47 protein-coding genes (2 of these 47 running past the window's edge) are annotated in these 57,671 nt (G+C 70.9%); 29 read left to right on the top strand and 18 right to left on the bottom strand.

Annotated elements, in window-relative coordinates; genetic code table 11:
* From IEY87_RS17300 to IEY87_RS17315, 4 genes are all read left to right on the top strand, one after another.
* Positions 1–1,105 carry the 3' portion of an ABC transporter substrate-binding protein gene (locus tag IEY87_RS17300; protein ID WP_189139687.1) on the top strand. The gene continues 251 nt to the left of window position 1, outside the view, so the window shows 1,105 of its 1,356 coding nt (coding positions 252–1,356); the start codon falls outside the window, past its left edge; it ends in the stop codon at positions 1,103–1,105.
* Between the two features lie 59 nt (positions 1,106–1,164).
* Complete coding sequence (locus tag IEY87_RS17305; protein WP_189139688.1) at positions 1,165–3,216, top strand: beta-galactosidase; 2,052 nt, start codon at positions 1,165–1,167, stop codon at positions 3,214–3,216.
* A 280-nt stretch (positions 3,217–3,496) separates the two neighbouring features.
* Positions 3,497–5,188: a DEAD/DEAH box helicase gene (locus tag IEY87_RS17310; RefSeq protein WP_229699346.1), complete on the top strand. Its 1,692-nt coding sequence runs from the start codon at positions 3,497–3,499 to the stop codon at positions 5,186–5,188.
* Positions 5,189–5,674: 486 nt separating this feature from the next.
* Positions 5,675–6,295: a hypothetical protein gene (locus IEY87_RS17315; protein ID WP_189139690.1), complete on the top strand. Its 621-nt coding sequence runs from the start codon at positions 5,675–5,677 to the stop codon at positions 6,293–6,295.
* Positions 6,296–6,348: 53 nt separating this feature from the next.
* Here the strand turns inward: IEY87_RS17315 and IEY87_RS17320 are convergent, their stop codons facing one another.
* Positions 6,349–11,838 carry an ATP-binding protein gene (locus tag IEY87_RS17320; RefSeq protein WP_189139691.1) on the bottom strand — a complete coding sequence of 1,830 codons (5,490 nt, stop codon included), beginning with the start codon at positions 11,836–11,838 and terminating at the stop codon, positions 6,349–6,351.
* Between the two features lie 235 nt (positions 11,839–12,073).
* Between IEY87_RS17320 and IEY87_RS17325 the strand changes: the two genes are divergently transcribed.
* Complete coding sequence (locus tag IEY87_RS17325; protein WP_189139692.1) at positions 12,074–12,604, top strand: hypothetical protein; 531 nt, start codon at positions 12,074–12,076, stop codon at positions 12,602–12,604.
* Positions 12,605–12,692: 88 nt separating this feature from the next.
* Here IEY87_RS17325 and IEY87_RS17330 read toward each other — a convergent pair whose 3' ends face one another.
* The 5 genes from IEY87_RS17330 to IEY87_RS17350 are packed head-to-tail and all read right to left on the bottom strand — an operon-like array spanning position 12,693 to position 18,997.
* Positions 12,693–13,295 carry an isochorismatase family protein gene (locus tag IEY87_RS17330; RefSeq protein ID WP_189139693.1) on the bottom strand — a complete coding sequence of 201 codons (603 nt, stop codon included), beginning with the start codon at positions 13,293–13,295 and terminating at the stop codon, positions 12,693–12,695.
* The gene (locus IEY87_RS17335) at positions 13,292–15,139 is read right to left on the bottom strand and encodes a hydantoinase B/oxoprolinase family protein (protein WP_225277043.1); all 1,848 of its coding nucleotides are present in this window, start codon (positions 15,137–15,139) and stop codon (positions 13,292–13,294) included. The genes IEY87_RS17330 and IEY87_RS17335 overlap by 4 nt, the downstream gene beginning before the upstream one ends.
* On the bottom strand, positions 15,136–17,154 hold the full coding sequence (locus IEY87_RS17340) for a hydantoinase/oxoprolinase family protein (protein WP_189139694.1): 2,019 nt from the start codon (positions 17,152–17,154) through the stop codon (positions 15,136–15,138). Before IEY87_RS17340 ends, IEY87_RS17335 begins: the two co-directional genes overlap by 4 nt.
* A 17-nt stretch (positions 17,155–17,171) precedes the next feature.
* Positions 17,172–18,368, bottom strand: coding sequence for a CaiB/BaiF CoA transferase family protein (locus tag IEY87_RS17345; RefSeq protein ID WP_189139885.1), 1,197 nt, complete (start codon positions 18,366–18,368; stop codon positions 17,172–17,174).
* On the bottom strand, positions 18,368–18,997 hold the full coding sequence (locus tag IEY87_RS17350) for a GntR family transcriptional regulator (protein ID WP_189139695.1): 630 nt from the start codon (positions 18,995–18,997) through the stop codon (positions 18,368–18,370). Before IEY87_RS17350 ends, IEY87_RS17345 begins: the two co-directional genes overlap by 1 nt.
* 72 nt (positions 18,998–19,069) lie before the next feature.
* Here IEY87_RS17350 and IEY87_RS17355 point away from each other — a divergent pair, with 72 nt between their 5' ends.
* Positions 19,070–19,969 carry a hydroxymethylglutaryl-CoA lyase gene (locus tag IEY87_RS17355; RefSeq protein ID WP_189139696.1) on the top strand — a complete coding sequence of 300 codons (900 nt, stop codon included), beginning with the start codon at positions 19,070–19,072 and terminating at the stop codon, positions 19,967–19,969.
* A 75-nt stretch (positions 19,970–20,044) separates the two neighbouring features.
* Here IEY87_RS17355 and IEY87_RS17360 read toward each other — a convergent pair whose 3' ends face one another.
* On the bottom strand, positions 20,045–21,877 hold the full coding sequence (locus IEY87_RS17360; protein WP_189139697.1) for a glycoside hydrolase family 9 protein: 1,833 nt from the start codon (positions 21,875–21,877) through the stop codon (positions 20,045–20,047).
* 365 nt (positions 21,878–22,242) lie between these two features.
* Here IEY87_RS17360 and kdpF point away from each other — a divergent pair, with 365 nt between their 5' ends.
* Genes kdpF through IEY87_RS17390 form a run of 6 tightly spaced genes read left to right on the top strand, consistent with a single transcriptional unit; the run spans position 22,243 to position 30,205 of the window.
* Entirely contained in the window at positions 22,243–22,332 is a 90-nt protein-coding gene (gene kdpF, locus IEY87_RS17365; protein ID WP_113705100.1) for a K(+)-transporting ATPase subunit F, read from the top strand.
* Positions 22,332–23,993 carry a potassium-transporting ATPase subunit KdpA gene (kdpA, locus tag IEY87_RS17370; RefSeq protein WP_189139698.1) on the top strand — a complete coding sequence of 554 codons (1,662 nt, stop codon included), beginning with the start codon at positions 22,332–22,334 and terminating at the stop codon, positions 23,991–23,993. Before kdpF ends, kdpA begins: the two co-directional genes overlap by 1 nt.
* Positions 23,994–23,995: 2 nt before the next feature.
* Positions 23,996–26,140, top strand: a complete 2,145-nt coding sequence (kdpB, locus tag IEY87_RS17375) for a potassium-transporting ATPase subunit KdpB (protein ID WP_189139699.1) — start codon at positions 23,996–23,998, stop codon at positions 26,138–26,140.
* On the top strand, positions 26,141–27,001 hold the full coding sequence (locus tag IEY87_RS17380; protein WP_189139700.1) for a potassium-transporting ATPase subunit C: 861 nt from the start codon (positions 26,141–26,143) through the stop codon (positions 26,999–27,001).
* Between the two features lies 1 nt (position 27,002).
* Positions 27,003–29,540 carry a DUF4118 domain-containing protein gene (locus IEY87_RS17385; protein WP_189139701.1) on the top strand — a complete coding sequence of 846 codons (2,538 nt, stop codon included), beginning with the start codon at positions 27,003–27,005 and terminating at the stop codon, positions 29,538–29,540.
* Positions 29,537–30,205, top strand: a complete 669-nt coding sequence (locus IEY87_RS17390; RefSeq protein ID WP_189139702.1) for a response regulator — start codon at positions 29,537–29,539, stop codon at positions 30,203–30,205. The genes IEY87_RS17385 and IEY87_RS17390 overlap by 4 nt, the downstream gene beginning before the upstream one ends.
* Positions 30,206–30,224: 19 nt before the next feature.
* Here IEY87_RS17390 and IEY87_RS17395 read toward each other — a convergent pair whose 3' ends face one another.
* Positions 30,225–30,683 (bottom strand): MarR family winged helix-turn-helix transcriptional regulator, encoded by a 459-nt coding sequence (locus IEY87_RS17395; RefSeq protein WP_189139703.1) that lies wholly within the window; start codon positions 30,681–30,683, stop codon positions 30,225–30,227.
* A gap of 165 nt (positions 30,684–30,848) precedes the next feature.
* Here IEY87_RS17395 and IEY87_RS17400 point away from each other — a divergent pair, with 165 nt between their 5' ends.
* From IEY87_RS17400 to IEY87_RS17410, 3 genes are all read left to right on the top strand, one after another.
* Entirely contained in the window at positions 30,849–31,691 is an 843-nt protein-coding gene (locus IEY87_RS17400; protein WP_189139704.1) for an alpha/beta fold hydrolase, read from the top strand.
* 265 nt (positions 31,692–31,956) lie between these two features.
* A complete protein-coding gene (locus IEY87_RS17405) occupies positions 31,957–32,340 on the top strand; it encodes a hypothetical protein (RefSeq protein WP_189139705.1) in 384 nt (127 codons plus the stop codon).
* 43 nt (positions 32,341–32,383) lie between these two features.
* The gene (locus tag IEY87_RS17410) at positions 32,384–32,695 is read left to right on the top strand and encodes a hypothetical protein (RefSeq protein ID WP_189139706.1); all 312 of its coding nucleotides are present in this window, start codon (positions 32,384–32,386) and stop codon (positions 32,693–32,695) included.
* Positions 32,696–32,703: 8 nt separating this feature from the next.
* On the opposite strand, the gene IEY87_RS17415 is transcribed toward IEY87_RS17410, so the two are convergent.
* Complete coding sequence (locus IEY87_RS17415; protein WP_189139707.1) at positions 32,704–33,927, bottom strand: RNA polymerase sigma factor; 1,224 nt, start codon at positions 33,925–33,927, stop codon at positions 32,704–32,706.
* On the bottom strand, positions 33,924–34,295 hold the full coding sequence (locus IEY87_RS17420) for a YciI family protein (protein WP_189139708.1): 372 nt from the start codon (positions 34,293–34,295) through the stop codon (positions 33,924–33,926). Before IEY87_RS17420 ends, IEY87_RS17415 begins: the two co-directional genes overlap by 4 nt.
* Before the next feature lie 186 nt (positions 34,296–34,481).
* Here IEY87_RS17420 and IEY87_RS17425 point away from each other — a divergent pair, with 186 nt between their 5' ends.
* The 7 genes from IEY87_RS17425 (at position 34,482) to IEY87_RS17455 (ending at position 40,487) form a co-directional block, all read left to right on the top strand.
* Positions 34,482–34,964 (top strand): MarR family winged helix-turn-helix transcriptional regulator, encoded by a 483-nt coding sequence (locus IEY87_RS17425; protein ID WP_189139709.1) that lies wholly within the window; start codon positions 34,482–34,484, stop codon positions 34,962–34,964.
* Between the two features lie 146 nt (positions 34,965–35,110).
* Positions 35,111–35,800, top strand: a complete 690-nt coding sequence (locus tag IEY87_RS17430; protein WP_189139710.1) for a nitroreductase — start codon at positions 35,111–35,113, stop codon at positions 35,798–35,800.
* A gap of 55 nt (positions 35,801–35,855) precedes the next feature.
* Positions 35,856–36,704, top strand: coding sequence for an aldo/keto reductase (locus IEY87_RS17435; RefSeq protein WP_189139711.1), 849 nt, complete (start codon positions 35,856–35,858; stop codon positions 36,702–36,704).
* Between the two features lie 89 nt (positions 36,705–36,793).
* Positions 36,794–37,720 (top strand): patatin-like phospholipase family protein, encoded by a 927-nt coding sequence (locus tag IEY87_RS17440; RefSeq protein ID WP_189139886.1) that lies wholly within the window; start codon positions 36,794–36,796, stop codon positions 37,718–37,720.
* The gene (locus IEY87_RS17445; protein WP_189139712.1) at positions 37,717–38,928 is read left to right on the top strand and encodes a macrolide family glycosyltransferase; all 1,212 of its coding nucleotides are present in this window, start codon (positions 37,717–37,719) and stop codon (positions 38,926–38,928) included. Before IEY87_RS17440 ends, IEY87_RS17445 begins: the two co-directional genes overlap by 4 nt.
* 3 nt (positions 38,929–38,931) lie before the next feature.
* Positions 38,932–39,426 carry a hypothetical protein gene (locus IEY87_RS17450; protein ID WP_189139713.1) on the top strand — a complete coding sequence of 165 codons (495 nt, stop codon included), beginning with the start codon at positions 38,932–38,934 and terminating at the stop codon, positions 39,424–39,426.
* Positions 39,423–40,487, top strand: coding sequence for a hypothetical protein (locus IEY87_RS17455; protein ID WP_225277042.1), 1,065 nt, complete (start codon positions 39,423–39,425; stop codon positions 40,485–40,487). The genes IEY87_RS17450 and IEY87_RS17455 overlap by 4 nt, the downstream gene beginning before the upstream one ends.
* Here the strand turns inward: IEY87_RS17455 and IEY87_RS17460 are convergent.
* The 3 genes from IEY87_RS17460 to IEY87_RS17470 are packed head-to-tail and all read right to left on the bottom strand — an operon-like array spanning position 40,413 to position 42,834.
* On the bottom strand, positions 40,413–41,438 hold the full coding sequence (locus tag IEY87_RS17460; RefSeq protein ID WP_189139714.1) for an NAD(P)H-dependent flavin oxidoreductase: 1,026 nt from the start codon (positions 41,436–41,438) through the stop codon (positions 40,413–40,415). The genes IEY87_RS17455 and IEY87_RS17460 overlap by 75 nt on opposite strands.
* 11 nt (positions 41,439–41,449) lie before the next feature.
* Positions 41,450–42,157, bottom strand: a complete 708-nt coding sequence (locus IEY87_RS17465; protein ID WP_189139715.1) for an SDR family NAD(P)-dependent oxidoreductase — start codon at positions 42,155–42,157, stop codon at positions 41,450–41,452.
* A gap of 44 nt (positions 42,158–42,201) precedes the next feature.
* On the bottom strand, positions 42,202–42,834 hold the full coding sequence (locus IEY87_RS17470; RefSeq protein WP_189139716.1) for a TetR/AcrR family transcriptional regulator: 633 nt from the start codon (positions 42,832–42,834) through the stop codon (positions 42,202–42,204).
* Positions 42,835–42,919: 85 nt separating this feature from the next.
* Here IEY87_RS17470 and IEY87_RS17475 point away from each other — a divergent pair, with 85 nt between their 5' ends.
* From IEY87_RS17475 to IEY87_RS17485, 3 genes are all read left to right on the top strand, one after another.
* Positions 42,920–43,285, top strand: a complete 366-nt coding sequence (locus IEY87_RS17475) for a YybH family protein (protein ID WP_189139717.1) — start codon at positions 42,920–42,922, stop codon at positions 43,283–43,285.
* Positions 43,286–43,798: 513 nt separating this feature from the next.
* Positions 43,799–45,181, top strand: a complete 1,383-nt coding sequence (locus tag IEY87_RS17480) for an MFS transporter (RefSeq protein WP_225277041.1) — start codon at positions 43,799–43,801, stop codon at positions 45,179–45,181.
* Positions 45,178–46,008 carry a carbohydrate deacetylase gene (locus tag IEY87_RS17485; protein WP_189139719.1) on the top strand — a complete coding sequence of 277 codons (831 nt, stop codon included), beginning with the start codon at positions 45,178–45,180 and terminating at the stop codon, positions 46,006–46,008. Before IEY87_RS17480 ends, IEY87_RS17485 begins: the two co-directional genes overlap by 4 nt.
* A gap of 15 nt (positions 46,009–46,023) precedes the next feature.
* On the opposite strand, the gene IEY87_RS17490 is transcribed toward IEY87_RS17485, so the two are convergent.
* The 3 genes from IEY87_RS17490 to IEY87_RS17500 all read right to left on the bottom strand — a co-directional run bounded on the left by IEY87_RS17490 (position 46,024) and on the right by IEY87_RS17500 (position 48,256).
* Entirely contained in the window at positions 46,024–47,493 is a 1,470-nt protein-coding gene (locus tag IEY87_RS17490) for an MDR family MFS transporter (protein ID WP_225277040.1), read from the bottom strand.
* A gap of 203 nt (positions 47,494–47,696) precedes the next feature.
* Positions 47,697–48,026: a DUF3140 domain-containing protein gene (locus tag IEY87_RS17495; RefSeq protein ID WP_189139721.1), complete on the bottom strand. Its 330-nt coding sequence runs from the start codon at positions 48,024–48,026 to the stop codon at positions 47,697–47,699.
* Positions 48,023–48,256 carry a hypervirulence associated TUDOR domain-containing protein gene (locus tag IEY87_RS17500; protein ID WP_189139722.1) on the bottom strand — a complete coding sequence of 78 codons (234 nt, stop codon included), beginning with the start codon at positions 48,254–48,256 and terminating at the stop codon, positions 48,023–48,025. The genes IEY87_RS17495 and IEY87_RS17500 overlap by 4 nt, the downstream gene beginning before the upstream one ends.
* A gap of 190 nt (positions 48,257–48,446) precedes the next feature.
* Between IEY87_RS17500 and IEY87_RS17505 the strand changes: the two genes are divergently transcribed.
* Together IEY87_RS17505 and IEY87_RS17510 are read left to right on the top strand one after the other, a co-directional pair.
* Positions 48,447–48,704, top strand: coding sequence for a GlsB/YeaQ/YmgE family stress response membrane protein (locus tag IEY87_RS17505; RefSeq protein WP_189139723.1), 258 nt, complete (start codon positions 48,447–48,449; stop codon positions 48,702–48,704).
* 188 nt (positions 48,705–48,892) lie between these two features.
* Positions 48,893–50,752 carry an AfsR/SARP family transcriptional regulator gene (locus IEY87_RS17510; RefSeq protein WP_189139724.1) on the top strand — a complete coding sequence of 620 codons (1,860 nt, stop codon included), beginning with the start codon at positions 48,893–48,895 and terminating at the stop codon, positions 50,750–50,752.
* A 12-nt stretch (positions 50,753–50,764) separates the two neighbouring features.
* Here IEY87_RS17510 and IEY87_RS17515 read toward each other — a convergent pair whose 3' ends face one another.
* Together IEY87_RS17515 and IEY87_RS17520 are read right to left on the bottom strand one after the other, a co-directional pair.
* On the bottom strand, positions 50,765–51,421 hold the full coding sequence (locus IEY87_RS17515) for a hypothetical protein (protein WP_189139725.1): 657 nt from the start codon (positions 51,419–51,421) through the stop codon (positions 50,765–50,767).
* Between the two features lie 182 nt (positions 51,422–51,603).
* Complete coding sequence (locus IEY87_RS17520) at positions 51,604–54,864, bottom strand: 3-keto-alpha-glucoside-1,2-lyase-like domain-containing protein (RefSeq protein ID WP_225277039.1); 3,261 nt, start codon at positions 54,862–54,864, stop codon at positions 51,604–51,606.
* Between the two features lie 501 nt (positions 54,865–55,365).
* Between IEY87_RS17520 and IEY87_RS17525 the strand changes: the two genes are divergently transcribed.
* Both IEY87_RS17525 and pta read left to right on the top strand, forming a co-directional pair.
* Positions 55,366–55,884 (top strand): DoxX family protein, encoded by a 519-nt coding sequence (locus IEY87_RS17525; protein ID WP_189139727.1) that lies wholly within the window; start codon positions 55,366–55,368, stop codon positions 55,882–55,884.
* 85 nt (positions 55,885–55,969) lie between these two features.
* Positions 55,970–57,671, top strand: partial view of a phosphate acetyltransferase gene (pta, locus tag IEY87_RS17530; RefSeq protein WP_189139728.1) — the 5' portion only. The gene runs 341 nt beyond the window's last position; the window shows 1,702 of its 2,043 coding nt (coding positions 1–1,702); the start codon lies at positions 55,970–55,972; its stop codon lies off the right edge, out of view.

The following is a 57,671-nucleotide window of genomic DNA, read 5'->3' on the forward strand; positions in this document are numbered from 1 at the left end:
CAACCTGGTCAACGCCGGCACCGGCAACGACCAGTACACCGCGCTGCAGAACGCGATCAAGGCGGGCTCCGGCGTCCCGGACGTCGCCCAGGTGGAGTATTACGCCCTGCCGCAGTTCGCCCTCGCCAAGTCCATGACCGACCTGACCCCCTTCGGCGCCGGGAAGCTGGAGGGCACCTTCACCCCCGGCCCGTGGAACTCCGTCCACGCCGGCCAGGCCATCTACGGACTGCCCATGGACTCCGGGCCGATGGCGCTGTTCTACAACAAGGAAGTCTTCGACAAGTACGACCTCAAGGTCCCGGCCACCTGGGAGGAGTACATCGCCAGTGCGGAGAAACTGCACAAGGCCGACCCGAAGGCGTACATCACCAACGACGTCGGCGACGCCGGCTTCGCCACCAGCATGATCTGGCAGGCGGGCGGCAAGCCCTACACGGTCGACGGCACCACCGTCGGGGTGAACTTCGCCGACCCGGGCACCCAGAAGTTCACCGCCGCCTGGCAGAAGCTCATCGACGGCAAGCTGCTGGCGCCCGTCGGGAGCTGGAGCGACGCCTGGTACAAGGGCCTGGGCGACGGCACCATCGCGACCCTGGTCATCGGCGCGTGGATGCCCGCCAACCTCGAATCCGGCGTCAAGGCGGGCGCCGGCAAGTGGCAGGTCGCCCCCATGCCGCAGTGGGAGGCCGGCGGTAAGGCGACCGCCGAGAACGGCGGCAGCTCCCTGGCGATCCCCGAGGCCGCCGCCGCCAAGGACCTCGCCTACGCCTTCCTCAAGTACGCCAACGTCGACGAAGGGGTGCGGACCCGCGTCGACGCCGGCGCCTTCCCCGCCACCACCGCCCAGCTCCAGGACTCCGCGTTCCTGGACAAGGAGTTCCCCTACTTCGGCGGCCAGAAGGCCAACCAGGTGCTCGCCGAGTCCGCCGCCCAGGTCGTCGGCGGCTGGACGTACCTGCCCTTCCAGGTGTACGCCAACAGCGTCTTCAACGACACCGTCGGCAAGGCGTACACCTCCGCCACGCCGCTGCAGGACGGGCTGAAGGCCTGGCAGGACGTCTCCGTCAAGTACGGCCAGGAGCAGGGCTTCACCATCAAGTAGCGGTCCGGACGCCCCCGCCCTCGGGGAGGGCGGGGGCGACGTCGAGAGCAGGAGTCACAGTGGAAGTTGAGCACGGTCGCCGATGGCTGCGCTGGCCGTCCGAGCCGGAACGGGCGCGGCTGGCGTTCGGCGCCGACTACAACCCCGAACAGTGGCCCCGCGAGGTCTGGGCCGAGGACGTGCGCGCGATGCGGACGGCCGGGGTCAACATCGTCGCGCTGGCGATCTTCTCCTGGGCGCGGATCCAGCCCGGCGAGGACGCCTGGGACTTCGACTGGCTCGACGAGGTGATGGACCTGCTGCACGCCAACGGCGTCGCGGTCAACCTGGCCACCGCCACCGCCTCGCCACCGCCCTGGCTGACGACCCGGCATCCGGAGATCCTGCCCGTCGACGCGGACGGCCGCACGCTCTGGCCGGGCGCGCGGCAGCACTGGCGGCCGACCTCGCCGGTCTTCCGCTCGTACGCGCTGCGCCTGACCCGGGCGCTCGCGGAGCGCTACGGCCGTCACCCCGCCCTGGCCGCCTGGCACGTCTCCAACGAGCTCGGCTGCCACAACGTCTACGACTACTCCGACGACGCGGCCGCCGCCTTCCGGGAGTGGCTGCGCTCACGCTACGGCACCGTGGCGGAGCTGAACCGCGCGTGGGCGACGACGTTCTGGTCCCAGGGGTACGGCGACTGGGACCAGATCCTGCCGCCGCGCCTGGCGGCGTCCTACCCCAACCCGACCCAGCAGCTGGACTTCAAACGGTTCTCCTCCGACGCGCTCAAGGACCATCTGCGCGCCGAGAGCGCCGTTCTGCGCGAGCTGACCCCCGCCATCCCCGTCACCACCAACTTCATGGTCATGGGGGAGACCAAGGGCATGAACTACGCCGACTGGGCCGGCGAGGTCGACTTCGTCTCCAACGACCACTACCTGCTGACCGGCCCCCAGGCGCAGGACGAGCTGTCATTCTCGGCCAACCTCACCGGCTCGCTCGCCGGTGGCCGGCCGTGGTATCTGATGGAGCACTCCACCAGCGCCGTCAACTGGCAGCCGACCAACCTGGCCAAGAAGCCCGGCGGCCTGGCCCGCGACTCCCTCACGCATGTCGCGTACGGCGCGGACGCGGTCTGCTTCTTCCAGTGGCGGCAGTCGGCGGGCGGCGCCGAGAAATACCACTCGGCGATGGTCCCGCACGCGGGCGAGGACAGCGAGGTGTTCCGGTCGGTCACCGACCTGGGGGCGACCCTGGCCGCCCTCGCGCCGATCGCGGGCACGCTCCGGCAGCCCGCCAACGCCGCGATCCTGTTCGACTGGGAGTCGTGGTGGGCCAGCGAGCTCGACTCCCACCCCACCTCCCGGCTGCGCTACCGGCAGGAGGCCCTCGACTGGTACTCCGCCTTCCTCGCCGCCGGCGTCCGCGCCGACGTCATCGACCCGGCCGGCGACCTCACCGGCTACGACCTGCTGGTGGCGCCGATCCTGCACGTCGTGCCCGCCGAGCTGGCCCGGCGGCTGGAGGAGTACGTGACCTCCGGCGGACATCTCGTCACCACCTACTTCTCCGGCATCGTCGACGAGAACGACCACGTGTGGCTCGGCGGCTACCCCGGGGCCCTGCGTGAGCTGCTCGGCATCCGGATCGAGGAGTTCGGCCCCCTCCTGGAGGGCGACACCGTCGAGCTGGACATCGGCGTCACCGGCTCCCTCTGGACCGACCGGATCGACCGTACCGACCCCGCGACCGAGGCGCTGGCCGTCTACAAGACGGGGGACCAGGCGGGCCGCCCCGCCATCACGCTGCGCCGCACACCGGCGGGATCGGCGTCGTACGTCTCCACCCGGCTCGGCCCGGACGGCCTGGCCGCCGTCCTGCCCGAGCTCCTGACCGTCAGCGGTGTCGTCCCCGACCTGCCCGCCGAGGTCCGCGGCCTGGTCGACCTGGCCGTCCGCACCGATGGGAGGCAGCACTACTGGTTCCTGACCAACCGCACCGACCACGATGTCGACCTCTCCGCGATCTCCGGCGAACCCCTCCGCGGCCCGTCCCTGGCCCAGGACGCGATCCTGGCCCCCGGCCAGGTCCGCATTCTCCGGCGCCCCAGCGCCCCGCCCGCGTAGCGGCTGGTCGTCCGGGCGTGAGATCGTTGTAGCTTGCCGGAGTGGCTCCGGCGATTCACCCATCACAGGGCGACGCCACCGTCGCGGGCTGGGGCGAGACGTTCCCCGGCTCTGTGCAAGGGTAGAGCTGCGGTGCGCACGGTGGGACGGCGACGACGGCCGTGCTGAGCCAGTTCGCACGTTGACGCTCCCTGCACCGGCCTGTAGGGGAGTCCTTTGATGACCGGTAGCAGGGAGTATGGGCGTAGGTATGGGAGTTCCTGATGAGTCGGCGACGGATATGAACGCGACCGGAGGCGAGACCAGCTTCGCCGATCTGGGGCTCCGATCCGAGCTCCTGGACGTGCTGTCCGGGCTGGGGTACGAAGAGCCCACCCCGATCCAGCGGGAGACGATCCCGCCGCTGGTCGAGGGGCATGACCTGCTCGGCCAGGCGGCGACGGGCACCGGCAAGACCGCGGCGTTCGCGCTGCCCGTGCTGCAGCGCATGCTGCACGCCGGCAGTGAGGGCGGGCCCACGACGCTGGTGCTCGTGCCCACGCGGGAGCTGGCCATCCAGGTCTCGGAGGCCTTCCACCGGTATGGCCGCATCATGGGCGCCCGGGTGCTGCCGATCTACGGCGGCGCGCCCATCGGCCGGCAGTTGCAGGCGCTCAAGCGCGGGGTGGACGTTGTGGTCGCGACGCCGGGCCGGGCCCTGGACCACATCGGCCGGGGGACGCTCGACCTGGAGGGCCTGCGTACCGTCGTGCTGGACGAGGCGGACGAGATGCTCGACATGGGCTTCGCCGACGACATCGAGGCGATCCTCGCCGCGACGCCCGAGGACCGGCAGACCGTGCTGTTCTCCGCGACGCTGCCGCCGCGCATCGACGGGATCGCCCGCCGCCACCTGCGGGATCCGGTACGGATCGAGATGGGGCGCACGGCGGCGGAGCGCGAGTCGACGCCGCTGGTGGAGCAGAGCGCCTACCTCGTCGCCAGGGCGCACAAGCCCGCGGCGCTCGGCCGCCTCCTCGACATCGAGGCGCCGACGGCGGCGATCATCTTCTGCCGCACCCGCGACGAGGTCGACCAGCTCACCGAGGCGATGAACGGGCGCGGCTACCGTGCCGAGGCGCTGCACGGCGGGATGGAGCAGGAGCAGCGCGACCGGGTGATGTCGCGGCTGCGGAGCGGCACCGCCGACCTGCTCATCGCCACCGACGTGGCGGCGCGCGGCCTCGACATCGAGCAGCTCACCCACGTCGTCAACTACAACGTCCCGTCCGCGCCCGAGGCGTACGTGCACCGCATCGGCAGGGTGGGCCGCGCCGGCCGCGAGGGGGTCGCTCTGACCCTGGTGGAGCCGCGCGAGCACCGCATGCTCAAGGCGATCGAGCGGGTGACCAAGCAGCGGATCCAGGTGGAGCGGCTGCCGAGCGTCGCCGACCTGCACGCGCGCCGGATGGAGCTGACCCGGGCCGCGCTGGAGGAATGCCTCCTCCAGGACGACCTGGAGCCCTTCCGCGTCGTGGTCGAGTCGCTCGCCGACGAGTTCGACCTCATGGAGGTGGCGCTCGCCGCGGTCAAGCTGGCCCACGAGGCCAGCGGGGCCGCGCTCGACGAGCAGGAGATCCCCGAGGTGGCCCCGCGCTCCGTGGACCAGCGGCGTGGGCAGCGGGAGGGCGGCGGCGGCCAGGACCGCGAGCGGTACGGTCGCGGCCCGGCGAGTGGCATGGCACGCCTGTTCTTCAGCGTGGGGCGCAGCGCCGGCATCCGGCCGCAGGACCTGGTCGGCGCGATCGCCGGCGAGTCGAGCCTGAGCGGCCGCGACATCGGCGCGATCGAGATCGCCGACCGGTTCTCGCTGGTGGAGGTGCCGCAGGCGGCTGCCGACGAGGTGATCGACGCCCTCCGGCGAGCCACGATCAAGGGGCGTCGGCCGACCGTCCGCCGCGAGCGGGACACGCGCAGCAGACGACCACGCTGACGCGGCCCGCGAACGGACGACCGGATACGGGCGTCGAACACCGCTGAGAATACAGCAGGCTATACCGGTCGTTCTGGTGCTTGTGGGGGTGGCGACGGCTCGGCAAGCGTTTCAGCCACCCTTGATGGATGTCCCGCATCTTGTGAAGATGCGGGACATAGCCGCAGGCGGGCGCACCTAACCGATGTGCCGACCCGCTGGGCCGGGTATCCGCTCAGCGGCGGTGGCGACGGCGGCGCCGTGAGGGGTTGCTGTCGTCGTCGGGATAGAGATCGGGCGGCCCAGCCGACCGTCCTCTAAACGTCGCTAGGGTCAGATAGCGCAGGACTGACATGGTGATCCCTCCTCTTTCGTCTGCTCCTACCTCCCCCCGCGACTTTTCGCGGAACCCCCTCTTCAGGGTTTTCCGCCCGCACCTTGACCCCGATTTCACCGGCCCCGGAGCAGTGCAAGCCGGGCGCAAGGCGCCACACCTAGCATCGGAGCGTGCTCAAACGACTGGCTCGGGGCGGCACCGCCTTAACGGTGGCCGCGACACTGATGCTCACCCCCACCGCCGCCTTCGCTTCCCCGGTCTCCGCCGCTCCCGGCAAGGTGGCGAACCAGCTGTTCCGCGCCTGGCTGGCCGGCGACCGCACGGCCGCCGCGAAGGTGGCCACCCCCGCCGCCGTCGCCAAGATCTTCACCTACGTCTACCGCGCGCCCGACCGCTTCGCCGGCACCGTGTGCCGGTACGTCCACACCAGCGTGCGGGTGCCCGGCGGGCTCAACGGCATCGCGATGGTCGTGACCGGCTCGAAGGTCACCAAGGTCTACCTGTCGCGGCACGTCGTCAAGCCGTCCGCCGCGGCCGCGCACCTGTTCACCGCCTGGAAGCGGGCCGACAGGTACAGCGCCCTGGAGGTCGCGGGCACCGGCGCGGTCAAGACCCTGTTCAAGGTGAGGTACGACCCGCGCGGCGTCACCCACCACTGGCAGGGCTGCTCGAAGGAGCCGAAGGGCTACTCGTGCGCCTACTCCTACGACGGCGGCGCGATGTTCATGCACGTACGCGGCTCGAAGACCAGGGGCCACGAGGTTCGTTCGATCAGCTACATCGCTGACTGAGAACGCCGGACGCCCACACCGGTCAGGCGCGGGCGTCCGATCGCCGGAGCGGGTCAGGACCGCCGGGCGAGGCCCTTCTCGATCGCCTCGATGATCCGCGGCCGCAGCTCGGCGCCGCTGATGATCGCGTCCACCGAGCCGACGTCGACCGCTCGCTGGATGCTGTGCACCTGGTCGAACTCGGTGGCCACCTCGGTGAGCTTCTCCGCCCGTACGGACGACCGCAGCTCGGCGAGTTCGGCGGCCAGCGCGGCGCGCGTGGCGGCCGGCGCCTCCGCGGCGCGGGCGGCGAGCGCCCGCACGCGCGGGTCGTTGCCGGTCCGCTTGTCGACGTCACGCGCGAAGACCACCGCGGCGGCCGGAGCGCCGCCGAGCACCGAGGCGAACGAGCCCTCGACCGCGAGCACGGTCAGGTTCGGGTTGAGCGCCTTGGAGAACACCACGAAGGCGCCGCCGTGGTAGCGCGAGATCACGCAGAACACGATCGGGCCCTTGAAGTTCACCACCGCGCGGCCGATCTCCGCGCCGTACTCCAGCTGCAGCTTGCGCATCGACTCGGGCGACCCGTCGAAGCCCGACAGGTTGGCCAGCACGACCAGCGGGCGGTTGCCGCTGGCGGCGTTGATGGCCCGGGCGGCCTTCCTGGACGACTGCGGGAACAAGGTGCCCGCGGTGTAGGTGTCCGGGCCGTCGGTGGGCGGGAAGCCGCGCCGCGGCACCGACCGGGACTCGATGCCCAGCAGGCACACCGGCTGACCGCCGAGGTGGACGTCCTGGACCGCGGCGGTGTCCGCGTCCGCCATGCCCGCCCACCGCTCCAGCACCGGGTGGTCCTGATCGGACAGCGCGCGCATGACCGTACGGATGTCGAACGGCTTCTTGCGGTCCGGGTTGGACTCGACGGAGAAGATCTCGCCCACTGTGGTGAAGTCGCTGTCCGGCGCGGCGTGCGGGAACGTCGACACGTCGCGGTCCACCGGGTCGCTGGTGACCGTCTTGCGCGGCCCGCTCTCGCCCGGCGCGACGTAGCTGTGCTCGTAGTGCGACATCAGGACGTCCATCGCGCCCCGGATGTCCGGCGCCCAGTATTGGGCCTGGCCGTTCGGGCCCATGATCCGGTCGTAGCCGCCGATGCCGTGGTTGTCCTCGGCGGACACGCCGCCGGAGAAGTCGAGCGACTGCTTGCCGGTCAGCACCATCGCCGAGTCCGGCGTCATCACCAGGATGCCCTTGGTGTGCATGAGCATCGTGGCCTCGGCGTTCCAGTAGGGCTGGGCGCCGACGTTGATGCCCGCGACCACGACGTTGATCTCGCCGCCGTCCTGGGTGAAGGTCACGATCCGCTTCAGCGCGGCGGCCACCCAGTCCATGTTCTCGGTGCCGGACGACATCGAGATCCGGGCGCCCGCGGACAGCGCGAACCACTCCAGCGGCACCCGCATCCGCTCGGCCAGGTCGAGCGCGGCGATCACCCGCGCGCACTCGGGCTCGGACACCGCGCCGAGCGCCTTTGTCGGGTCGCCCAGCAGCACGACGCGGGTCATGCCCTCCGGGTGGCGCGGCGTGGGCGTGCTCACCACCCCCGCGACGAGCGCGGCGGTGTTGCGCCCCTTGGGGCGGTTCACCGGCACCAGCTTCGCCTGCTCGTCCAGGTCGTACTCGGTGAACGAGCCGAACGGCCCGGCGAGCATGCCGGTCAGCTCGTACGGGTAGTGGGTGCCCCGGCTGTGCGCGCGCAGCACTTCCTGGCGGTAGTCGTCCAGCGGCTCGATGGGCTCGGTCGGCGGCGGCACGACGGACAGCTGCACGCCGGAGCCGACGTCGTAGCCGATCCGGACGGCGATGTCGACGAGCTCGCCGGTGGCGCTGTCGCGGCGCCGGCCGAGGAACAGCACCTCCTCCAGGCCCGCGCCCGCCGTGGCCGGCAGCACGCGCTTGGCCACCGCGTTCAGGTCCTCCGGCGAGAAGTCGGTCGGCGGCCACACGTAGATGACGATCCGGTTCGTGGCGGACGTCTTCGCGCCGGGCTTCCTGGCCCGGCGGATGGCGTCCAGGCAGGTGGTCAGGGTGTCCTCGGCGGCGGGCAGCGCGACCAGCCTGCCGTCGTCGTCGCGCAGCGGGGTCAGGTCGCGGACCTGCCCCAGGGCGACGAGCCGCTCGTCGGACGGGTTCTGCCGGGCCACCGCCCGGAAGAGGTAGACCTCCTCGTCGGGCGAGGGCAGCCGGGTGAGGTCGAAGGCGCGCAGCCGCTCCAGCTGCATCCGCTCGGCGATGCGCGGGTGCAGCCCGCGCAGCAGCCGCTCCTCCGCGAAGCCGTCCGGGGCCGGCCGGAAGGTGAAGTGGTGGTGCATCACGGCGCCGCTGTTGCCCGCGACGGTCGTGGTGATGCGGCTGACCCGGTTCGACGGCTGCTGGGCCACCAGCACCTCGCGCAGGCGGGTGGCCATCTCGTCGGGGTCGCTCGGCCCGTCCGGCCAGGACAGGTAGACGTCGGCCACCAGCTCGCCGTCCCGGGCGAACTCGTCGACCGCCTTGACCGCGTCGGGCAGCGCCTGGAAGTCGACCGCGGTGGTCACGATCCGGCCGTCACCGGTCGCGGTGCGGTGGTCGGCGACGACGAACGTGCAGCCGACCATCCTGCTCGCCCGGATGTCGCGCAGCGCGCGGTTGCCGTAGTAGCGGCGGCTCAGCACCTCCAGCAGCGGCAGCGGGTCCACGCCTTCGCGGCCGATCCGCTGGCCGACCAGCCGGACGAGCGGCTCGGGGCTGGCGACCATCGCGGAGATCCGCTCGGCCCGGTCGGGCGCGTCGGGGTGCTGGTCGAGGTGGCGCAGGTGCTTGCGTACGGCCGTGTAGACCTTGGCGCGGGTGCGGCGCAGCACCGGCTGGGCGAACCAGGCGAACACCACGCCGCGCGCCAGGTCCGCGACGGCCGGGAACCGGACCTGGGTGGCGGCGACCAGGTGCTCCAGCGCCAGGCCGACGGTGACGCGCTCCGCCTCGGTGGGCGGGCCCTCCGCCACCCACTGGCGCAGCAGGGTCGTCACCACGGCGACGTCGGCGGACGCGCGCCGCTGGGCCAGGAAGATCCGGAAGACCGCGTCCTCCAGCTCCGGCGTGCGGTCCAGGCCGTCGACGCCGTAATGGGACAGCACCTGCGTGAGCCGCTGCTGGAAGGTCTTCGACAGCCCGGCCCGGTCCGGGTCGAGGAACTGCAGGTAGGTGTGGAAGTACTCGCGAGGGCTGTGCACCGCGGAGTCGGACTTGGAGTCCTCGCCCGCGGGGCGGTTGCGGCTCAGCTCGCCCAGGTCGGCGAACAGGCGCAGCAGCTCGACCTCGCCGGCCAGCTCGTGCCCGCCCCGCGCGACGAGCTCGGCGCGCGCGGCCAGGTAGGTGGTGAGCAGGCGCCGCTCGTCCTGCGCGTCGATGTCGAAGCCCAGCAGGAGGCTGCGCAGGTCCTGCAGGCCACGCGCGGCCCGCTCGGCCGCGGGCACGTTCGCCGGCTCGGCCGGCAGGTCCAGCTCGACCTCCTTGGTCGCGGCCGCGGGACCGGCCGCCTCGTCGTCGTCGCCCAGCGGCTCCAGGCGCAGCAGGCGGGCACCCGCCTCCACCTGGCTGCCGACCGACACGGCGAGCTCCCGCACCCGGCCGCGGAACGGCGCGCGCAGCACCGTCTCCATCTTCATGCTCTCGACCACGAGCAGCGGCGCCCCGGCCTCGACCTCGTCGCCCGCCTGCAGCGGGGTGGCCACCACGAGCGCGGGCACGGGCGAGCGGACGATGCCGCCCTCGTCGCGGCTGATCCGGTGCGTGACGCCGTCGACCTCGACCAGGTGGATCGGGCCGTGCGTGCTCGTGACGACCTTGAAGCGGACGCCGTTCACGATGATCTGGCCGGTGTGCTCGTCGAAGCGCTCGATGTCGACGTCGACCACGTGCTCGGGACCGCCCGCCGACAGGCCGACGCGGAACCGGTGGCCGCCGGTGCGGGCGACCTGGACGCGGTAGCCGACGTCGCGGAGCTTCAGCTCCAGCGCGCGGCCGCTCTCGTGCTGCGACTGCGGCCGGCCGCCGTGCGCGGTGGCCAGGAAACGCTGCCGCGTCACGGCCTCCTCGTCCTCGTACGCCTCGACGGCGGCGGCGATCAGCGCGATCGCGGAGTGCTGGTGCGACACCAGGGCGCCCTGGGCGCGGACGCGGTCGATCCAGCCGGTGTCGGCGGACCCGTCGATCACCGCGGGCTCGTCCAGCAGCATGCGGACGAAGCCCTTGTTCGTCACGCCGCCCTCGATGATGACGGTCGTCTGCGTCATCGCCCGGCGCAGGCGGGCCAGCGCCTCCGTGCGGTCCCGGCCGTGCGCGATGATCTTCGCGATCATCGAGTCGAAGTCGGCGGGGATCGTGTCCCCCTCGCTGAACCCGGTGTCCACCCGGATGCCGGGGCCGCTGGGCAGCGCCAGGCGGGCGATCCGGCCGGGGGAGGGGGCGAAGTCGCGGTCGGGGTCCTCGCCGTTGAGCCGCGCCTCGACGGCGTGCCCCCACTCCTCGGGCGCCTCGCCTTCGAGCTTGCCGCCCGCCGCGACGTGCAACTGGGCCTTCACCAGGTCGACTCCGGTGGTGATCTCGGTGATCGGGTGCTCGACCTGCAGGCGCGTGTTCACCTCCAGGAACGCGAACAGCCGCTCACCGGGGTGGTAGAGGAACTCGACGGTGCCCGCGCCCTGGTAGTCCACCGCCAGCACGAGCCGCTCGGCCGCCGCCTTGAGCTCGGCGACCTGATCGGCGGCGAGAACGGGGGAGGCGGACTCCTCGATGATCTTCTGGTTGCGCCGCTGCACGGAGCAGTCGCGCACGCCCAGCGCCCACGCGGTGCCCTGCCCGTCCGCGATCACCTGCACCTCGACGTGCCGGGCGCCCGTCACCAGGCGCTCCAGGAACACCACGCCGCTGCCGAACGCGCGCGCGGCCTCCTGCCGCGTCAGCTCGTACGCCTGGGTCAGCTCGGCGGCGTCGGCGACCATCCGGATGCCGCGGCCACCGCCGCCCGCCGTCGCCTTCAGCATCAACGGGTAGCCGATCCGGTCCGCCGCCACCTTGGCCGCCGCCAGCGTGTCCACCGGGCCGCGGCTCCACGGCGCGACGGGCACGCCGACCTCTTCGGCGATCAGCTTCGAGCCGATCTTGTCGCCCAGCTTGCGCATCGCCTCGGCGCTCGGGCCGACGAACGTCACGCCGATCTCGGCGCACAACTCGGCGAACGCCGGATCCTCCGCCACGAACCCCCAGCCGACCCAGGCCGCGTCCGCGCCGGTCTCCACCAGGGCTCGCCTGAGCACGTGGTGGTCCAGGTAGGGCCGCTTCGCGGCGGGCCCCAGGTCGTAGGCGATGTCCGCCTCGCGCACGAAGGTGGCCGTACGGTCGGAGTCCGTATAGAGGGCGACGGTCTCGATCCGTGTCCCCGTCTCCGCGGCTAGATCCCGAACGGCATGGATGAGCCGCATGGCGGCTTCACCACGGTTGACGATGGCGACACGACTGAACACTGAGCGGGCCCTTCGAACTCGGAGAACATGACCGTCCGAATCCATCCTCTCGGGTGCCCGTGGTGACCGGAATGGCGGGGGCTAAGCGTGTTTCGCCGCTGAAGTTGGGGGGATCGCACAAACGCCCCCGGCCGATCGGCGTGCCGGGGTGGCACGCGGGACGCTCAGGACGGGCGTGTTCGGAGCCGGGGTCGCGCGTGACCTGAACGACGTCTGCGCGCGCCACACTGGGAGGGTGTCGTTACGTCTCTCGCTCGCGCTGCTGGCGCTGGTCGTGCTGTCCGCCTGCGGTTCCGGCTCAGCGCTGAGCCAGGCCGTGATCGACCAGGCCACCCGGCAGGGCGTGGCGCCCGACCTGATGTACGTCGTGGATCTGCCCGGGTACGAGCTGGCCGAGCAGTCGGTGGGTGCGGTCAACGAGGAAGGGTTCGGCGCCTTCTACACCGCGTCCGACGGCAGGCAGGTGGAGATGCGGGTCGATCGGGGGCCGTACACCTGTGCCGGCACGTGCGAGCGGGACGGCGACGGCTGGTACACCGAGCACGAAGGGCGGCAGGAGTACGTCGCGGTGCGCGCCGACCACTACGTGCGGCTGATCTGTCCGGACGGGCAGGTGGACCGGGCCGTGCTGAAGCAGGCGGCGGAGGGTGCCCGGCCGGTCGTCGGCGACGGAACGCCCGCTCCCGCGCCGAGCCGGGTCGAGCGCGGCGACCTGCCCGAGAACGGCGACGGCGCCCCGATCCAGCCCACCGGCCCCGGCAGCTGAGACCACGGGCACAGCCGGGCTCCCGGCGAGCTGACGCACGGCGCGTGGGTCTCACGGCGCGTGGTCTCACGGTGCGGTGGCGCCACCGTCAGAGTCTGGCGATCACGTCGGCCTCCTCCCAGACCTCGCCGTACTTCGCCTGGATGTCGAAGAGGCCGGCTTCGTGGGGGCCCGGTGCGCGGTCTCCCACGGCCTGGCGCACCACGATCGGCACGAACCCGTGCTGGATGGCGTCCACGGCGGTCGCCCGCACGCATCCGCTGGTGGACACCCCGGCGATCACCAGGGTGTCCACCCGCGACGCGGTCAGCGCCGAGGCGAGCGGGCTGCCGAAGAACGCGCTCGCGTACTGCTTGACGATCACCAGCTCGGCCGGCTCCGGTGCGACCTCGGGCATGAGCGCGCCGAGCGGGTGGTCGCCGACCAGGCGCCGCAGCGGCGCGACCTTGCGGAAGAACAGGCCGCCGTCGATCCCGCCGGGGCCGTACGCCACCCGGGTGTGCACGACCGGCACGCCGGCCGTGCGGGCGGCGGCCAGCACCCGGGCCGCCGCGTCGAGGCAGTCGCGCGAGCCGAGGTACAGCTCGGCGCCCGGCTCGAAGTAGGCGCGCATCAGGTCGATGAGGATCAGCGCCGGGCGCTCGCCGAACTCCAGCGAACGCCCGAACACCTCCTCATGGGGCCTGATCACACCCGGACCGGCGGCGGCGTGGGCGCCGGCAGGCCGGTCTCCTCCTCGCAGCGGGCGAGGATCTCCGCCAGCGGCGGGCCCATGTCGAACACCGGCAGTTCGCCTCTGCCCGTACGCAGCCGCTCGCGCAGCCCGGCCGTGGCCTCGTCGTCGATCGTGCCGTCGGCGGCGCACACCACGCCGAAGCGGCGTGCTCCGCCGGGGGTCACCAGCCCGCGCCTGACCTCCAGGCCGACCAGACCGGGATCGCGGGCCAGCGGGTCGCCCCACCCGCCGCCGCCCCAGGTGACGAAGTGCAGCACGTCGTCCGGCCGTACCTCGACGTCGTGGACCTTGCTCGGCAGGATCTCGACCTCACCCGAGGCCCGCTCGATCCACTTGCGCCCGCGCGCTCCTGGCTCGCCGCCGTTGACGCCCCACGGGTAGGTGAGCCAGCGGTCGTCGTGGATGGCGATCGTGCCCGGCTTGAGGAAGCGGTAGGCGACGTCCACGCCGTTGCCGCCGCGATGCAGACCCGCGCCGCCGGTGTCGGCGACGGTCTCCCAGCGCTCGATCCGCAGCGGATAGTACGACTCCAGGAACTCGCACGGGATGTTGGTGAACGACGGCCACAGCGAGTGCCCGTCGGGCCCGTCGCCGATCGGCCTGCCGGGGATGCCGCCGAAGCCGATGGAGTAGAGCTGGAACCCGTCGCCCGCGTACATGAAGTGGGGTGAGGAGGAGAAGCCGGCGGCGTTGAGCAGCTCGGGCGTCTTCTGCCCCAGCAGCCCGCCGAACAGGTCGAACAGCCGGCCGATGCCGTGGTTGCGGCCGTTGAGCGCGGCCGGGAAGGCCGGCTTCCAGAAGCTGCCGTCGGGGATGCGCACGTCCACCAGCGGGTAGAAGCCGTCGTTCCAGAGGATCTGCGGGTCGGCCACGGTGATCAGGTAGATGCCGAAGAACATCCGGGCGAGGTTCTCGTTGATGTAGTAGTTGATCGGCCCCTCGGCCTGCGGGGCGCTGCCGGTGAAGTCGAGCAGCACCTTGTCACCGGTGCGGGTGAGCGACAGCACCAGCTTGAACGGGCCGTGGCCGCGGCCGTCGTCGCAGATGTAGTCGGTGAAGGTGAGCGTCTCGCCGTCCTCGAAGAGGGTGGCGAGCAGCACCTTCATGGCGTCGTAGTTGCGCCGCAGCAGCGCCTCCAGCGCGGAGGTGTAGGTCTCGGCGCCGAACCGGGCGCACAGTTCCTGGATGCGCCGCGAGGCGGTGCGGCACGCCGCCACGATGCCGTTGAGGTCGGCGCGGTTCCAGTCGGGCTGGCGCACCTGGTTGAGGATGACGCGCAGCGCGTCCTCGTTCAGCACGCCCTTGGCGTAGAGCTTGAAGGGCGGGATGACGACGCCCTCCTCGTAGATGGTGCGCGCGTCGGTCGGCATCGAGCAGGCGGTCTTGCCGCCCACGTCGGACATGTGGCCGAACATCGACGACCAGCCGACGACCCTGCCGTCGACGAAGATGGGCATCACGACCAGCCAGTCGTTGGCGTGGCTGATGGCGCCGTCGCAGGAGTAGGGGTCGGAGGTGAGCAGGACGTCGCCCTCCTCGATGGTCCCGTCGAACCGGTCGAGCAGCGCCGGGATGGACAGCCCGAACTGGCCCACGACCATCCGCCCCGACGGGTCGCCGATCAGCGGGAACTCGTCGTGCTGCTCGCGGATGCCGGGGGACAGCGCCGTGCGGAAGAGCACCTCGTCCATCTCGTGGCGGGCGTTGCGCAGCGCGTTCTCGACGATGTCGAGAGTGATGGGGTCGACGGGCACGCGGGCGAGCGGTGCCGTCGCGGTCTCGATGATCTGGGCCATCATGCCTCCAGGGGGCGAATCAGCAGGCAGCCGCTCTCGTGCACGCGGGCGGCGTGCCCGGGCAGGATCAGCGTGGTGGAGTCCATCTCGACGACGATCGCGGGGCCGGTGACCACTGATCCCGCGCGCAGCGCCGTCCGGTCGTACTCGGCGGCGCTCGTCCAGCCTCCGTCGATCCAGACGTCGTGGCTGCCGACCGGCTCGGGGTCGGCGGTGGCCTGCTCCAGCTGGATCGGCTGGACGTTCGGGCGCGGGCCGCTGACCATCGCCCGGGCGCTGACGAGCTCGTGCTCGTTGCCGAGCAGGAAGGAGAAGAGCCGTTCGTGCTCGGCGTCGAACCGCTCGCCGAGCGCCTCCAGGCCGGTGTCGAGGTCGACGGTGATCGGGATCTCGAAGCCCTGGCCGTGGTAGCGGACGTCCACCTGGTAGACGATCTCGGCCACGTCGGATTCGAGGTCGCGGGTGGCGGCCTCGGCCAGCTCGGTGAGAAGTTCCTTGAGCTCGGTGTCGGTCAGCTGGGAGAAGCGGCGGATGTAGGTGCGGGCGGCCTCGTCCCGCAGGCTGGTGGTGGCGTCGCCGTACGCGCAGAGCACGCCGGGGGAGGGCGGGATGATGACCGGCCAGGAGCCCGTCAGCTTGCCGAGGGCGTTGGCGTGCAGCGGGCCGGCGCCGCCGAAGGCGACGAGCGCGAAGTCACGCGGGTCGTAGCCCTGCTGGATGGAGACGAGCCGGAGCGCGCCGAACATGTTCTCGTTGACGATGTCCACGATGCCCTGGGCCGCGGCCTCCACCGACGGCAGGCCCATGGCCTCGGCCAGTTTGCCCACCGCCTGGCGGGCCCGGTCCCGGTCGAGCTCGATCTCGCCGCCGGCCAGCCGGGTCGGCAGGTAGCCGAGCACCACGTTGGCGTCGGTCACGGTCGGCTCCTCGCCACCGCGGCCGTAGGCGGCGGGGCCCGGTACGGCGCCGGCCGACTGCGGCCCGACCCGCAGGGCGCGGGTCAGCGCGGGCACGTGCGCGATGGACCCGCCTCCGGCGCCGACCGTCCGTACGTCCACCGAGGCGGAGCGGACGACCAGGTCGCGGACCCGCGTCTCGCGGCCGATCCTGGGCCGCAGGTTCTCCACGAGCGCCACGTCGGTGGAGGTGCCGCCCATGTCGAAGGTCAGGAAGTCGTGGAACCCGGCCTGTTCGGCGAACCAGGTGGCGCCGGTCACGCCGCCGGCCGGGCCGGACAGCAGCAGGTTGACCGGCCCGGCCGCGGCACCCGCGACCGACGACAGGCCGCCGTCGCTGCGCAGGATGGAGAGCCGGCCGTCCACGCCGCTGCCGGCGGTCTTCGCCGCCAGGTTGGCGACGTAGCCGGCGACCTGGGGCTGGACGTAGGCGTTGGCCACGGTCGTGATGGTCCGCTCGTACTCCCGCATCTCGGGCAGCACCGCCGAGGAGATCGAGACCGGCACGCCGGGCAGCTCCTCGGCGGCGAGCGCGGCCACCCTCCGCTCGTGCGTGTCGTCGGCGTAGGAGTGGATGAGGCAGACCGCGAGTGCCTCGACGCCACGCAGGCGGCGGAGCTTGAGCCGGAGGTCGTCCTCGTCGAGCGGGGTGACGATCGAGCCGTCGGCGGCGATCCGCTCGATCGCCTCGACCGTGTCCTCCAGGGCGGCGAGTGGTTCGGGCTTGGGCCAGATGATCCAGCCGGCCAGGCCGCCCGGCACGTAGGAGCGGGCGATCTGGAGCACCTGCCGGAATCCCACGGTGGTGACCAGGCCGACCCTGGCGCCCTTGCCCTCCAGGATGGCGTTGGTCGCGACGGTGGTGCCGTGCAGGATCTCGCCGATCTCGGCGGGCTCGACGCCCGCCTCGGCGCATGCCTTCTCGAGACCGGCGAGGACGCCGATCGACTGATCTTGGGGGGTTGATGCGGTCTTGGCGCGGTAGCTGCGCCCGGAGTGCTCGTCGATGAGCAGGATGTCGGTGAAGGTTCCTCCGACGTCCACGCCGAGGCGGTAACGCATGGCGACGCTCCTTGTCGCTAGATGATTCCGTCGGCCGTGAGCCGATCCAGCTCCTCGGGGGTGAGGCCGAGTAGTTCGTGGTAGATCTCCTGGTTGTGCGCGCCCAGGGCCGGTCCCGCGGCCCGGACCGCGCCGGGGGAGGCCGACAGTTTCGGCGCGACGTTCTGCATGGCCAGCTCGCCGAAGTCGGGGTGCTGGACCCGGACGATGGCCTCGCGGGCGGCGAAGTGCGGGTCGTCGAACATGTCCGCCGCGCGGTAGATCCGCCCGGCCGGCACGCCGCCCGCGTGCAGCAGGTCGAGCAGCTCCTGGGCGGGCAGCCGCGCCGTCCATCTGCCGATCAGGTCGTCGAGCTCGCTCATGTTCGCGCCGCGGGCGCCGTGGGTGGCGTAGCGCTCGTCCGCGGCCAGCTCCGGCCGGCCCATGGCGGCCGCCAGGCGGCTGAACACGCTGTCCTGGTTGGCGGCGATGAGGATGCTGTCGCCGTCCTTGGTGGGATAGACGTTGCTGGGCGCGACGTTCGGCAGCACGGGCCCGGTGCGTTCGCGCTGGTAGCCGGCCTGCTGCCACTCCGGCACCAGCGACTCCATCATGGCCAGCACCGACTCGTAGATCGCCGAGTCGACCACCTGGCCCTGGCCGCTGTTCTCGCGCTCGTGCAGGGCGACGAGGGTGCCGATGCAGGCGTAGGTGGCGGCCAGCGAGTCGCCCAGGGAGACGCCGGCGCGCGAGGGCGGCAGGCCGGGGTCGCCGGTCACGTAGCGGATGCCGCCCATCGCCTCGCCGATCGATCCGTAGCCGGCGCGCGGCGCGTACGGGCCGGTCTGGCCGAAGCCGGTCACCCGGGTGATCACCAGCCGGGGATTGATCTCGTGCAGTCGCTCCGGTGACATGCCCCAGCGTTCGAGGGTGCCGGGCCGGAAGTTCTCCAGCAGCACGTCGGCCCGCTCGACCAGCCGGCGCACGAGGTCCTGGCCCGCGCCGGTGCGCAGGTCGCAGGTCACGGACTTCTTGTTGCGGGCCACGACCGGCCACCACAGGGACTTGCCGTGCGGCTTCTCCCGGCCCCACTGGCGCATGGGGTCGCCCTTGCCCGGGTCCTCGACCTTGATCACCTCGGCGCCGAAGTCGCCGAGCAGCTGGCCGCAGAACGGTCCGGCGAGCAACTGCCCCAGTTCCACGACCCGGATGTCACCGAGCGGGAGTCCCCTCATCACTTCTTCTCCTGGTTGCGTGGGCCCAGCAAGGACGCGCGGGCCGAGAACAGGTGGGCCGTCATGACCGCCTCGGCCCAGTCGGGATCGCCGGCGCGGATGGCCGCCGTGATCTCGAGGTGGTGGTTGACGCTGCGCGCCATGGCCTCCTCGTCGAAGGAGCTATATGTGCGCAGCAGGACGGGGGAGTGGATCAGCATGCTGATCGACTGGACCAGCAGGGTGCTGCCGCCGAGCCGGACCAGGCTCTGGTGGAACTCGGAGTTGAGCCGGTAGACGGCGTCGAGGTCGCCGCGCGCGGCGTGCTCGCGCAGCTCGACCGCCACCGCGTGCAGGCGGTCGACGTCGTCCTGCGCGGCGGTCGTGGCCGCCTGGCGGGCGGCCAGTCCTTCGACCCGGGCGCGCAGCTCGAAGATCGTCTCCAGGTCGACGCGGGGGTACTCGACCACCCGGGCGCCCTTGTTCGTGGTGACCTCGACGAGCCCTTCCGCCTCCAGGCGGCGCAGCGCCTCCCGGACGGGGGTGCGGCTGACGTTCAGCGTCTCGGCCAGCTCGACCTCTCCCAGGCGGTCACCCGGAGCGTAGTGCCCGCCCAGGATGAGGCTTCTGAGGTCATCAATGGCCGCCATGTATACAACTCCTCGCTCAAGTGGCAGCATCTTGTCGCACAGGACGCCATAAGACAAGAGATTGCATACAACGTGGAGATACAAGTCATCGAGGTCGGTCCCCGCGACGGCCTGCAGAACGAGCCCGAGCAGGTGCCGACCGAGGCCAAGGTCGCCTACCTGGAGGCACTCGTCGCCGCGGGCGTGCGCCGCATCGAGGCGGTCAGCTTCGTCCATCCCGGGCGGGTCCCGCAGATGGCCGACGCCGAGCAGGTCATGGCCCGCGCCCCGCGCGTGCCCGGCCTGCGCTACGCCGGGCTGGTGCTGAACGAACGCGGCCTGGACCGGGCGCTGGAGACCGGCGTCGACGAGGTCAACGTCGTCGTCGTGGCGACCGAGACCTTCTCCCGGCGCAACCAGGGCATGTCGGTGGACCGGGTCGTCGACGGCTTCGGCGGCATCGCCGAGCGGGCCCGCGCCGCCGGGCTCGGCGTGACGCTGACCGTGGGGGCGTCGTTCGGCTGCCCGTTCGAGGGCGAGGTGGACCCTGGCCACGTCGCCGAGCTGGTGGCGCGCTGCCCGGGGGCGCAGGAGGTGGCGCTGGCCGACACGATCGGCGTGGGCACCCCGGCCGACGTGCGCCGGCTGGTCACCGCCGTGCGTGCGGTGACCGCCGCGCCGCTGCGCTTCCACTTCCACAACACCCGCAGCACCGGGTACGCCAACGCCGTGGCCGCTCTGGAGGCCGGGGCGGCCGCCCTGGACGCCAGCGCCGGAGGCATCGGCGGCTGCCCCTTCGCCCCCGAGGCGACGGGCAACATCGCCACCGAGGACCTCGTCTACCTGCTGGACCGGATGGGCGTCGGCACCGGCATCACCCTGTCCGCCGTGGCCGAGGCGGGGCTCTATATCGGGAGGTACCTGGGCAAACCGGTCCCTGCCCAGCTCGGTCGCGTGACCCCCTGGCCGCCGCCCGGTCCTGGACCGACCTGACCTCTGACGATGCGGCCCGCCGGGCAGGTGGCGCTGCGGACCTTCTCAGCCTTGGCCTTCGACCGGCGCGGGGGTTCAGCTCGATGTCAGGGTGAGGGCGTACAGGGCGATCGCCGCGAAGTCGTCGGCCGGTTCGGAAGCCTGCCAGGAGCGCACGTCGTCGGCGAAGCGGCTGCCGTGTCCGGTGAAGCGCTCGTAGCGGTCCACGCCGCCCGCCGGGCAGGCGGGCATCTCCTCGACGTGCTCGCCCAGGCCGTCCTTGAAGAGTTTCGCGTCGTTGGGCCCGTTGACGACGGCGCCCGTGGCGGGCTTGCCGGTGATGCTGGCGATCTGGTGGTGCGGGCAGGCGATCGAGCGCCGGCCCACCCCGGCGATGAAGGACACGCCCCACGGGTTCGCGCCCAGCGCCCAGTTGCGCTGCTGGGTGCCGAAGGCGTCGTAGGCGCCGTCGCCGGTCACCGACCGGTACAGGCGCGCGGTGGCGGCCAGGCCGAACGCGTGCGGTACGGCGTCGAACTCGTCATAGCGCGCCCCGGCGCGGAACGGGTCCGCGGCGGCGCGGCGAGCCCCGAGGTCGAGCTGGGCCTTGAGCCCGGCGATCAGCTCGGCCTCGGAGACGGCGAGCCGGGCGGTCCCGGCGGTCCCGGTGGTCCCGGCCGCGCGCATGGCCTTGACGAGGTCGGCGTGGGCCAGCGCGCTCACGTCGTACAGGTTGAGCGTGTCGCCCGGCTCCTCGTCCAGGTAGCCGCGCGCCCAGCGGGCCGCCTCCGCCAGCCAGCGCCCGGCCCGCGGGTCGCGCAGGCGCTGCGCGGCCAGGGCCAGCTCGGCGCCGCCTAGTTGCATGTCGTCCCGCCAGACGCTCTCGGGGTAGAAGGCGTGCGGCAGGGAGGTCACCAGCCGGTCCACGCCGGTGGTCCTGGCCATCGCGTACAGGGAGGCGGCCTGGTCGAGCAGCCGGGTGGCGCGCTCGACAGACGGTTCGAGCTGGGCGGCCAGGGCGAAGGCGGCGGCCGTGCGGCCGGCCAGGTTCGGGCTGACCTGCTTGCCGGGGGCGGCGGCACGGAAGACCGGGCGGTGGCGGATGAACCGGTGCGTCTTGGCCCGGTCGTTGTCGTCGGCCTCGGGCAGGCGCCAGATGTCGTGGTCGCCGACGAAGGTGCCCTTGGCGTCGCCGGCGCCGATGCCGACCTGGATGTAGAGGGTCTTCGACTCCTCATCCCACATCTTGTCCAGATATTTCAGTCCATGGTCGGCTTCCTTCCGCAGGGCGGAGCCGGTGACCTTCCCGTCCCGCTGCGCGGCCCACAGCAGCGTGTCCACGTACGCCTGGATGTGGGTGAACTTGAGGTAGTCGCCCGCGTCGAACCAGCCGCCCTCGACGTCGACCGGCCCGCCGATCTTCGTCAGCCTGCCCTTGATCTCGTCGGTCTCCGGGCCGGTGAACGTGGGCCAGTCGTAGACGGAGGCGGCCCGGTCGTTGCGGTGGCTCGGCTCGCGCGGCGCGTCGGCGCCGTCGCGCTGCAGGCCGAGGAAGCCCAGCACCTTGGCCGCCGGATTCTGGGCCGGCGCGATCCCGAACTCGGCCGACGTCGCTCCGCCGGCCTTGACCCGGTAGCGGCCGGGGGTGCGCAGCCGGGTCAGGTCGAGGTCGTAGACGTGCGGGTAGCGGCCGTTCCACGCGCCCCGGTCGCGGCCCGCCCGCCCGGTGAGCACCACCCGGCCGCGCCGGTCGACCACGGTGAAGCGCCCGGCCCCGCCGCGCGTCATCAGATAGGCGTGCTTGCTCTCGCCCGGCCAGTAACCGACCTGGTCCACCCGCACGAGCCCGGGCGCGGCGGCCAGGGCGGGGCCGGCGTTCGCGGACGCCAGCAGCGCCAGCGCGAGCGCGGCGGGGATCAGTTTTCCCATCTGCTCCTCCTGAGGTGGTCACGACGCGAACGGCCACGGCACCGGCTCGGCTCCGGCCGGGCTCACCGTACCGTCGATCTTGTCGCCGGTCATACCGGTCCACGGACCGGCGTGTAGACCCGCGCGGCCGTTTTCCGGCGAAGCGTAGGGATGCCGTCAATATTCAGGCGATAGCCGTATGGAACCCGTCAAGAACCGTCAAACCACTCAAATTCCGGGATTTGCTGAGCTCACAGGCGCCCGGGGAGGGTGACTCGAACCCCGGCAAAGGAGTTGAGGAGTGGGATGGCAGACGTCATCTTCGTCGCACTGACGATCACGGTCTTCGTGATCCTGGAGTTGGGCGTGAAGGCGGTGGAGCGACTGTGAGCGCCGTCAACGCCGCCGGTTTGGTCGTGGTCGCCGGCCTGGTGGTCTTCATGGTCGCGGCGCTGCTGTTCCCGGAGCGGTTCTGATGACCCCGGCGCTGGCGGGGATCGTGTTCATCGGCTCCCTGCTGTCGGCCCTGGCCCTGTGCTACCGGCCGCTGGGCGACTACATGTACCGCGTCTACACCGGCACCAGGCACTCCCGCGTCGAGCGGGTCATCTTCCGGCTGCTCGGCGTACGACCGGACACCGAGCAGCGCTGGAGCGTCTACGCGCGCGGCGTGCTGGCCTTCTCGGTGCTGTCGATCCTGTTCCTGTACGGCCTGCAGCGGCTGCAGAGCCACCTGTTCCTGTCCCTGGACATGCGGCCCGTCGAGCCCCCGCTGGCCTGGAACACCGCCGTCAGCTTCGTCACCAACACCAACTGGCAGGCGTACGCGGGCGAGGCGACCATGGGCCACGTGGTGCAGACCGCGGGCCTGGCCGTGCAGAACTTCGTCTCCGCCGCGGTCGGCATGGCGGTGGCCATGGCCCTGGTGCGCGGGTTCGCCCGCACGAAGAGCGACACGCTCGGCAACTTCTGGGTCGATCTGGTCCGCGGCACGCTGCGCATCCTGCTGCCGATCGCGTTCGTCGCGGCTGTGCTGCTGGTGGCGGGCGGCGCCATCCAGACGTTCGCCGGACACGGCACCTGGACGACGCTGACCGGCGGCGAGCAGACGTTCACGCCGGGCGCGGTGGCCAGTCAGGAGGCCATCAAGGACCTGGGCACCAACGGCGGCGGCTTCTTCAACGTCAACTCCGCCCACCCGTTCGAGAACCCCACCGCGTGGACCAACTGGCTGACCATCCTCCTGATGACGGTGATCGCCTCCTGCCTGCCGCGCACGTTCGGCCGCATGGTGGGCGACGACCGCCAGGGCTACGCCATCGTGAGCGTGATGGCGATCATCGCGATCCTCAGCATCGGCGTGACCGGCTGGGCCGAGTTGAGCGCGGGCGGCACCGTACCGCAGGCCGTCGGAGCGGCGATGGAGGGCCGAGAGGCCCGCTTCGGCACCTCGAACTCCGCCCTGTTCGCCTCCGCCACCACCCTGACCTCCACGGGCGCGGTCGACTCCGCCCATGACTCCTACACGGCCATCGGCGGCGGCATGCTGATCTTCAACATGCTGCTCGGCGAGGTGGCGCCCGGCGGCGTCGGCGCGGGCCTGTACGGCATCCTGATCCTGGCCGTGATCACGGTGTTCGTGGCGGGCCTGATGGTCGGCCGCACGCCCGACTACCTGGGCAAGAGGATCGGCGCCCGCGAGATCAAGCTCGCCTCGCTGTACTTCCTGGTCACGCCGGCGCTGGTGCTGGTGGGCACGGCGGTGGCGATGGCCACCGAGGCGGGCCGCGCGGCGATGCTCAACGGCGGCCCGCACGGACTGTCGGAGATCCTGTACGCCTACACCAGCGCGTCCAACAACAACGGCTCCGCCTTCGCCGGCGTCAGCGTGAACACCGCCTTCTACAACACCACGCTCGGCCTGTGCATGGCCTTCGGCCGGTTCGTGCCGATCGTGCTCGTCCTGGCGCTGGCCGGGGCGCTGGCCAAGCAGGCGCCCGTGCCGGTGGGCGCGGGCACGCTGCCCACCCACCGGCCGCAGTTCGTCGGCATGGTCGTCGGCGTGACGATCATCCTGGTCGCCCTCACCTTCCTCCCGGCGCTGGCGCTCGGACCGCTTGCGGAAGGACTTTCCTAGACATGTCAACGCACGTGCTCGAGACGCCGAGCCAGGCACCGGCCCCGAAGAACGGCAAGGTCGGCGGCGGCCTGCTCGACCCCAAGCAGCTGATCCGGTCACTACCGGACGCGCTGCGGAAGCTCAACCCGGCGACCATGTGGCGCAACCCGGTCATGTTCATCGTCGAGATCGGCGCGGTGTTCACCACCGTGCTGGCGATCGGCGACCCCTCGTGGTTCGCCTGGGCCACCGTCGTGTGGCTGTGGCTGACCGTCGTCTTCGCCAACCTGGCCGAGGCCGTCGCCGAAGGCCGGGGCAAGGCCCAGGCCGCCGCACTGCGCGCGGCCAAGCACGACACCACCGCGCGCCGCCTCAGGAGCCGGACCTCCGCCGAGGCGGACGTGGTCGGCGCGTCCGAGCTCAGGCAGGGCGACTTCGTCGTCGTCGAGGCGGGGGAGACCATCCCCGGCGACGGCGACGTGGTGGAGGGCATCGCCTCAGTGGACGAGTCGGTGATCACCGGTGAGTCCGCGCCGGTGATCCGCGAGTCCGGCGGCGACCGCTCGGCGGTGACCGGCGGCACGAAGGTGCTGTCCGACCGGATCGTCGTCCAGATCACCCAGAAGCCCGGCGAGAGCTTCGTCGACCGGATGATCGCCCTGGTGGAGGGCGCGGACCGGCAGAAGACGCCGAACGAGATCGCGCTCAACATCCTGCTGGCCGCGCTGACGATCATCTTCCTGGTCGCCACCGCCACCATGCAGCCGCTGGCCATCTACACCAAGTCCATCAATCCCGGCGTGGCCGACTCGGTCGCGCTCACCTCCGACGGCGTCACCGGACTCGTCCTGGTCTCGCTGATCGTCTGCCTGATCCCGACCACGATCGGCGCGCTGCTGTCGGCCATCGGCATCGCCGGCATGGACCGTCTCGTCCAGCGCAACGTCCTGGCCTTGTCCGGCCGCGCGGTCGAGGCGGCCGGGGACGTGTCCACGCTGCTGCTGGACAAGACCGGCACCATCACGCTGGGCAACCGGCAGGCGGCGGCGTTCGTGCCCGTGGCCGGCGTCACCGAGCGGGAGCTCGCCGAGGCCGCCCAGCTGGCCAGCCTGGCCGACGAGACGCCCGAGGGCCGCTCGATCGTGGTGTTCGCCAAGCGGCATTACGGCCTGCGCGAGCGGCGGCCGGGCGAGCTGACGCACGCGGAATGGGTGCCGTTCACCGCCCAGACCCGCATGTCCGGGGTGAACCTGATGCCGGAGAACGCGCCGGATGGCGCCGGTCGTGAGGTGCGTAAGGGTGCGGCGACGGCGGTGCTGAAATGGGTACGTGACCACGGCGGCCATCCGGGCAGTGGCGTCGGTCAGCTCGTGGACGGCATCTCCGGCTCCGGCGGCACCCCCCTGGTCGTCGCCGAGAAGGGCAGAGTGCTCGGCGTCATCCACCTCAAGGACGTCGTCAAGCAGGGCATCCGCGAGCGCTTCGCCGCGATGCGCCGGATGGGCATCCGTACCGTCATGATCACTGGCGACAACCCGCTGACCGCCAGGGCCATCGCCGACGAGGCCGGGGTGGACGACTTTCTGGCCGAGGCCACCCCCGAGGACAAGCTCTCGCTGATCAAGAAGGAGCAGGCGGGCGGCCGGCTGGTCGCGATGACCGGCGACGGCACCAACGACGCCCCCGCCCTGGCCCAGGCGGACGTCGGGGTGGCCATGAACACCGGCACCAGCGCCGCCAAGGAGGCCGGGAACATGGTCGACCTGGACTCCGACCCGACCAAGCTGATCGAGATCGTCGAGATCGGCAAGCAGCTGCTCATCACCCGGGGCGCGCTGACGACGTTCTCCATCGCGAACGACATCGCCAAGTATTTCGCGATCATCCCGGCCATGTTCGCGGCCGTCTACCCGGGCCTGGACACGCTGAACATCATGCGTCTGACCAGCCCCCAGTCGGCGATCCTGGCGGCGGTCATCTTCAACGCCCTGGTCATCGTCGCGCTGATCCCGCTGGCCCTGCGCGGCGTGCGCTACCGGCCGTCCAACGCGGCCAAGCTGCTGTCGCGCAACCTGTACGTCTACGGCCTGGGCGGGATCATCGCCCCGTTCCTCGGCATCAAAATCATCGATCTCATCATCCAGTTCCTTCCGGGGATGTCGTAAATGGACCGCATGCCAAGCTGGATCCGCCTGCATGTCGCCGCGCTGCGCGCGCTGCTCGTGCTCACGGTGGTCATCGGCGTCATCTACCCACTGATCATCACCGGTGTCGCCCAGGCGCTGTTCAACGGCAACGCCAACGGCTCGATCATCCACCAGGATGGCAGGGCGGTGGGCAGCGCGCTCATCGGCCAGTCCTTCACCGACGCCGGCGGCGCCCCCGTACGCGGGTACTTCCAGTCGCGTCCGTCGGCCGCCGGCGACGGCTACGACCCCACCTCGACCAGCGCGAGCAACCTCGGCCCTGAGGACGTCGTGGACGTCCTGCCGGTGCCGGGAGCCAAGGACGAGGAGGGCAACCCGGATGAGGGCCGGCAGTCGCTGCTCACCCAGGTCTGCGCCCGGTCCACGGCGGTCGGCGAGCTGGAGGGCGTCAGCGGCGCCCGGCCGTACTGCACCCCGGACGGGGTCGGCGCGGTGCTCAAGGTGTTCCCCGACCGCGCGGTCAGCGTCAACCAGGCCTGCCCCGCCACCCCCTTCATCGCCGCCTACCAGGGCAGGACGGTGGAGTGCGCCCAGCCGGGCGAGGACTACGCGGCGGGCCAGACCGTGCCCGTGCGCGGGGACGTGACCGCCGTTCAGGTGCCCGCCGACGCCGTCACGGCGAGCGGCTCCGGCCTGGACCCGCACATCTCCGTCGCCTACGCCGAGCTGCAGGCGCCGCGCGTGGCCGGGGAACGCGGCCTCGACCGGGCCAGGGTCGAGCGGCTGATCCAGGAGCACACCACCGGCCGGGCGCTCGGCTTCATGGGCGAGCCGGCGGTGCGCGTACTCGAACTCAATCTGGCCCTGGACAAGGCGTGACATGAGAGGGCGGCTACGGGTCTACCTGGGCGCGGCCCCCGGGGTCGGCAAGACCTACGCCATGCTCGGCGAGGGCCGCCGCGGCCGGGAACGCGGCCGGGACGTGGTCGTGGGCTTCGTCGAGACCCACGGCCGCGCCCGCACCGCGGAGTTGCTCGACGGCCTTGAGATCATCCCTCGCAAGACGCTGGTCTATCGGGGGGCGACGTTCACCGAGCTGGACGTCGACGCGGTCATCGAACGCGCGCCCAAGGTCGCGCTGATCGACGAGCTGGCCCACACCAACGTGCCCGGCTCGCGCAACGTCAAGCGCTGGCAGGACATCGACGAGATCCTCGACGCCGGCATCGACGTCGTCTCCACCGTGAACATCCAGCACCTGGAGTCGCTCAACGACGTCGTCCAGCGGATCACCGGCATCCCGCAGCGGGAGACGGTCCCCGACGAGGTGGTGCGGCGGGCCGACCAGATCGAGCTCGTCGACATGTCGCCCGACGCGCTGCGGCGGCGGATGGCGCACGGCAACGTCTACGCGCCCGAGAAGGTCAGCGCGGCGATGGCCAACTACTTCCGCGTCGGCAATCTGACCGCGCTGCGCGAGCTGGCGCTGCTGTGGGTGGCGGGGAAGGTGGACGAGCAACTCGACCGCTACCGCGCCGACCACGGCATCGAAGGCACCTGGGAGGCGCGCGAACGCATCGTGGTCGCCCTGACCGGCGGCCCCGAGGGCGACACGCTGGTACGCCGGGCCGCCCGCATCGCCGCCCGTACCAAGGGAGCCGTCCTGCTGGCGGTGCACGTGACCAGCGCCGACGGGCTGGCCGGAGCCGATCCGGCGAGCCTGGCCCGCCAGCGCGCCCTGACCGAGAGCCTGGGCGGCACCTACCACCAGGTGGTCGGCGACGACATCCCGCGCGCCCTGCTCGACTTCGCCCAGGGCGTCAACGCCACCCAGCTGGTGCTGGGCGCCTCCCGCAGGGGCCGCTTCGCCCAGCTGCTATCGCGGGGCGTGGGCGTGGAGACCACCGCGCGCTCCGGTTCCATCGACGTCCACCTGGTCACCCACGAGGCGGCCAAGAAGGGCCGCCGCCGCCTCGAACGCTCCCGGGCGGCGCTGACCAGGAAACGCCGGCTGTTCGGGTGGGCGGTGGCGGCGGCGGGCCTCCCGCTGCTGACCGCAGCGCTGATCCCGTTCCGGGACATGATCGCGCTGCCCAGCGAGATCCTGCTGTTCCTGAGCCTGGTGATCGCCGTCGCCCTCGTCGGCGGGACCTGGCCCGCGTTGGTCACGGCCGTCGGCGGGGTCCTGCTGCTCAACTGGTTCTTCACGCCGCCCCTGCACACCTGGACGATCCACGAACCGGAGAGTTTCTTCGCCCTGGTGGTGTTCGTCCTGGTCGCGGCCGCCGTCAGTGCGATCGTCGACCTGGCCGCCCGCCGTACCAGGGAGGCGGCCCGCGCCCGCGCCGACGCTCAGGTGCTCTCCACGCTGGCCGGGCACGTCCTGCGCGGCGACGCCGCGCTGTCCTCGCTCCTCGGCCGCCTGCGCGAGACCTTCGCCCTGGACTCGGTCACGCTGCTCGAACGCCTCGCCGAGCCCACCCCGGACGACCAGGCCGAGCCCGCCGCCTGGCGGATCGTCGCCACCTCCGGCACGGCACCGTGCACCAGCCCCGCCGCGGCCGACACCGACGTCACGATCGACGACAAGCTGGTGCTCGTCGCGCGCGGCCGGCTGCTGGACGCCAGCGACCGGCGCGTGCTGGAGGCGTTCGCGGCCGAAGCGGCCGTCGCACTGCGCCAGGAGCGCCTCCAGCAGGAGGCCGAGCGGGCCAGGCCGCTGGCCGAGGCCGACCGGATGCGCACCGCGCTGCTCGCCGCCGTCAGCCACGACCTGCGCAGCCCCCTGTCGGCCGCCAAGGCCGCCGTGGAGAGCCTGCGCAGCCACGAGATCGACTGGACCCCGCGGGACCGCGACGAACTCCTGGCCACCGCCGACGAGTCGCTCGCCCGCCTGGACCGGCTGGTGGAGAACCTGCTCGACATGAGCCGCCTGCAGGCCGGCGTGCTCGGTCTGTCCTCGCAGCCCATCGCCCTGGACGAGGTCGTCCCCCATGCCATCGACGACCTCGGGCCGCTGCGCGACCGTGTCGAGGGCGACATCTCCCTCGACCTGCCCGAGGTCCTGGCCGACCCCGCCCTGCTGGAGCGGGTGCTGGTCAACCTGATGAGCAACGCCGTGCGCTACGGCCCGCCCGAGCAGAAGGTCCTCATCACCGCGAGCTGGCATGACGACCACGTCGAGATCCGCGTCATCGACCGTGGGCCCGGCATTTCGCGCGAGGCCCACGACCGGGTCTTCCTGCCGTTCCAGCGGCTCGGTGACCGCGACAACGGCGCCGGCGTCGGGCTCGGGCTCGCGCTGTCGCGAGGGCTGACCGAGGCCATGGGCGGCACGCTCGTCCCCGAAGAGACGCCAGGAGGAGGCCTCACCATGATCGTCAGTCTGCCCATCCACTTCCGGCCGGTGACGCCATGACCAAGATCCTCGTCGTCGACGACGAACCGCAGCTCCTGCGCGCGCTCCGCATCAACCTGGCGGTCCGCCACTACGAGGTCGCCGTCGCGCCCGACGGCGCGTCCGCGCTGCGCGATGCCGCCCGATGGCATCCCGACCTGGTCGTCCTCGACCTCGGCCTGCCCGACCTCGACGGCGTCGACGTCATCCAGGGGTTGCGCGGCTGGACCCGGATCCCGATCGTCGTCCTGTCCGGCCGGGCCGGGAACCAGGACAAGGTCGACGCCCTGGACGCGGGCGCCGACGACTACGTGACCAAGCCGTTCAGCATCGAGGAACTCCTGGCCCGCATCCGCGCCGTCTCCCGGCGCACCGCCGTCCACGAGGCCGAGCCGGCGCGGGTACGGATCGGCGACCATACCGTGGACCTGACCGGCAAGATCGTCTCGGGGGGCGTGCGGCTCACTCCCACCGAATGGCGCATGCTGGAAGTTCTGCTCCGCAACCCGGGCAAGCTCATCCCGCGCAGTCACCTGCTCGCCGAGGTGTGGGGGAGCACGCACGTCAAGGAGACCCACTACCTGCGCCAGTACATGGCTCAGCTGCGCGGGAAACTCGAACGGGACCCGGCGCGCCCGGCCCACCTCATCACCGAACCGGGCATGGGCTACCGCTTCGCCCCCTGACGCTCCCGCGGGCCGTGCGTCAGGTCTTCGCCGCGTGGGCGGTGGCGGAGGCGGTGATGGTGCGCAGGATCTCCCGTAGTTTGATCACCGTGGGGCCGTCGATCCCCATCGCCGCGCCGATGACGTCCGGGATGTGGCGGGTCCGCTCGCGCAGGTCCCGGCCCTCGTCGGTGAGGGCCACGGTGACCGAGCGTTCGTCGTCGGTGCGGCGGCGCCGGACCAGCAGGCCGCGCGTCTCCAGCCGTTTGAGCAGCGGGGAGACGGTGTTGTAGTCGAGCTGCAACTCCCGCAGGATCTCGCGGACCGTGCTCTCCTCATGCTGCCACAGCACGACCATCACCAGGTATTGCGGATAGGTCAGGCCGAGCGGTTCGAGCAGGGGCCGGTAGACGGCGGTGACGCTGCGCGAGGCGGCGTACAGGTCGAAGCAGGGCATCGGCGACAGCGGCCCGATGTCGTCCTCGGTGTCAGGTCTCATGACGTGAGCTTAGCTCCGACCAGGCCTGCCCGACTAAATCGCAGGCGATTCCACCGTGCACGCCCTAAAGTGACGCAGAACACATCGCATACGACTACCTCGCACACGATTGAATCGGCTAGGGTTCATCTTGTCCGAAGCGCAAGCCCCCGAAAGGACAGGACCATGGCTCACATCACCGTCGGTACCGAGAACACCACGCCGATCGAGCTCTACTACGAGGACCACGGCGCCGGCCGGCCGATCGTGCTCATCCACGGCTACCCCCTCGACGGCCACTCCTGGGAGAAGCAGGTGGCGGCACTCCTCGACGCCGGATACCGGGTGATCACCTACGACCGGCGCGGCTTCGGCCGGTCGAGCCAGCCGACGAAGGGCTACGACTACGACACCTTCGCCGCCGACCTCGACATCCTGCTCCGCACCCTCGACCTGCGCGACGTCGTGCTCGCCGGGTTCTCCATGGGCAGCGGGGAAGTCGCCCGATACATCGGCACGTACGGCACCGAGAGGGTCGGCAAGGTCGCCTTCCTGGGGGCGCTGCAGCCCTTCCTGCGCAAGACCGGCGACAATCCCACCGGCGTGGACCAGTCCGTCTTCGACGGCATCCTCGCCGCCGTCACCGCCGACCGCTACGCCTACTTCGACGCCTTCTACGCGGACTTCTACAACACCGACGAGACCCTGGGCACCCGGCTCAGCGAGGCGGCCCTGCGGCAGAGCTGGAACGTCGCGGCCGGCGCGTCGGCGTACGCCTCGGTCGCGGCGGTGCCGACCTGGACCACCGACTTCCGGGCCGACGTGGCCGCGCTCGCCGGGTCCGGCCTGCCCGCCCTGATCGTGCACGGGACCGCCGACCGCATCCTGCCCATCGACGCCACCGCCCGCCCCTTCCACGCCCTGCTGCCCGCGGCCACGTACGTGGAGATCGACGGCGCACCCCACGGCCTGCTGTGGACGCACGCCGCCGAGGTGAACGAGGCGCTGCTGACCTTCCTGAAGAACTGAGCGACCGGCGGGCCCGGGGCGGCGGGTTCGCTCGCCCGGCCCTCCGGGATATTCCGGGCGGGATCACACCTCGACGTGATTCCGGTTGAACAGGCCCTTCATATCAAAGGCGATTTTTCTGCCGCATCCCCGGTCTCACGGAATTCCGACACGGCCCCGGTAGCGTTGCTCGCGCTTTGTCGCGGACTATACGCTCGGCGGCGATCGTGAAACGAAGTTGGAGGCGGTAGTGGGATCTCTGGCGAGAAATATGATGCGGCTCGCAATGGTCGTGACGATCACCGGTTGCGGCATGACGCTGACCGCAGCCGGTAATGCGGTGGCCGAACCGAGGTCTCAGGAGCCTTCGCAGCTGGCCCGCCTGCTGGGCGCGGACCTGGGCAGCGTCATCAACATGGTTCCCGCCGTCTTCTGCGGCAACCGGCTGGTCAACTACAACTCCCCTTCCTCCAATTCTCCCACGAAGTGCGTCAACGGCGCAGAAAACAGCGGTAACTCCACCAACAGTGGGAATTACCATAGCGAAGGAGATCCCATCAACAGTGGGAACTTCTCCAACGTGAACGGCTCCACGGGAAGCAACAACGATACCAACAGCGGCAACACGGCCAACGGATCCCAGTCTCTCGTCCGGGAGAACGGCAGATGATCCTTCGGCGACACTGGCGCCGGCGGGAAACATTGGAGTGTGCATGCACATGACCGGTCTGGCCATCGCCGCTCTTGGCCTGGCACTGCTCGCGGCGGGGACACCGGCCTCTTCCGTCGAGGCGGCCTCTCGCGCAACGTCCCCATCGGCGACGCACAGCATGGCCGAGGCGGGCCATCCCAAGAAGAAGGGAAACTCACGAAAGCAGGGAAATTACTGGAACAAGGGTCGATCCGTCAATAGCGGAAACTTCGCGAACGTGATCGATTCTATTGACTCCAATAACTCCTACGGCGGCAGCGCGAACAACGTCAACGGCCCGCAACACATCATCGTGCGGCCCAAAAGGAGATAAGTGAACGTCTACGGGACGCTGAGGCCTCTCACCCGGCCGGCCCGGGACTCCAGGTAGCGTCGCTCGGCGAGGCTGGCGGTGACCTTCGCGGCACGCCGGTAATGCTCGTACGCCCCGGCCGGGTCACCGGTCTTCTCCAGCAGATGCGCCCGTACGGACAGCAGCCGGTGATGCCCGGCCATCCGCTCGTCGCTGTCCAAGGTGGACAGCAGGGCCAGCCCGGCCGGCGGGCCCTCGGTCTCGGCCAGCGCGATCGCCCGGTTGAGGGTGACCATCGGGTTGGGCGCGATCCGCTCCAGGACCAGGTAAAGGGCGTGCACCTGCGGCCAGTTGGTCTCCTCGGCGGTGGCCGCGTCGGCGTGCGTGGCGGCGATGGCGGCCTGCAGTTGGTAGGGCCCCAGCGCCAGGCCGGCCAGCGATGCCTTGGCCAGCCCGAGGCCCTCGTCGATCAGCGCGCGGTCCCACGTCGCCCGGTCCTGCTCGTCCAGCGGCACCAGGTCGCCGGTCGCTGTCGTGCGGGCCTCCCGGCGGGCGTGGGTCAGCAGCATGAGCGCGAGCAGTCCGGTCACCTCGCCGTCCTCGGGCAGTTGCGCCCGTACCATCCGGGTCAGCCGGATCGCCTCGTGCGCGAGGTCGGCGCGGTGCAACTCGCTGCCCGAGGAGGCGGTGTAGCCCTCGTTGAAGATCAGGTAGAGCACGTGCAGGACGACCCGCAACCGCTCCTCGCGCTCCGCGCCCGCCGGCAGGCTGAACGAGCTGCCGGCGGCCTTGATGCGCTGCTTGGCCCGGCTGATCCTGGCCGCCATCGTGGCTTCCGGCACCAGGAACGCGCGGGCGATCTCGGCCGTGGTCAGGCCGCCGACCGCCCGCAGCGTCAGGGCGGTCTGGGAGGCCGCGGTCAGCGTCGGATGACAGCACAGGAACAGCAGGACGAGCGTGTCGTCGCTGTCCGGCACGTCCGCGGGCACCACCTCGCCGGCCGTCGCCGACTCCCGCTCGCGCCGCGCGTGCTCACTGCGCATCTGGTCGATGAGCCGGCGGGACGCGACGGTCACCAGCCAGCCGCGCGGATTGTCCGGCACGCCCTCGGCCGGCCACTGCACGGTGGCGGCGAGGACGGCTTCCTGTACGGCGTCCTCGCATCCTTCGAACTGGCCGTGCCGGCGTACCAACGCGCCGAGGACCCGCGGCGTGAGCTCACGCAGCAGGTCCTCGATAACGGGCTCTGTCATGCCTCCAATTGTCCGTCAGCGAACATCACCTGCCGAACCTCGACGCCCAGGCCCTCGATCGCGGCGTCCGGGATCTGCGCCGCCAGCTCGATCGCCCGCTCCTTGTTCTCGCAGTCGACGAAGTAGAAGCCGCCCAGATACTCCTTGGCCTCCAGGAACGGCCCGTCGGTCACCACCGGCTGGCCGTTGCGCACGGACACGACGGCGGCCTGCGACGGGTCGACCAGCGCCTGCGTGGTGATGAACTCACCAGACGCCTTCAGCGCCTCCATGAACCTGCCGTGGCCGTCGCCGATCGCCGCCTTCTCCTCGTCGGTCAGCGCGTCCAGCACGGCCGGATTGATGTGCATGCTGATCAGGAACTTCATCTCGTACCCCTTGTGGCTCGCGGGCCCTCGGCCGGGCCCTTCGACGGTTGGTCGGAGCCGCCGCCCTCGTCTTGACATGCCCCGCCCGGACGTTCGCACCAGTTTTTCCCGACGAGACATCCGCGACGCTCGTTGATAGCGAACGTGACCGTATCGATTGAAAAGGTAACGAGGTAACGTGTTTCCATGAACGCTGACAATCCTCGCAGAGCCACTTCGCGTGCGACCGATCGCCCTGGAGATGCGTCGCCTTTCGCCCTCGGCCTGCTGCTGCGCCAGGCGCACTGGCGGGTGAGCGCGGTGATGACGGAGGCGCTGCGGCCGCTCGGCATCGAGGTGCGGCATTTCGCCGTGCTGCTGGTGCTGGTCAACCGTGGGCCCACGGTGCAGCGGGACCTGGTGGCGGCGACAGGGTCGGACAAGGCGGGCATCATGCGGGTCGTGGACGACCTGGAGCATAAGGGACTGGCCGTGCGCAAGGCCGTTCCGGGGGACCGGCGGGTGCGGGCGGTGGAGATCACGCCTCGGGGCGTCGAGCTCTTCGACGCGGCCCACGTGGCGGCGGAGCCGCTGGCTGAGCGCCTGGTCGCCGATCTGGAGCCCGGCGAGCCCGAGCAGTTGCGGGATCTGCTGACCCGGTTCGCCTATCCCGCGGGCGGTGAGGGGTAAGCGCGCCTGGTCGTCTCTCGCGGTACGAGTGACCTTCCTCACGATAAGCCCCAGCGCATCAGATTGTATTGATTGATACTATTTCGGTTGATACGATTGCGTATGTAAGGGAGTCAGACATCGAACAGAGAGGAAGGGGGGCGATCGTGGACCTTTATGAGGCTGTCAAGAGCCGACGGGCGGTGCGCGGATTCGCCGACCGGCCTGTCCCGAGAGAAGTGCTGGAGCGGGTGCTGTCCGCCGCGGCGTGGTCGCCGTCCGGATCGAACCTCCAGCCGTGGCGCGTCTACGTACTGACCGGCGAGCCGCTGGCCGAGCTGAAGAAGCGCGCCGGCGAGCGCGTCGCCGCAGGCGACGCCTGGGACGAGCGGGAGTACGAGATGTACCCGACCGCACTGAAGTCCCCGTACCGGGAGCGCCGATCCGCCTTCGGAAAGGAGCGCTACAAGTCGCTCGGCGTCGCCCGTGAGGACTGGGAGGGCCGCCAGCGGGCCGCTTCCGAGAACTGGCAGTGCTTCGGCGCGCCCGCCGCCCTGTTCTGCTACATCGACCGCGACATGGGGCTGCCCCAATGGGCCGACCTCGGCATGTACCTGCAGACCGTCATGCTGCTGCTCCGCGCCGAAGGGCTGCACAGCTGCCCGCAGATGGCGTGGTCGGTCTACCGCAAGACCGTCGCGGAGATCGTGCACCCGCCGGACGACCTCGTCCTCTTCTGCGGCATGTCGATCGGGTTCGAGAACGCCAACGTCGACTACATCCGCACAGGCCGCGCGCCGCTCGAGGAGACGGTCACCTTCGTCGAGAGCTCAGCGCTGCGCTCGCATGCGGCGTGACCGCCCGGAACGGCCGTCCCGCCGGCAGGCGCCACATCACCTCACGGGGAGAGACATGTCCCACTCGTTCCGCCTCGGCGGAGACCTGACGATCGACCGGCTCGGCTTCGGCGCCATGCGCCTGCCCCAGGGCAGGCCGGGCGGCCCCGCCCGCGACCCCGAGTCCGGCCGCGCCGTCCTGCGCCGTGCCGTTGAGCTCGGTGTCGACCACCTCGACACCGCCGACTTCTACCGCAGCCAGAACGGCTCGGTGCGCGCCAACACCCTGATCCGCGAGGCCCTGGCCCCGTACCCGGACACCCTGGTCATCGCCACCAAGGTCGGCCCGGTCTTCGGCCCCGACGGCCCCGGCCAGGGCACCGCCGCCGATCTGCGGCCGCAGGTCGAGGCCAACCTCGAAAGCCTGGGGCTGGATCGCCTTGACCTGGTCTACCTGCGTATCGGCACGATGGCGCCGCCGCACGGCGAGTCGCTCGCCGAACGCTTCGAGGTGCTCGCCGGGCTGCGTGAGGAGGGCCTGATCCGCCACCTGGGCATCAGCAACGTCGATGCCGGCCATCTCGCCGAGGCCCGCACGATCGCTCCTGTCGCGGCGGTCCAGAACAACTTCCACCTCGCCCATCGTGACGAGACGGCCGTCCTGGACGCCTGCACGCGGGCCGGCATCGCCTTCGTCCCCTTCTTTCCGCTCGGTGGCGGCAGGGCCGACATCGACGACCCCGGCCTGACCAAGGTCGCCGACCGGCACGGCGCCACCGTCCATCAGATCGCCCTGGCCTGGCTGCTGGCCCTTTCCCCGGTCACCCTGGCCATCCCGGGCACCGGTTCCGTGGCCCACCTGGAGGAGAACCTGACCGCCCGGTCGATCACCCTTACCGAGGAGGACCTCGCCGACCTTGTCTGATCGCGCAAGCGGACAGCCGAGGTGGCGGCCGGTCCTGGCCAAGGAACGGTTCGATGCGGTGCCATGGTGAGAGGAGACGGACCGTGAAGATGACTTATCACCGCAGATCGGTGAGCCTGCGCACCCTTCCCCGTCCCGTGGCGGTGGTGGTCGGGGGCGGGGGAGCGCTCGGGGCCGCGCAGGTCGGTATCGGGTACGCGCTGGAGGAGCGGGGATTCGTCCCGGATCTGATCATCGGGACCTCGGTGGGCGCTCTCAACGGGGCGATCGCGGCCGCCCATCCGGGCAGGGCCGCACCATGGCTGGACAGCGTGTGGACCCATGCGCGTCGCCGTGAGGTGTTTCCACTCCGCTTCCCGTCCGCACGGGCCAGTCTTTTCGCCGATCACGGCCTGCGCAGGCTGATCGCTCAAGCCGAGCTGCCGGCCCGGATCGAACAGCTGGCGATTCCCTTCACCGCGGTGGCCATGGATCTGGCCACCGGCGCCCAGGTGCTGCTCGACCACGGCGATCTCGAGTCCGCGCTGCTGGCCAGCGCGGCCATTCCCGGGGTCCTGCCCCCGGTGGATCGGGAAGGCCGCAGGCTCGTCGACGGTGGGGTGATCGCGCTGGTCCCGGTGCGGGCGGCCCTGCAGGCAGGGGCTGCCAGCGTGGTGGTGCTGTCGACCGGGCCGGCGAGCTGGCCGTTGCGCCCCCTCGCGCCGCCCCGGCGGGCCGGCGCGGTCGCCGCCCGGGCCGGGCTGCTGCTGTGGCACCATCAGATCGAGCGCGACCTGCACGAGGTGTCCGAACGGATTCCGACCGTCGTGGTGCCGACCGGCGTCGAGACCTGGCCGTTTCCGTGGGACTTCGGCCACGCCCGGCGGCTGATCACAACCGCTTCGCTCGCGGCGGGGCGTTTCCTCGACGGGCTGAGCATCAGCGGGCCCGGCCTGTATCGGGTCGACGGTCCTCCTGCGCCCTCGGCCGGCCTGAAGAGGGCACGGACCGCCTTCGCACGGGAGGCCGGACGGTGAGCACCATCGCGTTCCTCAACATCCCCATGCACGGGCACGTCAATCCGACCTTGCCGGTCGTCGCCGAGCTGGTTCGTCGTGGCCATTCCGTCACCTATCACACCTCACCGGCGTTCGCGAAGGAGATCGAGGCGACCGGTGCGACCGTGTGCCCCTATCCCGGGGGTGACCGGCCGCTGCCCGATCCGCCGCTGCCGATCACGCTGCTGGAGGGGCTCGCGGGCGCCGCGGCGGGCCTGCTGCCCGCCGTGCTCTCCGACCTGCGTCGTGTCCGCCCTGACCTGATCGTGCACGGCGCCGCCTGCCCCTGGGGCGCGGTCGCCGCCCGCGAACTCGGGGTGCCGGCGGCATCGACGTTCACCACGTTCGCGTTCAACGGGGATGCGCCCAGCCCCACCCGCGCCTCGTGGGAACTGCTGGCCGCGGCGGCGACCCGGCCCCGCGTCGCCCGGCGTTATCTGCGGTCACGGTGGGGGTTGCATCGCCACTACGACACCCGTGGACTGCCCCTGCTCGATCTGGCGAACGTACGCCAGCCGCTCAACCTGGTCTTCACCTCGCCCGCGTTCCAGCCCGGCGTGGACGCCTTCGGCCCGTCGTACCGGTTCGTCGGCCCGAGCCTCGGCGCCCGTCCCGCCGACCCGTCGTTCCCGGCCGGCCTGCGAGCTCCGGTGCTGTACGCCTCGCTGGGCACGGTGTTCGACGCCGGCCCGCACCTGCTGCGTGCCTTCGCCACCGCGCTCGCCCCGCTGGGCGGCACCGTGATCATCTCCACCGGGCACACCGATCCGGCCGCGCTGGGGCCGCTGCCGGTCAACGTGCTCGCACGCCACTCCGTGCCGCAGCCGGAGGTGCTGGCCCGCGCCGCGCTGTTCGTCACGCACGGGGGGATGAACAGCGTCAACGAGGCCCTGTACGCCGGGGTCCCGATGCTGGTGGTGCCCCAGGGCGCGGATCAGCCTCTGGTGGCCCGGCGGGTCGTCGAACTCGGCGCGGGCCTGTCCATCCATACCCGGGACGTCGCCCCGGGACCCGTGAACGCCCTCGCCCGGCGCCTGCTCGACGAGCCACGCTTCCGGGCCGCGGCGGCCACCCTGCGGGTCGCCCAGCGCGAGGCCGGCGGCTACCTGCGCGCCGCCGACGAGCTCGAGCGCTACCTGCGCCGGGTAGGCCGGCCTGCCCTGGCGGATGCGCCACGGGAGCGCTGAGCGATGTCACCTCTCGTCGTCGTCGTCCTGCTGCTGATCGCCGGGTTGTCGGAGTCGGCCGGGCGGATCCTGCCCCTGGTGGCTCGCCGTTCCGGCGTGTCGCGGTCCCATGCGATCCGGCTGCTGCTGACCGGTGCCGTGGTCGAGGGCGCCGTGTTCGCGCTGTGGCCGCTGACCGCATGGACTCTGGCCGAGCTGACGCTGTCCGCTCCGGTGTCCGGCGTCGCCGTGCCGGCCTGGACACCCGGTCTGGCCACTCCGCTGGCTCTCGCCGCCGTCATCGCGTTCCCGCTGCTCGGGCCCCTGCTGCACCTGCTGCTCCTGGTGGGGGTCGGGACCGGCCTCGCCACCTCGCTCGCCGCGACGACGGGGCTGGGCTGGTGGGCCGCCGCGGGCTGCGTCGCCGTCGCCGGAGCCGGGCTCGCCGCCGCCGTCGATGTCGTACGGCGACTCGTCGTGAGGATCAGCGTCGCCGAGCGGCAGGAGCTGCTCACATGACCGAGTTCCCGCTCCTCGTCCTGGTGCTCGGTCCGGTGCTGCTCGCCGAGGCCCTGCTCGCCCGCTACGAGGTGATGGCCTACACCGCCGGCTGGCGGACCCCTGCGACCGAGCTCCCGCAGGGCATGCCGTACGCCCGGGGCGCGGACCCCGGCCGTCCGCCGGACGCCTACCTGGTCTATCTGGACGGCATCGGCAAACGTCGCTTCCACGACACCCGCGACGGGGGCCAGCTGGTCAAGGCCCTCATCGCCGGAGCGCCGGAGCTGCGGGTGCTGGGTCAGGTGCAGCCGTACTCCCCGCTGGCCGACCCGCTCGTCGACCGGCCCGTGTGGGCGTGGCTCCGCCGCCGCATCGGGCTCCTGCTGTTCCTGCACAACGTCATGCAGATCTTCGTCGCCGCCGACCACAGGTACCGTCCCCTGTACAACCGTGCCGTGGGCGCCCAGATCGCCGGCCAGCTACGACTCGCCGGCTACCGGTCCGGCAGTGACATCCCCGTGGTGCTGCTCAGCTACAGCGGGGGAGCCCAGGTCGCCACCGGCGCGGTCGCGGAACTGCACACCCAACTGCGCGCCCCGCTCCTGCTGATCACCCTCGGCGGGTTCCACAACGGTGCCAACGATCTCACCCATGCCCGTCACCTGCATCAGCTCACCAGCGGCGGCGACCGGATCGAGCGGGTCTCCACCTGGATCTTCCCGCAGCGCTGGCGGCTGCTGCGCCGCAGCGGATGGAACCTGGCCGACCGCGCCGGAAAGATCACCGTGCACCGGCTCGACCCGGCCACCCACATCGGGCGGCGCGGCTACATCAACCCGGAGACGCTGCTGCCCGATGGCCGCAGCTACCTCGACCGCACCGCCGACACCGTCATCGCGCTCATCCGTGCCCACTGCGGCGTGACGGCCGCGAAGGACGATCCGCCGCCCTACACCGCCGTGCGGCGTCGGCGCCTCCTGGACCGTGCTCAAGGCGTTCGAGAGCTAGGGGATCAGTCGTCGCAGGATCTGCGCGGCGGGCTCCGCGGTGGCGTGGCGGTACCCCGTACCGGCCCATAGATTGATCCGTTCGGGGTCGCCCGCGGCGGCGGCGGCCCTGCGCAGCGGGCCGGTCAGGTGGTGCAGCGCGGGATAGCCGGCCGGCGCGAGGGCGGTGTAGCGGTCGGTGAAGTGGTTGCGCAGCGCCCTTGCCGGTCGGCCGGTGAACGCCCGGGTCACCACGGTCTCGCGTCGTACCGGGTCGGCCAGCGCGGCCCGGTGGGGGTGTGACGTACCGGCCTCGTCCGCACGGAGCAGGACGGTGCCGACCATGACGGCCGCGGCTCCGGCGCGCAGTGCCGCCGACACGGCCGCCGAGGTCGCCAGCCCGCCCGCGCCGATCAGCGGCGCCGATACCGCCTGCCGTACCTGTCGCACCAGTTCGGGCAGGGGGATGAAGGCCGGCAGGTGCCGCGGGGTGAGCGTGCCGGAGTGCCCTCCCGCGGCGGAGGCCTGCACGGTCAGCAGATCGGCGCCGGCTTCCACGGCCTGATGAGCCTCCGCGGGTGAGGTGACCGTCTGGATGACAAGAGTTCCAGCGGCGCGTAATGCGGCGATCACCGCCGCCTGCGGGATACCGAAGGTGAAGCTGACGACCGGCACCGGGTCGGACAGCAACAGGTCGATCTTGTCCGACCAGTGGTCGTCGTCTTCCACGATGCCGGCCGACAGTACGTCGATGCCGTAGGGCCGGGCCTCCGGCGTGATGGTACGGGCGTAACGGCGGAAGGATTCGGGATCGACCGGGATGGGGTTGGGCGCGAACAGGTTGACCCCGAAGCCCACGCCCTCGGCGCGGACCGCGGCGATCTGTTCGGCCAGCGCGTCGGCCGGCTTGTATCCGCCGGCGAGGAACCCCAGGCCGTTCGCCCGAGCCGCTGCGGTGACCAGCGCGGGCGTGCTGGGGCCGCCCGCCATCGGTGCGGCCAGGATCGGGGCGCTCACCCCGAGAGCCGTCAGGGGGGAAATCATCTCCGGGCTCCTCAGTGGCCGGCGCTCTGGCCGCCGTCGACGTGGAGAATCTCGCCGGTGACGAAGGGAGCGGTCTCCAGGTAGATCACCGCGTCGACGATGTCGCTCACTTCGCCCAAGCGTCCGACGGGGTGCAGTCCGCCGAGCATGCCATGGTCTTCCTCGGCGTGCATGGGGGTCTTGATGATGCCGGGGGAGACGGCGTTCGTACGAATGCCGCGACCGGCGTACTCGATGGCCAGGGACTTGGTGGCGGACTGCAGGCCGCCCTTGGTCAGCGATGCCAGGACGGACGGCACGTTCGAGTTGGCGTGGTCGACCAGGCTGGTGGTGATGTTGACGATGTGGCCGGCGCCCTGCTTGAGCATGTGCGGGATGGCTCGCTGCGTGATCCGGAAGAAGCCGGCGACGTTCACGCCGATGACCGAGGCGAACTCCTCCTCGGTGTAGTCGGTGAACGGCTTGGCCAGGAAGAGGCCGGCGTTGTTGACGAGGGCGTCGATGCGCCCGAACCGCTGGACGCCGGCGTCGATGACCCGCTCCGCGGTGGTGGGGTCGGCGATGTCGCCCTGGACGGCCAGGACGTCCGGATCCTGCGAGACGGCGATGTCGCGCGAGTTGGCGACGACGGCGTAGCCGAGTTTGCGGTAGGCGGTGACCAGACCGGCACCGATGCCCTGCGATGCCCCGGTGATGACGGCGACCTTCTGAGTGCTCATGACGACCTTCTGTCTTGGCAGGTTCGCGATGGATCTCCCTCGGATCAGCCGCCGGGTAAGGCGGCGGCGGAGATGTCCTGCTCGACGCGGGCGCCGAGCAGGGTCAGGCAGTTCGGCCACAGGGTGTCGAGAGGCCGGGTGTCGTTGTAGAGCTTGGCGAGGAGGATCTGGCCCTCCAGTTGGGCGACGATGGACCGGGCGGCCTCACGGGTGTCGGCGACGGCGACCCCGCCATCCGCCAGCGCTTCGCCGATGACCGTGCCGACCAGGTCGGCCTGCGCGTCGAAGATCTGCCGCAGGCGGTCGCGGACGGCCTCGGTCTGGGTGCTCAGCTCCAGGGTCAGGTTGCCGAACAGGCAGCCCGAGACGGTGCCGCAGCTCTGCTGCCCGGCGCGCTGGGCGGCCGCGGTCTCCTCCAACAGCCGCCGTAGCCGCCGCAGAGGCTCGATGTCACTGCTCAGGACGCGGGTCCAGTCGCGGAGCTGGACGGCCCAGCGCTCGTCGATGACGGCCAGGGCGAGCGCCTCCTTGGAGGCGAAGAAGTGGTAGAAGCTGCCCTTCGGCACGCCGGCGGCCGTGCAGATCTCGGCCACGCCCAGCGCCGAGTAGCCGCGCAGCTCGATGAGCGCCTGCGCGGTGGTGAGAATCTTCCCCCGGGCGTCACTGGTGCGTCCCACGAGGCAAGTGTACGACCGGTCTTCTACTCTTTAATAGACCGGTCGGCTACCTATGGCCGCACCCGACCTCACGAAGGCTGTCACCATGACCGACCCGATGCGCGAGACGCTGGACCGGTGGAAGGCCGCGTTCGACGGCCATCACACGGACGCGATGGCCGCGCTGTTCACGACCGATGCCCTCTTCCAAGGCTTCGGCCCGGAGGTCCTCGTGGGCCGGGACGCGGTGCGCGCCTACTACGAGGCGGTGCCGGACGACCGCACGGCCGACGTCACCGTCATCGCCACCTACGGCATCGGTGAGCAGGCGGCCGGCGGGTTCGCGGACGTCGTCTTCCGTGACCCGGCGGGCTGGCAGGCTTCGGTGCACCTGTCGCTGGTCCTTGTGCAGGGCGAGGGCGCCTGGCGGATCCGTCAATACCATGTGTCCCTGGTCGGCGCGGAGCACTGACCTCCCGGAGTCCGGTACGACCAAGGCGGCCTCCGCACGACGTTCAGGGAGCGCGCGGGCCTGCCGAAGTCGTATCCGATCCGGCGCATCATGCGCGGGCCTTCCGTCCTTGAGGGGTGGGTCGCCTGATCTCCGCGCGTTCTGCCCACGAGCGACCGCGTGCCCTTGACCATTGACATCTTGTGATATTTGTCGGCATCTTCTTATGCGTGCCATAGCGCGCAGAGCCAGGTCGGCGGCGAAGAGGTCCCGAGCTCCTTGGCGAGGCGTGCTCTTGGCGTACCCGGGCGCGCAGACCGTCGACACAGGAGCCGGACTGGCGGTCGACGTCGGGCGCGGCAGGACTCCGCGTCACCCGCGCTTCTCCTTCGCGTGCGAGGGTGGCGTGCGAGGGTGGCGTGCGAGGGTGGCGCCGCGTACGGCGCCGGCATCGGCGAGGAAGGTGGTCGCGTGGCCCATCCCGGTACGGCCTCAGCCCCAGGACGGACTCCCGCGTGGCGCTACGCCATCGGGATGCTGGGCACATCCATCCCGATCAACATGATCAAGGGATCGATGATCCTCTTCTACGTCGACATCCTCGGCCTCGACGTGCGCGCCTACGGCGCGGTCATGGTGGTCTACGCGGTCATCGACGCGATCGACAACCCCCTGCTCGGCCACCTCTCCGACCGCACCAGAAGCCGGTTCGGCCGGCGTCGGCCGTGGCTGCTCGTGGGCGCGCCGATGCTCGTGGCCTGCATGATCGCGTTCTTCTCCGCGCCGACCTCGCTGCAGGGCATGGGCCTCCTGCTCTGGTTCGCGGTGTTCGCGATCCTGTGTGAGGCCTTCGACTCGATGCTCAACGCGAACTACGGCGCGCTGCTCCCCGAGCTCTACCCACGCGAGCGCGACCGTGCCGTCGCCAACGGCCTGCGTCAGGGCTTCCAGCTCGTGGCGCTCGTGATCTCGCTCGCGGCCACCCCGTTGCTCACGACGAGCGTGTTCGGCACCGAGGACTCCACCCAGGGCTTCCAGATCACCGCGATCATCTACGGCGCGGTCGCGCTCGTCGTGATCGTGTTCATGGCGCTCGGCGCGCGCGAGAATCCCCGCTACTCGACGCGGGAACGGCCGCCGCTGCTGCGCAGCGTGTGGTCGATCGTGCGTGACCGGATGTTCTGGACGGTCGGGCTCACCGGCGCCTGTTACGGGATGGCCATGGCGTTCGTGCTCTCCGGCATCCAGCTGTACGTCCGCTACTCGCTCGGGCTCCCGGTCGGGAACGCGCTCTACCTTCAGGGCATCGTCATCCTCGTCTCGGCGGGCGGCCTGGTCGTGTGGACGGGCGTCGTCGCACGCCGGGGCGCCCTGTGGACCTGGCGGCTGGCCTTCGCGGTCCTCGCGGTCAGCTTCGCGGCCCTGTTCTTCGCCACGGACCTCGGCACCGCGATCGCCGCGGGGGTGCTCGTCGGGGCCGGTTGGTCGGGGATGCTCGCGACGAACGACCTCATCGTCGCGCGGGTGCTGGACGCCGACGCGGCGCGCAACGGGGAGCACCGCGAAGGGCTCTTCCTGTCCGCGTTCGGCTTCTTCGGCCGGCTCAACGGGATCGTGACCGGGCTCGCGCTCACCTCGCTCGGCGTGTTCTTCGGCTACAACTCGGGCGACGACCCCGGCACCGACCCCGGGCTCGCGTTCCGGGTGTACTTATGCGTCTATCCGTTCGTACTGACAGCGATCGGCGCGGTCGCGGCCCGCTTCATCTCAGTCCCCCTGGAAACCCCGACCGACCCACCACCCCCCGACCCCGTGGCCGGATCCACGGACCCGTCGTCCCCCGATCCCGTGGCCGGGGCCGAGGAGTCGGCGTCTTCCGGTCCCGTGGACGGGTCCGGCGTGGAGCGGCCCCGATGAGCCGGCGTGTGGTGATCACGGCCGACGATCTCGGGCGGGAGCACGGGACGACGGAGGTCATCGTCGCGCTGCTCGCCGAGGGACAGGTCAGCGCGACGACGCTCATCTGCGTCTCGCCCGCCGCGGAGCACGCCGCGAGCCAGGTCCGTGAGCTCGGCGTCGTGCCACGGCTGCACGTGACGCTCACGAGCGAGCGCGGGCTCCCGCGCTGGCGGCCCCTCGACACCGCGGCGAGCCTCGTCGATCCGGACGGGACGCTCAGTGACGACCCGCTGGCTCTCGGAGCCCGCGGCGAGGCCCACGATGTCGTACGGGAGGCCGACGCGCAGTTGCGGTGGATGCGCGACCGGGGTCTCATGCCCGTGGCGGCCGACTCCCACGCCGGCACCCTCTACGGCCTGCACGGCAGATCGTGGCTGGCCGAGGCGCTTGAGTGGTGCGCGCGCCACAACTTCGCCTTCCGGCTGCCCCGCGACCCGGAGCCGTACTTCGGCGGGCCGTTGCCGCCGCCGCTCGCGGCGGCCCATCAGCGCGCCGTCGCCCTCGCCGACGCGCTGGGCGTGTCCATCCCGCAGACGATCGCGACCAACCGCCGCACGGCGCACGAGCTCGGCGTCTACGAGCGGCTCCGCGACGACTACCTCCGCCGGCTCGCGGCCCTCCCCGAGGGCACGAGCGAGCTGTTTCTGCACCCGTCCCGCGAGGACGCGGTCACCGGACCGGACGGCGTCGTACGGACCTGGGAGGCGCGCCTGCTGCGCGACCCCGCGTGGCACGACGCCCTCGCCAGTGAGGGCGTCGAGGTCGTCGGAGACTGGTGGACCTGACCCGGCGTGCCGCCGTCACGCATGGGGCATCGGACCGGGTCCGTCGAGCTCGCCGGTGTCCGCCGCGCGGGCCGGCAGCAGCAGGGCGGTGATGACCACGGCCACGGACAGCACCGCGCCGATGATGAAGGCCAGTCGCATGCCGTCGAGGGTGGCGAGCGACTCGGTCACTCCCGTGGCCTGCAGGGCGTCGGCTCGCGCGGTCATCACGGTGATCACCAGCGCGGTGCCGAAGGCCGCGGCGACCTGCTGCAGCGTGCTCAGGATCGAGCTGCCGTGGGAGTAGAACCGCGGCGGGAGCGCGCCGAGCCCGAGGGTGAAGACGGGCGTGAAGGTCGCGGCCAGACCCACCATGAGCAGCGCGTGCAGACCGAGGATCTGCCAGTACGGCATGGTCATCGAGACCTGGGTCAAGCCGGTGAGGGTAAGCATGATCACGATCGCGCCGGGGATGACCAGCACCCGGCCGCCGAACTTGTCGAACAGGCGGCCGACGGTCGGACCCAGCAGCCCCATCGCGAGGCCGCCCGGCATCACCAGGAGCCCGGTCTCCAGGGCGCTGAGCCCGCGGATGTCCTGCAGATAGAGCGGCAGCAGGATCATCGAGCCGAGCATCGCCATGAAGGCCACCGACATCATGATCAGCGCGACCGTGTAGGTGCGGTGGCGCAGGGCGCGCAGGTCCAGCAGCGGCACGCCGCGCTTCTGCAACGACAGCTGGCGGAACACGAAGACGGCGATGGTGACCAGCCCGGCCACCACGATCGCGGCGGCGACGCGGACGTCACCGCCCTCGAACCGGCTGAGCCCGTAGACCAGGCCGCCGAAGCCGGCGGCGGCGGTCACCACGCTGAACCAGTCGATGGTGCTGAAGCGGGGCTCGCCGATGTTCTCCAGCCGCTTCAGGCCCTGCCAGGTGATCACGGCGGCGATGGGCAGCACCACGGCGAACAGCAGGCGCCAGGACCCGAACTGCAGGATCACTCCGGAGACCGCCGGGCCCATCGCGGGCGCGACCGACATGGCCAGGGTGACATTGCCCATCACCCGTCCCCGGCCCTCCTCGGGCACCACCCGCATCAGCGTGGTCATCAGCAGCGGCATCATCACGGCCGTCCCGCTCGCCTGGATGACGCGGGCGACCAGCAGCACCTCGAAGGACGGCGCGACGATCGCCAGCGCCGTGCCGAGCAGGAACAGGCCCATCGCGGTCGTGTAAGCGCTGCGGGTGGTCACCCGCTGCAGGAACCACCCGGTGACCGGGATCACGGCGGCCATGGTCAGCATGAAGGCGGTCGAGAGCCACTGCGCGGTCTGCGCGGTGATGTTCAGCGCCTTCACCAGATTGGGGATGGCGTTGATCATGATGGTCTCGTTGAGGATGACCACGAATGTGGCGAGCACCAGCAGCCGGATCACGGCCGGTGTGCGGCCTGAACCAGCGGCCGCGGGTTTGGCGGGTGAGTCGAGCTGAGGGCTGGGCACGGTACCTCGATGGGGGTTGGTGGGTGAAACGCGGTGACGGCCGGCATTCCGGCCTTCGGTCTCACAGGGCGTTGTGGTCATGAACAGACTGACCTACGCCACTGACAAAACTCATCGACCGCGCCCCAGGATGAGGCACGTACGGGGAAATGTCACTCGGTTTTCGCTTGTGGAGGACGATCTCCGGACAGCGAGGGCACCCCTCATTTGAGGGGGTCGTGGCCCCAGTTCATCAGCGAATAGCGCCATCTGGTCTCCCGGACGTCGCCGGAGGGGCGCTGCGCCAGGTGCCGGTGTACGTAACCGATCACCTTGCGCATGTGCGCGTAGTCCTGCTCGGTGAGGGACGACTTCTTCGCCTGGAGCAGCGCGACGATCCTGCGTCCGGATTCGTGCCCGGTGGATTCGCCGCCGTCGTCCTTCTGGCCCACCGCCTTGGACTCGTCCGTGGCGAGCCAGCGCTCCAGTTCCTTGGCGGTCATGTTCACCGCCCGGCCGAAGTCGGCCGCGACTGCCTGCTCCTCCTCGGTCATCCCGAGCCCTTCTCCTTGCGCAGGGCCGACGGCTTGTGCACGGCCTTCTTGCCGCTCTTCTCGCTGCGCACGACGTACTGGGGGTCGTCGGGCGAGGCGGCCACGGTACGGCCGGCTTCCTCGCGCCTGTCGGTGACCTTCTTCTCGACCTTCCCGTGGGCGGTCGACCCATGGCTTCGCCAGGTGACCTCGTCGCCTACCGCCGGTTCGTCCTTCCGCTTCTTCGTCATGGTCTGCGCCCTACCCCGGAACGTCCCGCCCTCGCGTATACGAATCGTCAACGATTCACATGCGAGGGGTCCGTATGGTCGTCGGTCATGTGCTGCGGAGCGGGGGTAGCTGCCGCGCTCTGACTCACCTCGTGGACGTGCTTGCTCGTCCGAGTTTGCCATTTCGACACACTTACCAGGGGGAACACCCATGCTCACCATCATCGTGACGGCCGCGATCTCGGGACTCGTCGTCGGCGGCCTCGGCCGGCTGCTCCTGCCCGGACGTCAGGACATCGGCTGGGTCACCACCATCGTCGTCGGCCTCGTCGCGTCCGCGCTCGCCACGGGCATCGCCTACGTCTTCGGTCTCCACACCAACGCCCTGCTGGCGATCGCGCTGCAGGTCACTCTCGCCGTCATCGGCGTGGGCCTCGTCGCGAGCAGGAAGAGCAAGAGCCAAGCCTGAGCGATGTCCTCTACCATCTACCGGGCGGGCTGCTCCCCGCCCGGTGGGCGACGACCCGTGCGGGCGCGCAGGTCGCTGACGTTCGTGACGACCTGTTCATCAACATTCTCACCGAACACGCGCGCGACATTCTTCCGCTCGCCGGGACGAGGGTGTGCGAGGGGCTCGGGGTAGAGGGACGGTCAACGATGACTACGGGGTTACGGTTCGCTCTGCTGGGCCAGGTCCGGGCGTGGCGGGGCGAGACAGAGCTCGATCTGGGGGCTCCACAGCAGCGGGCGGTGCTCGCCTTCCTGCTGCTGCGTGAGGGCCGGGCGGCCTCCATCGAGGAGATCACGGAAGCGCTCTGGGGGGAGCGGGCGCCCGAGAGCGCGCGGGCCGTCGTGCGTACCTATATCTGCCGCCTGCGGCGTGCCGTGTCCTCCGACGAAGAGGACGACCGGGTGATCAGGTCGCTCCGGGGTGAGTACGCCATCTCCGTCGGCACCGTACACGTGGACTGGGACGACTTCCGGGAGAAGGTGAAGCGGGCGCAGGATGCGCAGGGGAACCCGGCCGAGGCGGCCGGCCTCCTGCGGAACGCCTTGCGTCTGTGGCAGGGCACACCTCTGGGCGGAGCCCGGGGCGACTTCGTCGGCCAGGAGCGGACGCGCCTGCTGCACCACAGGACGGCGGCGCTGGAAGAGCGATTGGCCCTGGAGCTGGAGCTCGGCCGGCACGCCGAGGTGAGCGAGGAACTGGCCGCGGCCGTCGCCGCCGAACCGGTGCGCGAGCGGCTGCACGAGCTGCTGATGATCGCCCTGTACCGGTCGGGACGCCAGGCGGAGGCGCTGCTGGCCTACGAGGACGTGCGGCGCCTGCTCGCCACCGAACTCGGTGTCGATCCCGGCGTCGGCCTGCGCGAGGTGCACCAGCGCATCCTGCGCGCGGACCCCGCGCTCGCCGCCCCGCCCACCCTGCCGCCTCCGGTTCTCCCTCCCGAGCGGCCGCCCGCCCAGGTGCCCGCCGCGCTGCCCGGCTTCGTCGGCAGGCAGGTGGAGTCGGCCGGCATCCAGGGCACCCTCCGTTCGGCCGGAGGGACCAGGATCGTGGCGATCACCGGCCTGACCGGCATGGGGAAGACCGCGCTGGCCGTGCACGCCGCGCACAACCTGCGTGACCGGTTCCCCGACGGCCAGGTCTACGCGAACCTGGAGATCTCGGACGGCGGAGCGGTGGACCCCGGCGCGGTGCTGGGCGGCTTTCTGCGCTCCTTCGGCGTGCCGGAGAGCCGAATGCCCGACCATGCCGAAGAGCGGGCGGCTCTGTGGCGTACCGTGCTGGACGATCGGCGGGTGTTGATCGTGCTGGACGACGCCACTGACGCCGACCAGGTGCGCCCTTTGCTTCCGGCAGCACCCGGCTGCGCGGCGATAGTCACCACATATCGGCGTATATACAACTTGTCCGGTGTCCACTGGGTGACGGTGGATGCCCTGTCTCCGGCCGACGCGCTGGAGATGCTGGCCCGGTTGGTCGGCCACGGGCGGGTCCTCGGGGAACGTCGGGACGCCGTCGCCCTGGTCGAGCTCTGTTCGCACCAGCCGCTGGCCATCCGCGTGGCCGCCGACCTCCTCCAGGCCAGACCGCACTGGACGGTACGGCAGGCCCGCCGGCGGGTGGAGGACGACGTGAACCGGCCCGTGGGCACCAACGAAGGCTGCAAGCTCATCGAGGCGCCCTTGCTGCTGGCCCAGAGCAGGCTCGAGCCGCAGCAGGCCACCGCCTTCCGGCTCGCCGCGCTGCCGTCCGACGGCGAGCTCACGGCGGAGTCGATGGCGGCGCTGCTCGACATGCCGCCGCCGCAGGCGTACCGGCTGCTGGAGTCCTTGGTCGACATGCACCTGCTGCTGACCGCCCCCAACGGAACCTATCGATTCCACCGCCTGGTCCAGGCGTTCGCCCGACGGCAGGCCTGGGAACACGAGGACGGCGAGCTATGCGACGCCGCGTTGAGCCGGCTGGCGCGCTTCCGCGCGCGTGGCCCGGCGGCCACGGCCGTCTTCTGACCCGGCGGATCGTCAGCTCGGGAAGTCGAGGGCGATCTCCTTCGAGGCGTGGCAGGTGCACGGCTGTCGCAGGAGGAAATCCGCATTCGGGTCGCCGGCATCGGGACGGCCCGATTCCATGAGCTGGCTCATGTCCTCGGTGACCTCGAAAACCCGGCCGGTCCTCGGCCGGCTGATATCGGCGTCGCCGGGAATGCTGATCTCGAACGTCGTTTCTTTCTGCGTCAGACTCTGGCGCGGATAGAACTCGCTGTGGGTGTCGCTGACCTGGTGAACTTCGAGCACGAACCAGTACGCGTAACCCGATCGGGCGGGCCGATTCAAGGTGGCGGTCACCGCGACGGCCCGGCGGCCCGCCGGTTCCACGGAAAGGCCGACAGGCTGGCCGGACTTTGTGAGCGGCGGCGAGGAAGGAGAAGGCGCCGTGGGTGGGGGTGGCGTCGCGGAAGGGGAAGGGGAAGGCGTCGTGGTGGGCGAAGCCGGGTCCTCGGTCAAGATGGGCACCACCACGGTGATCACGGCTACGGCGATCGTGGCGACCGCGCCGATGATGGCGACAATGATCGCGCTGCTCTGCTTGTCAGAACCGGGCGGGCTGCTTTTCGTGTCGGAATCGGCCGGGGTGCTTTTCTTTTCGGCGTTGTTCTGATCGCCCACGTCGACCTCCATCGAATCTCGGCCTTCTCTGGACGTCTCGTCAGCACCATCCGAGCACAGGGCAACCAGAACGTTATAACGCCGTCTAAAGTGCCATGATTTGCCGTTTATGGGACGTTGGTGGGGTTTTGTGCGCTCATAGCGGCAGGCCGCCGCGCCCCTGGGGGCGGGACGGCCTGCCGGGCCGGACGAGGTCAGGAGACGGGTTCGATCCACAGGTTGCGGAAGCGCGGGTTCTCACCAGCATCGCCGTGGTCCTGGAGGCGGATGCCGCCCGCCGCCGCGCTCTCCGGGATGTTGTCGCCGGTGCCGCCGTCGATGGGCACGTCGTTGTGCACCACCACGCCGTTCCAGACGACCGTCACCCGCGCGTCGTCGACCTTCGCTCCCGCGCTGGTGTAGCGGGCCGCGCGGAAGGTGATCTCGTACGTCTGCCACGTGCCCGGGGCGGTGGCCATGTTGCGGTCGGGGGCGCGCTTGGAGTAGATCGAGCCCGCCTCGTTGGCGGCCGGGGTGGTGTCCCCGTGCGACTCCAGGACCTGTACCTCATAGCGTTCCTGGAGGAAGATGCCGCTGTTGCCGCGCTGCTGTCCGGTCACCTCCGGCGGGTAGTCCGGCTCGTACCACTCGGCGTGCAGCTTGAAGTCGCCGAACGTCTGCCGGGTGCGGATGTCGCCGCCGTAGGACTCCACCGAGCCGTTCGCGATCGGCCAGGTCGCCGCGCCGCCTGACCGTTTCTCCCAGAGCGCCAGGTGGGACCCGTCGAACAGCGTGATCCGTCGCGCCTTCGACACGGTGAGGTGGTCGAGGCTGAGTCGTCCCGCGTCGCCGGAGTCGTACTTGTAGGCGATCTTGTTGGAGCCTCGCTTCAGGTCGAGCGGCTCGGTCTGGACGGCCCAGGAGTCCCAGCCGCCGGTGGCGGCCAGCCGTACCTGCCTGATCTTGGTCCCGTTGACGTACACGCTCACCGATGTGCCGGTGTCGGCCGCGTAGCGGAGGCCGACGTTGTGCGGGCCGGACTCGTCCGTGTGGACGGAGAACGACGTGCTCGTGCCCGCGGCCGTGTAGCCGTCGACGAAACCCTTGCCGGTGTAGCCCTGATGGTTCTCGCTCACCTTCGCGCCACCGCGCAGCGTGGCCTTCTCCGCTTCGAGCACCGGTCGCGCGGTCACGGTGATGGCGTCGAGGTTGACGTTGCCCAGGTCGCCGGTGTCGTACTTGTAGGCGATGGTGTTGGCGCCCGCCTTCAGGTCGAGCGGCTCGACCCGGGTGGCCCACTGGTCCCACGTCTCCGTGGTGGGCAAGGGCACCTGCCTGATCTTGGTCCCGTTGACGTACACGCTCAGCGACTTGGTGCCGGGCGCGGGGTGCGGGCCGTTGGCGTAGCGCAGGCCCACGTGGTACGTCCCGGCCTTGGCCACGTGTACGGCGAACTGCGTGGCCGCTCCCGTGTTCCAGTAGCCGTCGACGAAGCCGGATCCCGAGTAGCTCGGGTGGTCGGTGTTCAGCTTGGTGCCGCCGCTGGGCGCCGCGCTCTCCGCCTCGTAGGTGATGTCCGTCGCCGGGCCGTCGACCAGCGAGTTGAGCGTGTACCAGGCCTCGGTGCTCCACAGCGGCTGCCCCGACGCCGAGCTGAACGGACGCGGTGACCGCAGGTGCACCACCCGCCCCGGCTTCAGGCCCGCGATCTTGAGCGTGACCTTCTTCCCGCCGGAGGTCAGCTTCGCGGAGGTGACGGTCAGCGGCTCCTCGTCCACCTTGGGGCCACCGTAGGTGGAGGCCGCGACGTACCGCCACTGGGTGGCCTGGTACTTGGCGGCCAGCGACGTGGCGGTCTCCGCCGACAGCGGCCGGGTGTACTCCAACTCGAAGCCGCCCTCGATGGCGCGCATCTTCAGGATGTCGAACGCCTTGCCGTCGCCGATGGCGAGCTTCTGCAGGCCGTAGGTGAGCTTGCCCGGCTGGCCCCAGTTACCGCCGGCGCCCAGGCCGCCGGTGTAGATGGCGCCGTCGGGGCCCAGGCTGATCCGGTTGACCCCCGCCTCGAGCCCCTGGGTGTAGCGGAAGACCGCGCCCTGGTACTCGCCGTTGACCTTCTCCAGGTAGGCGCGCTGGAGCCCGCCATAGGTGACGTCACCGAACACCATCTGCCCGGCGAACGCGCCGCGCTTCATGAGCAGCGGGGTGCTGGGGGAGTTGGCGATCTCGTTGTGCGGCAGCCACAGCACGGGCGGGGTCACCAGGTTGTCGTCGAACGGGCCGTCAGGTTCGGTGAAGTGGTTGAAGAACCGGTCCTTCTTGATGTGCACCAGTTTCGAGGCGGGCAGCCAGCCGCCCTGGTTGTCCGTGACGAACAGCTCGTCCCCCGGACCCCAGCCGATCCCGTTGGGGGTGCGCAGACCGCCGGCGATGTACTCGACCTTGCCGGTGGCCTTGTTGATCTTGATGGTGGTGCCTCGGTCCCGCGCCGGCTGCGGGTCGGTGGTGGCGCCGCCGTAGTCGATGGCGACGGACAGGTTGAGGTAGAAGTGGCCGCCCCGGTAGAGCAGCCCGAACGCGAACTCGTGGAAGTTGCCGCCGAACGGCCAGGTCGCCACGGTCCTGAGATTATCGGCGACCTCGTCGCGGTTGGTGTCGTTCAGCTCCACCAGCCGGGACTTCTCCGAGACGTAGAGCTTGCCGTCCACGTACTTGATGCCCTGGGGCTCCTGCAGCCCTTCGGCGATCTTCTTGACGGTCACCCGCGCGGGCGAGGTCTTGCCGGTGACGTTGCCGAGCAGGTAGACCTCGCCGAGCTTGTTCTCCGAACCGCCCCACGTGGTGACCGCCAACCGGCCGTCGGGCAGCCAGTCCATCGCGGTCACCTGCGGCTCGAAACCGGCCGGGCGCAGGTCGGTGAGTGTGAGGTCCGAGTGTACGGCCTGCAGTGGCAGCCCGTCGCCGGGGGAGTCGGCGCCGCCCTCGCACTCCTTGCGCCCCGGTCCGGTGACCCGCACCACGTCCGCGTCCGTGCTCAGCACCGAGGTGGGCACGAGGGTGAAGCCGGCGGCGCCAGGGGGTTTCCACTCCAGCCTGAGCTGCTGACCGTACAGGTGCTCGAAGTGGTCGACGCGCAGCGCGTGGTAGCCGGTGGTCAAGGTGATCGTGCCGTCGATGGCGATCGGCCCGTGCCGCCCGTCGTTGGTGATCACGACGGTGTCGTCGATGCGCAGCCGGGAGCCGTCGTCGCTGATCAGCCGGAACTCGTACGTGCCCGCCGTGGCGATGTCGATGTTGCCGATGGCCTCGGTGACGAACATGTCGGCCAGGCCGAAGTCGGCGTCGGAGGTCCAGTCGATCGTGGGCATCAGCTTGTCCACGTTGGGGGTCTGACCGGGCTTGAGCGTACAGAGCTTGGACAGTTCGACCTGGACGTCATAGGTGCGCAGGGTGACGCCCGGCTCCTGCGGCGGCACCGCCGCCTGGGCTTGAGCGGGTACGACTAGGTAGGAGAGCGCGGTGATCAGTAAAACGGATAATAAGGGTAATTTCCGCATTATCTATCTCATCTCGGGCGTGGGCGGGGGGTGCGGCAGGGCCACGATGGGGTGATCCATCGGCGGATGCCGGGTCTCATTCGCTGGAGGATGAAGGGGCTAACGCTGCCCTGCGCCGTAATATAAGACGAGATCTTCGCCTTGCCCATAGCCTTTCGCCGAAAATCGGAGAAAGGCATGACATGTCAAGACGGAAGGTACGGATCCACGCCGCCCGCCGAGTGCTCAGGCGCGTAGCAGGGGGAGCAGCCGGTCGCCCTGGCGTTTGATCTCCGGCAGGTAGGGAGTACGAACCCGGACGAGTATGTGGAATGTCGGGCATGTCCAAAGTCCCATGGGGCGGGGACGTACGGCTCTGCATGCCGGGTCCGGCATCGGATGTCATGGGATCAGTGAAACCCCCGCCCCCGGAGGAACGTCATGACAACCACGCACTCGAAGACCGTCGCCACCACCACCAGCGCCCGCGGTCCTGTCGACTACGTCTGGGCCGTCGCCCGGATCTCCCTCGGCTGGGTCTTCCTGTGGGCGTTCCTCGACAAGTCCTTCGGCTGGGGCTTCGCCACCCCGGCCGAGCGCGCCTGGATCGCCGGCGGCAGCCCCACCACCGGCTTCCTCAAGGGCACCGGCGAGAACGCGCTCGGCGGCTTCTTCTCGAGCCTGGCCGGGCAGGCGTGGGTGGACTGGCTGTTCATGGCCGGCCTGCTGGGCATCGGCGCCGCGCTGATCCTGGGCGTGGGGCTGCGGATCGCCGCCGTGGCCGGCACCGCGATGCTGCTCATGATGTGGGCGGCCGAGCTGCCCCTGGCCAACAACCCGTTCATGGACGACCACATCATTTACGCGATCGTCCTCATCGGTCTTGCCCTCGTCAGTGCTGGAAGGACGTTGGGGCTCGGCAACCTGCCCGTCGTTCAGCGCACCCCGTGGCTCCGATAGACATTCCGGCTACGAAGCCCACCCCGCCGGTCAGGGGGTGGGCTTCTCGGCCTTTCTCAGGAAGAGGCCGATGATAATGAGGGACATGACTCGTGCGGTGTACGTCGCGGCGGGCGAGGCGGGGAGCAACAAGGGGACCGTCGCCCTGGGCATGGTGGAGCTGCTGTCCCGGCAGGTGGAGACCGTGGGCGTGTTCCGCCCGGTGGTGCGGGCGGGCCGTGAGGACGCCCTGATCAACACCGTCCGGAGCAGGTTCCAGCTCGCGCTGCCGTACGCGGACTGCGCGGGCGTCACCTACGACGAGGTGCACGCCGACGCCGAACGGGCGGCGGGCGACGTCGTGGCCCGTTATCGCGCGCTGGCCCGGCGGTGCGACGCGGTGGTGGTGGTCGGCACCGACTACACCGACGTGGGAGCGCCGACCGAGCTCGGGTTCAACGCCAGGCTGGCCGCGGACCTGGGCACACCCGTGATCAACGTGGTGAGCGGGAAGGACAGGACGGCCTCGCGGATCGCCGCGGCGGTCGAGCTGTCGTCCAGGGAGCTGGCGCACCATCACGCCCATGAGCTCGCCGTCGTGGTCACCCGGGCGGCCGCCGGGCCGCTCGCGATCACCCATCCGACACCGCTGTTCGTGCTGCCGGAGACCCCCTCGCTGCGCGCCCCGACCGTCGCGGACCTGCTCGACGCGTGTGACGGCCGATTCTTCCTGGGGCAGCGTGAGGGGCTCGGCCGCGAGGTGAGCGCACTGATGGTGGGCGCGATGTCGCTGCCCGGCATCCTCGACCGCTACACCGAGGGCGCTGCGGTGATCATTCCTTGTGATCGGGCCGCCGCGCTCCTGCCCGGCCTGATCGCGGCGCACGTCTCGCCGGGCTTCCCCGCCCTGTCGGCGGTGGTGGTGACCGGCGGCACGGACCTGCCGGCCCCGGTCGACCGGCTGCTGCGCGGCATGGCGATCCCGCTGCCGGTGATCGCCACCGACCACGACACCTTCGACACCGCGACCCGGCTGTCGGTGGTGGAGGGCCGCTTCACGCCCGAGGCCGGCGGGAAGATCGACACGGCGTTGCGGCTGGTCGCCGAGCATGTCGACGGCGGGTTGCTGCTCGACCGGCTGGCCATCGCCAAGACCGACGTCGTCACCCCGCTGATGTTCGAGTACGAGCTGCTGGACCGGGCGCGCTCCCGGCGCAGGCACATCGTGCTGCCCGAGGGCGAGGAGCCGCGCATCCTGCGCGCGGCCGACATCCTGCTGCGTCGTGGCGTGGCCGAGCTCACGCTGCTCGGCGACGAGGAACGGATCAGGGCGCAGGCCGCCCAGCTCGGCCTCGACCTGGCCGGGGCCAAGGTGCTGAGCCCGTTCGACGCGGAGCTGCGCGAGCGGTTCGCCCGCGAGTACGCCCAGGTACGGGCGCACCGGGGGATGACCGTCGAGCTGGCCCGCGACACCGTCACCGACGTCTCCTACTTCGGCACGCTGATGGTGCACACCGGCATGGCCGACGGCATGGTGTCGGGCGCGGCGCACACCACCGCGCACACGATCAGGCCGGCGTTCGAGATCCTCCGGCTGGGCCTGGTCTCCAGCGTGTTCTTCATGTGCCTGGCCGATCGGGTGCTGGTGTACGGCGACTGCGCGGTCAACCCCGATCCGACCGCCGGGCAACTCGCCGACATCGCCATCGCCTCGGCCCGCACGGCGGCGCGGTTCGGCGTCGAACCCCTGATCGCCATGCTGTCGTACTCGACGGGCGCCTCCGGCGCCGGCGCCGAGGTCGACAAGG

It is taken from the genome of Nonomuraea glycinis, assembly GCF_014646515.1.
In the GTDB taxonomy this organism is placed as follows: domain Bacteria; phylum Actinomycetota; class Actinomycetes; order Streptosporangiales; family Streptosporangiaceae; genus Nonomuraea; species Nonomuraea glycinis.

Excerpts from the sequence above, each read along its gene's own strand:
- IEY87_RS17310 (WP_229699346.1), top strand. The coding sequence starts at position 3,497 with ATGAACGCGACCGGAGGCGAGACCAGCTTCGCCGATCTGGGGCTCCGA.
- IEY87_RS17335 (WP_225277043.1), bottom strand. The coding sequence starts at position 15,139 with ATGATGGCCCAGATCATCGAGACCGCGACGGCACCGCTCGCCCGCGTG.
- IEY87_RS17340 (WP_189139694.1), bottom strand. The coding sequence starts at position 17,154 with ATGCGTTACCGCCTCGGCGTGGACGTCGGAGGAACCTTCACCGACATC.
- IEY87_RS17345 (WP_189139885.1), bottom strand. The coding sequence starts at position 18,368 with ATGAGGGGACTCCCGCTCGGTGACATCCGGGTCGTGGAACTGGGGCAG.
- IEY87_RS17350 (WP_189139695.1), bottom strand. The coding sequence starts at position 18,997 with ATGGCGGCCATTGATGACCTCAGAAGCCTCATCCTGGGCGGGCACTAC.
- IEY87_RS17360 (WP_189139697.1), bottom strand. The coding sequence starts at position 21,877 with ATGGGAAAACTGATCCCCGCCGCGCTCGCGCTGGCGCTGCTGGCGTCC.
- kdpA (WP_189139698.1), top strand. The coding sequence starts at position 22,332 with ATGACCCCGGCGCTGGCGGGGATCGTGTTCATCGGCTCCCTGCTGTCG.
- kdpB (WP_189139699.1), top strand. The coding sequence starts at position 23,996 with ATGTCAACGCACGTGCTCGAGACGCCGAGCCAGGCACCGGCCCCGAAG.
- IEY87_RS17380 (WP_189139700.1), top strand. The coding sequence starts at position 26,141 with ATGGACCGCATGCCAAGCTGGATCCGCCTGCATGTCGCCGCGCTGCGC.
- IEY87_RS17385 (WP_189139701.1), top strand. The coding sequence starts at position 27,003 with ATGAGAGGGCGGCTACGGGTCTACCTGGGCGCGGCCCCCGGGGTCGGC.
- IEY87_RS17390 (WP_189139702.1), top strand. The coding sequence starts at position 29,537 with ATGACCAAGATCCTCGTCGTCGACGACGAACCGCAGCTCCTGCGCGCG.
- IEY87_RS17395 (WP_189139703.1), bottom strand. The coding sequence starts at position 30,683 with ATGAGACCTGACACCGAGGACGACATCGGGCCGCTGTCGCCGATGCCC.
- IEY87_RS17400 (WP_189139704.1), top strand. The coding sequence starts at position 30,849 with ATGGCTCACATCACCGTCGGTACCGAGAACACCACGCCGATCGAGCTC.
- IEY87_RS17405 (WP_189139705.1), top strand. The coding sequence starts at position 31,957 with ATGGTCGTGACGATCACCGGTTGCGGCATGACGCTGACCGCAGCCGGT.
- IEY87_RS17410 (WP_189139706.1), top strand. The coding sequence starts at position 32,384 with ATGCACATGACCGGTCTGGCCATCGCCGCTCTTGGCCTGGCACTGCTC.
- IEY87_RS17415 (WP_189139707.1), bottom strand. The coding sequence starts at position 33,927 with ATGACAGAGCCCGTTATCGAGGACCTGCTGCGTGAGCTCACGCCGCGG.
- IEY87_RS17420 (WP_189139708.1), bottom strand. The coding sequence starts at position 34,295 with ATGAAGTTCCTGATCAGCATGCACATCAATCCGGCCGTGCTGGACGCG.
- IEY87_RS17425 (WP_189139709.1), top strand. The coding sequence starts at position 34,482 with ATGAACGCTGACAATCCTCGCAGAGCCACTTCGCGTGCGACCGATCGC.
- IEY87_RS17435 (WP_189139711.1), top strand. The coding sequence starts at position 35,856 with ATGTCCCACTCGTTCCGCCTCGGCGGAGACCTGACGATCGACCGGCTC.
- IEY87_RS17440 (WP_189139886.1), top strand. The coding sequence starts at position 36,794 with ATGACTTATCACCGCAGATCGGTGAGCCTGCGCACCCTTCCCCGTCCC.
- IEY87_RS17450 (WP_189139713.1), top strand. The coding sequence starts at position 38,932 with ATGTCACCTCTCGTCGTCGTCGTCCTGCTGCTGATCGCCGGGTTGTCG.
- IEY87_RS17455 (WP_225277042.1), top strand. The coding sequence starts at position 39,423 with ATGACCGAGTTCCCGCTCCTCGTCCTGGTGCTCGGTCCGGTGCTGCTC.
- IEY87_RS17460 (WP_189139714.1), bottom strand. The coding sequence starts at position 41,438 with ATGATTTCCCCCCTGACGGCTCTCGGGGTGAGCGCCCCGATCCTGGCC.
- IEY87_RS17465 (WP_189139715.1), bottom strand. The coding sequence starts at position 42,157 with ATGAGCACTCAGAAGGTCGCCGTCATCACCGGGGCATCGCAGGGCATC.
- IEY87_RS17475 (WP_189139717.1), top strand. The coding sequence starts at position 42,920 with ATGACCGACCCGATGCGCGAGACGCTGGACCGGTGGAAGGCCGCGTTC.
- IEY87_RS17480 (WP_225277041.1), top strand. The coding sequence starts at position 43,799 with ATGCTGGGCACATCCATCCCGATCAACATGATCAAGGGATCGATGATC.
- IEY87_RS17485 (WP_189139719.1), top strand. The coding sequence starts at position 45,178 with ATGAGCCGGCGTGTGGTGATCACGGCCGACGATCTCGGGCGGGAGCAC.
- IEY87_RS17495 (WP_189139721.1), bottom strand. The coding sequence starts at position 48,026 with ATGACCGAGGAGGAGCAGGCAGTCGCGGCCGACTTCGGCCGGGCGGTG.
- IEY87_RS17500 (WP_189139722.1), bottom strand. The coding sequence starts at position 48,256 with ATGACGAAGAAGCGGAAGGACGAACCGGCGGTAGGCGACGAGGTCACC.
- IEY87_RS17505 (WP_189139723.1), top strand. The coding sequence starts at position 48,447 with ATGCTCACCATCATCGTGACGGCCGCGATCTCGGGACTCGTCGTCGGC.
- IEY87_RS17510 (WP_189139724.1), top strand. The coding sequence starts at position 48,893 with ATGACTACGGGGTTACGGTTCGCTCTGCTGGGCCAGGTCCGGGCGTGG.
- IEY87_RS17515 (WP_189139725.1), bottom strand. The coding sequence starts at position 51,421 with ATGGAGGTCGACGTGGGCGATCAGAACAACGCCGAAAAGAAAAGCACC.
- IEY87_RS17525 (WP_189139727.1), top strand. The coding sequence starts at position 55,366 with ATGACAACCACGCACTCGAAGACCGTCGCCACCACCACCAGCGCCCGC.